The following is a 57,671-nucleotide window of genomic DNA, read 5'->3' as shown; positions in this document are numbered from 1 at the left end:
AGGCCTAGCCCTTGTCGTGGAAGAAATCATAGACTTTCTGCGCCAACCCGGCCGAGATCCCTTCGACCGCTTTCAGATCCGCCAGATTGGCCCGGCTGACCGCCTTGGCACTTCCGAAATGAGTGAGCAGAGCACGTTTGCGAGCGGCCCCTACACCGGGGATCTCATCCAGTGGCGTCGCGCCCACAGCCTTGGCCCGTTTCGCGCGGTGGGTACCGATTGCGAACCGGTGAGCCTCATCCCGCAGGCGCTGAATGAAATACAGCACAGGGTCGTTGCGTTTCAGGGCAAATGCACGCTGACCGATGCGGTGGAATTCCTCTTTGCCGTGATCCCGATCAACACCCTTGGCGACGCCGACCATCGGGATATCTTCAACGCCATGCTCGACCATGATCTGATGCACGGCACTCACCTGCCCGGCCCCGCCATCGATCAGCAGGAGATCGGGCCACATGCCCTTTTCACGATCCGGGTCTTCTTTTTGCAGGCGGGTGAAGCGGCGGGTCAGAACCTCTTTCATCATCCCGAAGTCATCACCGGGCGTGAGGTCATCGCCGCGAATGTTGAACTTGCGATAGGCGTTTTTCATGAAGCCCTCGGGGCCAGCGACGATCATGCCGCCGACCGCATTGGTGCCCTGAATATGCGAGTTGTCATAGACCTCAATTCGACCCGGCGGGTTATCCAGATCAAACGCGTCAGCCACACCGCGCAGCAGTTTGGCCTGTGTGGCGCTTTCCGACATGCGGCGAGCCAGAGATTCACGCGCGTTGCGTAGGGCACCAGCGACCAGTTCCTGTTTCTCACCGCGCTGGGGCACGAGGATTTCCACCTTGCGTCCGGCTTTTTCAGTCAGCGCTTGCTCCATCAGGTCAGCGTTTTCGATCCCGTCCGACAGGATCAACTGACGCGGTGGTTCCTTGTTGTCGTAGAACTGGCCGAGGAACGCCTCCATCACCTCAGCCGGGGACACATCCGTGCCGACGCGAGGGTAGAAATCCTTGTTCCCCCAGTTCTGGTTCGCGCGGATGAAGAACACCTGCACACAGGCCTGCCCGCTGTCCATATAGAGGCCAATCACATCCGCCTCGGTCACGCCGCGCGGGTTAATGCCTTGGCTGGTCTGCACCTGCGTCAGCGCCCGGATACGATCCCGCAGACCGGCAGCACGTTCGAACTCCATAGCCTCGGAGGCGGCCATCATCTGTTCCGCTAGTTCCTCTTGCACCTTGGTGGACCGGCCCGAGAGGAAGCGTTCGGCATCCTTGACGCTTTCACGATAGTCGGCTTCCGAGATCAGCCCGACGCATGGCCCCGAACACCGCTTGATCTGATAGAGAAGACAGGGGCGCGTGCGGCTGTCGAACATGGAATCCGAGCAATTGCGCAGCAGGAACGCCTTTTGCAGCTGGTTCAGCGTCCGGTTCACCGCACCCGCGCTGGCGAAGGGGCCGAAATAGGCGCCTTTCTCTTTCTTCGCCCCGCGATGTTTCTTGATCTGCGGAAAGCCGTGGTCCTTGGCGACCAGAATATTCGGAAAGCTTTTGTCGTCTCGCAGCAGCACGTTGTACTTAGGCTTCAGCTGCTTGATCAGGTTCTGCTCCAGCAGTAGCGCCTCGGTCTCGGTCCTTGTGGTCAGGAACATCATCGAGGCGGTCGAGGCGATCATCTTCTCGATGCGGCCCGAATGCCCCGGGCGCGTGTAGTTCGACACCCGCGCCTTAAGGTTCCGCGCCTTGCCCACATACAAAACCCGACTGTCCGCATCCAACATCCGGTACACACCGGGCGAGCTGTCCAGCGTTTTCACATAGCGCTGAATGCAGGCATAGCCGGTGGGCTGAAGCTCGGGTGTCGATTCGTCCTGGGTCGTCATGGGCCTGAGATATGATTCTCTGTCTATGGCTGCAATCTTGGGCGCTTCAGTTCAAGAGAAAACAAATCCACGGTTTCTGTGGATAAGTATGAAGATAAGTTTCCGTGAGCGTAGAATCTTCCTTGTTTCCTTGCTTGTTCGTCAATTTGCACAAAAAACAGGCATATACTTAAGCGATTGTTTTTTATTGATATTTTTTTACACGCTTAGCAAGTGTATGAAAAATAAGACGTTTTTGTAACGGCTAAGTAACGCAAAAGAGAGCGGTGCAAAACTTGCAGCGGATTTACTTATTCTACGCCCAGCACATCCGGCGTTTGCCATCCCAAATGCTGCCCACCATCCACGCACAAAAGCTGCCCAGTGACAGCATGCGCGTCCAGAAAATAGCCCAGTGCTGCGGTGATATCTGACGGGTTCGAGCCCCGCTCCAGCACTGTGTTGGCGCGCTGGGTTTTGAAGTGCTGTTCGCTCTGACGATGTCCCTGCATGGTCGGTCCGGGACCGATTGCGTTGACGCGGATTGCGGGTGTCAGCGCTTGGGCAGCCGTGCGCGTCAGCGCCCATAGGCCCATCTTGGCGATGGTGTAGCTCATGAATTCAGGGGTCAGTTTCCGCACCCGCATATCGACCATGTTGACGATCAAGCCGGAAGCCTGCGGCTCTCCCTGCGCATCTGTATCGGGCTGCAAGCCCTGTTCGGCCATGGCCTGAGTCAGAACGAAAGGCGCGCGCAGATTGCTGTCGAGATGCCGGTCCCAGCTTTTGCGCGTGGCCGTATGGATATTGTCATACTCAAAAACCGACGCGTTGTTGACCAGACAGGTGATCGGCCCGCCCAAAGCCTCAGCCGCGCGGGGCAACAGGGCGGTCACCTGCGCCTCATCCAGCAGGTCGGCCTGCAGCGCCAGTGCTTTGCGGCCCAGCGCCTGAACTTCGGCAACCGTCTCAGCCGCGGGCTGTTCCGAGGTCGCATAGTGGACAGCAACATCATACCCGCGCCCAGCCAGATACAGGGCCATGGCTCGGCCCAAGCGAATGCCGGCTCCGGTTACTAGCGCTCGGGACATGGATACCTCTTTCCGTCAGATCACATCAGCAATGTGGTGACATAAAGCGCATAAAGGAAAGTCAACACCAGACCCCAGATCCGCGAAATATCCTGTTTGAAGAACACAAACGGGATCAGCAGCAACGATGCGGCCAGCATGACCCACAGGTCGTACTCAAGGAATTCCGGATCAACCGGGATGTTGCCGAACCACGTGGCAATGCCTACGATGGCCAGCAGGTTAAACATGTTCGAGCCAATCACGTTGCCCAGCGCCACATCGGCCTGACGCCGTAGCGCGGCCATAACGGTCGTTGCCAGTTCAGGCAGAGAGGTTCCGACAGCAACAAGTGTCAAACCGATCACCGTCTCGGTGATCCCGTACATCAGGGCGATTTCGGTGGCGTTTTCGACCAACAGATGCGCGCCCATGGGCAGGCCAATCAAGCCAAGGATCACGTAGATCGAGATCTTCCAATAGGGCATGTTCGGATCGGCCTCTTCCAGACCATCCAGCTCTTCGTCCTCGGCACATGCGTCGGCTGCATCTGCACAGGCTTTGCGATGCGCCTTGGCTTCGCGAAAGGCGTTCCACAGCACCAACCCAAGCGCGGCCAGCAGAATGGCTCCGCTGATCAAATTGAACACCCCGCAGAAGGCCAGGCCGATGAACAGGACACTCGCCAACAGCATGAAGACATAGTTCTTGCGGCTATCGCACTCGCTGGTGTGTAGCGTCGCCAACAAGGCAGGCAGTCCCAGAACCAGAAGGATGTTCGCCGTGTTGGAGCCGACGACGTTACCCAAGGCGATGCCCGGTGCGTTCTCCTTCACCGCGCTGATCGCAATCAGCAACTCAGGTGCCGACGTGCCAAAGGCAACGATCGTCAGACTGACGATCAGGGCGGGCACACCCAGCCGCAGGCTCAGGTTCACAGCACCGCGCACCAGCGCATCACCTGCCAGCAGCAAGATCACCAATCCAAGGCCGGAGAGCAGCCATGCCGTCATGTCCGGCCTCCTTTTTCACAGGCGCAGGGGCCTTTGCCGATCCTGAACCGACCGCAACGCGGACATTTGGCAGAACTCAAGCGGTTTTGCCCCGGAAAGCGCAGCTTGCCGAACATCGCCAAAACACCCATGGCGACCAAAAACAGAGTGACGATCTTGATGATCACGTTACAGACCGAAACGCGCGAAGGCCGCCCGCTCCTCTAGCCCCGCTACGGCGTCCTGCGCCAGCGCGGCCCCGAAACGTGACCAAAGTGGTTTGCGCACGCCGTAGCGGCGAAACTTCACCTTGTCGCCGAAACGCTCCTGCATCTTGGGTTTCAGATGGGCGATGCCTTCGATCAGACCCAGTTCCTGCGCGCGCCGCGCCAGCCAAATCTCACCAGTGAACAGATCAGCATCCGCGTCCAGCTTGTCGCCACGACGGGTTTTGACATGGGTGATGAAATTCTCGTGGATGTCTTCCAGCAGGCGTTCCAGCCGCGCGACATCCTCTTCCTTTTCCGGGCGGAACGGGTCGAGCATGGATTTCGACTTCCCGGCCGTGTGAACACGCCGCTCAAAACCCTGCTTCACCAGAAATTCATGTGCGCCAAATCCGGCCGAGATCACCCCGATCGACCCAAGGACCGAGCTATCATCGGCCCAAATCTCATCCGCTGCCGCCGCCAGCCAATACCCGCCCGAGGCCGCAACGTCTTCGACAAAGGCCACGACCGGTATCTCAAGCTCTTCCGACAGCCGCCGGATACGCGCGCCGATCAGAGAGCTTTGCACAGGCGACCCGCCGGGCGAGTTGACCTCGAGCGCGACGGCCACGGGCTTACCTTTGCGAAAGGCCTTCTCCAGCACAGGTGCCAGCGAGGTATCATTCAACGCGCCGCGTCCGGCCATGCCTATGGCACCGGACAGGCGAACGATGGCCACGACGGGCGGTTTTTTGACAAAAGGCAGGCTGAGTTTCATGGGTGCCGATGTAGAGTGCCCCCATCGGCTAAACAAGGGACTCGCCGAACGCAAAACGCGGCGTTAGACAATTTCCTCACATCGATGGGCAAAAATGCAACGCACTAGCTGCGGATGCGCCAGCCCGTTTTGAAAATCCACCAGATGATCGCAAGGCACAATACGGTGAAGGCCACAATGGCCAACAGGCTGAACACGATCGGAACATCTGCGAGGCCATAGAACGACCAGCGGAAGCCGGAAATCAGGTAGACCACAGGGTTGAACAGAGTGATCGTCTGCCACAGCGGCGGAAGCATAGAGATCGAATAGAACGTACCCCCCAGAAAGATCAGCGGCGTGACAACCAACTGCGGCACCAGCGACATCTGCTCAAAATTGCTGGCCCATATCCCGATTATGAACCCCAAAAGCGAAAAACTGAGGCATGAGAGCACCAGAAACGTGGCCATCGCCAGCGGATGCTCGATCCGGATGTCGACAAAGAATGTCGCGGTCGCAAGGATCACCAGACCCACGAACAGCGCCTTGGTTGCCGCCGCGCCTACGTAACCTATGACGATCTCGATGAAATTGACCGGAGCCGACAGCAATTCATAGATCGTGCCCAGAAACTTGGGAAAATAAATCCCAAACGACGCGTTCGAGATCGCCAGCATGACCACCGACAACATGATCAGCCCCGGCACGATGAATGCCCCGTATGAGACGCCCTCAACCTCTTGAATCCGGCTGCCGATGGCCGTGCCGAAGACCACAAAGTACAGCGAGGTCGACAGGACCGGCGACAGAAAGCTCTGAGCCAGAGTGCGGAAAAAGCGGGCCATCTCAAACCGGTAGATGGCGGCAATGGCGGTCCAGTTCATGCGGCCTCTCCCGATACCAGATTGACGAAGATCTCTTCCAGACTGGATTGCCTTGTCTGCACATCCCGCAGGACCAGTCCCGATTGGGCCACATCATTTAGAAGTGTTGTGATACCCGTCCGATCCGCATTGGTGTCATAGGTATAGATCAGCGCATCGCCATTGCCGTTCAGAACCAGATTATGCGCAGCCAACCCGTCCGGTATGGCCGAGATCGGCTCGGTCAGCATGACCTCGATCTGCTTCTTGCCCATCTGCGCCATCAAAGTTTTCTTTTCCTGCACCAACAGCAGCTCACCTTTGTCGATGACGCCCACGCGGTCGGCGATGGCTTCAGCCTCTTCAATGTAATGCGTGGTCAAAATGATGGTGACGCCCGCCTGCTTCAGCTCGGCGACGATCTCCCACATATCCTTGCGCAGCTCGACATCGACACCGGCTGTAGGCTCATCCAGAAACAGAATGCGCGGTTCATGGGCCAAAGCCTTGGCGATCAGAACCCGGCGCTTCATGCCCCCGGACAGTTCTTTGATCGCGTTCTTGCGTTTATCCCAAAGCGACAGTTTGCGCAGGATCTCTTCGATCCGCACGCTGTCATTGCCATAGCCAAACAAACCACGGGAAAACCGGACCGTGTTATAGACCTTCTCGAACGGCTCCAGCGCGATCTCCTGCGGCACCAGCCCGATCATCTTGCGGGCGGCGCGGAACTCGGCCTGGATATCGTGCCCACCGACCGAGACACTGCCCGAGGTCGGCGTGGTGATCCCGCAAATGGTCGAGATAAGCGTTGTCTTCCCCGCACCGTTCGGCCCGAGCAGAGCAAGGATTTCGCCTTCCTCGATGTCCAGCGACACGCCTTTCAGCGCCTCAAACCCGTCCGCATAGGATTTGCGCAAATCCTTGATCGACAAAATGCTAGTCATGCCTGTTTCCCCGTTCTGGCAGAGACCCTATCGTTTCGCCTCCCGGTGGAACAGGCCAATTTCGCACAGAGCTCTGCGCAGAATTGCTGTAGGGTCCGGGGAACGCTGCATGTACCGGAGACATCCATGCTGAACGGAATACGCATTATCGAGATCGAAGGCTTGGGCCCCGGCCCCTTCGCCGCCATGCTTCTGGCTGATCTCGGTGCAGATGTGATCACCATCCATCGCAAGGGCGGTAGTGTGACACCCGGCATGCCGGAACGCTCGGTGCTGGACCGGGGCAAACGGTCCATTGCGCTTGATCTCAAGGATGCAACCGACCTGAACACCGCCAAGGAACTCATCACCACCGCCGACGCACTGATCGAAGGCTTCCGCCCCGGCGTGATGGAGAAACTGGGACTGGGGCCCGACATATGCCATGCGCTGAACCCCAAACTGGTCTACGGCCGCATGACCGGCTGGGGACAGGACAGCCCTTTGTCCAAAACCGCCGGGCATGACCTGAACTACATCGCCCTTTCAGGCGCTCTCTGGTACGCGGCGCAACCTGAAACACCGCCGCAAACCCCAGCAACCCTCGTCGGCGACATTGGCGGCGGGGCGATGTATCTGGTCACAGGCCTCCTCGCCGGTTTGCTCAACGCCCATCGCACCGGTCAGGGCACCGTCGTCGATGCGGCCATCTACGATGGCTCGGCGCATATGATGAACCTTCTGATGAGCATGCGCCAAACCGGAAACCTGTCAGAAACGCGCGGCCAAAGCCTGCTCGACGGTCCACATTGGAGCCGCACCTACCGCTGCGCCGATGATGGCTTTGTCACGGTCCAATGCCTTGAGCCAAAATTCTACGCCGAATTCCTGAACATTCTGGGCCTGTCACAAAACGCCGAGTTGCAGGAGCAATTCAACCCCAAGCTCTGGCCGGACCAAACGAAGAAACTGACAGACCTATTCCTGACCAAGCCCCGCGACCACTGGGCCGCGCTGTTTCACGAAACCAATGCCTGCGTCGCCCCGGTCCTTGACCCGATTGAGGCGCAAAACCACCCCATGAACACCGCCCGCCAAACCTGGCAAACCGTGGATGGCACCTTGCAAGCCGCCGCCGCGCCCCGTTTCTCGACCATGCACTGGAGTGCCAAACCCAGCCCGGGGCGCGGCGAACACACGCAAGACATTCTGGACGAACTCTCCGGCCAAGACCGATCCGCCCCTTTATCTGGCTAAAAATATCCCGGGGGATGAATTGGCCGAAGGCCAAGAAGGGGGCTGGCCCCCTTCCTTTTACCGCCCGCGCACCGTGTCGATCATCAACCGCACGTTCTCAGGATCCGCATCCGGCGTAATCCCGTGGCCGAGGTTGAAGATATGCGGTCCTTTGGCGAACGCCTCAACAATCCGCCGCGTCTCATCCACCAGCGCCTGACCGCCCGTGACCATATGGGACGAGGCCAAGTTCCCCTGCACACAACCGTCCACCTGCACATGCGCCGCCGCCCAGTCAGGCGAGACCGAGTTGTCCAACGCCACACAATCCACACCAGTTGCCTTGGCAAACCCGACATAGCCCTCGCCCGCTTCACGCGGGAAGCCAATAACTGGAATACCGGGATGGCGTGCCTTAATGGCCTGCGTGATCACGCGGCATGGTTCAACCGCGTATTTCTGAAACGCGTCGCCTTTCAGCGACCCGGCCCAGCTGTCAAAGATCTTGACAACCTCGGCCCCGGCTTCGATCTGAGCCGACAGATACTCGATCGTCGCCAGTGTAATCCGCTCCAACAGAGCCTCGAACAGGGCGTTATTCTCCTCGCGCAGCGCATGCGCAGGACCCTGATCAGGCGTACCGCGCCCTGCGATCATATAGGTCGCGACAGTCCACGGCGCGCCTGCGAATCCGATCAGCGTCGTCTCGTATGGCAGTTCCTTCGACAGGATACGCACAGTTTCATAGACCGGGGACAGGGTCTCATGAATGTCCTCAACCGGCTTCAACACGTCAAAGTCGGATTGCTGTGTGATCGTCGAAAGGCGCGGGCCTTCGCCTGTTACAAACCACAAGTCCGCACCCAGCGCTTGAGGAACCAGAAGGATGTCAGCAAACAGGATCGCGGCGTCAAACCCATAGCGACGAATGGGCTGCAACGTGACCTCGGCCGCCAGTTCAGGATTGTAGCACAGCGACAGGAAATCCCCGGCCTGCGCGCGGGTTGCGCGATATTCCGGCAGATACCGCCCGGCCTGACGCATCATCCAGATCGGCGGAATGTCCTGAACCTCTCCGGCCAGTGCCCGCAGCAATTTCTTCGTCTCAGCCATCATCGCCCTCAATCTTGCGTTTCGTCCACGGGTCTGCGTTCAGTGGCAATTTGTCAAGCACTGCCCCCATTGTCAGGGCAATGTGACGCGACTAAAGCTGGTGTCCATGACACTGACTCTGCCCACCCCCGCATCGCCGCTGAAAATTGGCACCCGAGGCTCTCCGCTGGCTTTGGCACAAGCTTATGAGACCCGCCAGAGGCTGCGCAATGCATTTGGGTCGAGCGATGAGGCGTTTGAGATCGTGGTGATCAAAACCACCGGCGACAACCGCGCCATGATCGACGCGGATCGCCCGTTGAAGGAGATCGGCAACAAAGGCCTCTTCACCAAGGAAATCGAAGAGGCGATGCTGCGCGGCGATATCGACATTGCCGTCCATTCGACCAAGGATATGCCCGTCGAACAGCCCGCTGGGCTGGTGTTGGATACGTTCCTACCGCGCGAGGATGTGCGTGATGCGTTCATTTCCCCGCAATTCACCTCGATCCACGACCTGCCCGAGGGCGCTGTTGTCGGCACCTCATCCCTGCGCCGTCGGGCGCAATTGCTGAACCGCCGCCCGGACCTGAATGTGGTCGAATTTCGCGGCAACGTGCAGACCCGCCTGAAGAAACTGGCGGACGGCGTGGCCGAATGCACCTTTCTGGCCATGGCCGGCATCCGCAGACTGGGGATGGAGGACGTCCCTGCCACCGCAATTTCGACCGACGATATGCTGCCTGCCATCGCACAAGGCGCGATTGGCATTGAACGCCGCGAAACAGACAGCCGGGCCGCCGAACTGCTTGAAGCGATTCATCACGCTGAAACCGGTCAACGTCTGACAGCGGAGCGTGCGTTACTGGCCGGGTTGGACGGGTCTTGCGAGACCCCGATCGCCGGGCTTTGCGAAATCGAGAACGGCCAAATGCGACTGCGGGGCGAGGTTCTGCGCCCCGACGGATCCGAGGCTATTGCGGAAAACACAACAGGCGCGATCGAAGACGCCACCGAGATGGGCCGGGAAATGGCCGACACTCTGCTTCGTCAGGCAGGCCCCAGTTTCTTCGATTGGAAAAAATCCTAAATAATTTTAGCCAAAGTGAACTTGTTCACTGTGGCATTCCGAAAAGACAGGCATTAATAGGCCATACCGGTTGCAAGACTGGATAGCCTCGAAAGTATCGAAAGTTTTCAGATTGTTGGTGTTTTAACAAGTATTCGAGGGGGCGAGGCTACGCCCAGACTGCAATAGGTGAACGGGTCGCTGTCAATTTCGACAGCGGCCCGTTTTCTATTGTGCAGCACTCTTTTGATCAGCCCAGCGCCGCAACGGCCCGTTTCACCGCTTCGCGCGTTTGCTCCAGATCGTCCTCGGTCACCGCCAAAGACGGGTAGAGTTTGCCCGGAGATTTGAAAATCCCATTCTCCCGAAGGACATCGTTGTAGAGCGTGTTCCGTTTGGGGTCGTCATGCCGCGCGCTGCGGTAGTCGCGGCAGGGTGTTTCGGTGAAATAGACGTCAAACAGCGTTTCATCGCCGCAGATCTGATGGGGAATGCCCGCTTTGGTCAGCTCATCCACCTGCATCTGCTGCAAGGCCGCGCCTGTTGCGCGCAGCTGCTCATATGTCCCCTCGCGCCGCAGAATCTCCATCGTTTTCAACCCGGCGACCGAGGCCACAGGGTTACCTGACAGAGTGCCCAACTGCATCAGCCATCCGGCCTCACCCACCTGCGATTTGTCGAAATGCTTCATGATCTCAGCGCTTGCGCCCAGCGCGGCCAGAGGGAAGCCACCGCCGGTGATTTTACCCAGCGTGCAGATATCGGGTGTCACACCGTACTGTTCCTGCGCCCCGCCATAGGCCAGACGGAATCCGGTGACGATCTCATCAAAGATCAGCAGCACATTGTATTTGTCGCACAGCGCGCGCAGACCCTGCAGATATCCCGGCATCGGAGGAATGATCCGCTGCAAAGGCTCTGCCATAATCGCGGCGATATCGTCGTGTTCGTTCAGCAGAGTCTCAACGGCCTCAAGGTCATTGAAAGGCGCGATCAGCATCTGTTCGGCAACGCCTGGCGGGATGCCCGCACTGTCCGGCACGGCTTGCGGGAAGTTCACCTCGCGGCTGGGGGCGAGGCTCATCTGCGCTTCGGCGCTCATGCCGTGATAGCCTCCTTCGAATTTCAGGATCTTGTCCCGCCCGGTATAGGCGCGGGCCAGACGAAGCGCGTACATATCCGCCTCGCCGCCCGAGGCGACAAAACGCACCTGTTCACAGCAAGGCACGGCGTCAATGATCGCCTCGGCCAGTTCGACACCTTTGCTGTTATTTGCAAAGAAGGTCATGCCCTTGGGCAGTTGCTCCATAACGGCTTCAAGCACTTCGGGGTGGCCATGACCCAAAAGCATCGGACCCGAGCCAATCAGGTAGTCGATGTATTCGTTCCCATCCTCATCCCAGACGCGGCTGCCTTCGCCGCGTGAGATCATGATGCCAGGGTCGAAATTGCCGAACCCACCCGCCGGCAGAGCCGCCTTGGCGCGGTCGATCCATTCGGATTGAGTGTTGATCTTGAGCATATCACGCGATCTCCATCGTCAAGAAAATCAGAGTCTATAAACGGCCGCCGGGGCGCCCAGAGCGTCTTCGTCGGGATGCACACCAAGGCCGGGCGTGTCGGGCAGATGCAGATGGCCGTCCACGTTGCGCGGGCCGCGCCCACCTGCGATGTCGACGGTGATCATGTCCTGACAGGCCCAGACGGCGTGGCAATTGTCATCGGGGATGGTGGCGGCCAGATGCAGCGCTTCGGTATCGGCCAGCACGGTCCCTCCGGTCGCCATGACGAACATGTCGATCCCATGGGCTAGCGCGATGTCCCGCATCCGCGCGGCCTTGGTCAGCCCACCGACCCGGTTCAGCTTGATCCCGAATATCTCGGCCAATCCATCCCGCGCAATCCGGGCGGCATCCTGCAAGGTGACAAGAGACTCGTCCACCGAAACAGGTGACGCATGTTTCGCCGAAATCGCTGCGATGTCGTCCAGCGTCTCTCCCGGCTGCTCGAACATCACGTTCAGGTCCTCACAGGCGCTCATCACCCTCAGGGCCTGTTGCCGGGTCCAGCCTCGATTGACGTCATAGAGGACAATCTCACCCGGTCGGCGGAGGCTTTCCACATCCCGAACACGGGCGATGTCGCGCTCTACATCGCCGCCGATCTTGACCGAATGCGCGATGTAGCCCCGGCTGCGATAGCGTTCGATGACTTCGCGGGTTTCTTCAACGGTCTTTGCCCCCACGGACGAGGCAATCGGGCGCGGCGTGCGGGAACCTCCGCCCATCAGATCGGCGATGGGCAAGCCCGCCGCCTGCCCGGCGATATCCCAACACGCCATATCAATCGGGCTTTTGGCATAGAGGTGACCGGGCAGCGCGAGGTCCATCGCGCGCTCAACCTCCAGCACCTTGCGGGGATCAAGACCCAGAATGAACGGAGCCATGGTTTCGATCCCGGCCCGGATACCCGGCCCGTGCGCAGGAACATAGGTGTGGCCCCAAGGGGTGCCTTCACCCCATCCCGTCAGGCCCACATCCGTTTCCACCTTCACAATCGTTGCGTCGAGATTTTCAAACTTCAGCCGTCCACCAGACAGCCAATATGAATGCTCCAGCGGCAGATCGACCTGAAAAACCGTTAGTCGAGTGATCTTCATTTCAGTTCCACTTCGACAAAGGACATGGAGTGGTCCCCCGCGTTGATCACATTGTGCTCGACCCCTTGGTCCCGGCGGTAGGATGTTCCGGCAGGCACTGTCACCTCATTGATCGTTCCATCAGGCAATTCCAAACGCATGTGGCAATCGGTAATGGCGGTGATCACATAGTCCATCGCATGGCGGTGCCAGCCGGTTTCAGCGCCGGGGGCAAAGTCAAACCGAGTCACTCGTACGCGCGCGTCGTCGATCATCTGGGTTGCTTTGGCTTGGTCTCTCAAAGGCAGAACTCCTCTACCGGTGCGCCGAGGCTTTCGAAATCCGGCACGACCCCCAACCCAGGCGTATCCGAGGCATAAAGCTTGCCATTCCGCGACTCCGGGCCGCCAATTCCGGTCGACCGGGTGTTGTAGTTCATCAGGTCAGTGGTGTTCTGAAGATACTCGGGCGGAGTCGAAGCCGCAAAATGCGCCACAACCGCGCTTGTGATCTCACCTCCCCAGGTGTCTTCACTGACCACAGGAATGCGGTTTTCGACCAGATAGTCCCGCACCCGCCGCGCCTTGCTGAGCCCACCGAGGTTCGAGATTTTCAGACAGCAGATCTCGGCCCCTCGATCGGCGACAATGCGTTGTGCCATTTGGATACCAGTCACGCATTCGTCCAGCTTCATCGGCTGTTCTGCGACACGGCGGACCTGCTGGCATTCCTCATAGGTGCGGCAGGGCTGTTCGAGGATGAAATCCAGATCTCGCGTGGCCCTCGCCACCCGGATCGCATTGTCGACCCGCCAACCCTGATTGGCATCCGCCATCGCCTTTTCGCCCGGCTGCAGCAAGGGAACCGTGCTGCGGATACGGTCAATATCGGTGGCCCAGTCACCACCAACCTTGATCTGAAACTGCCGGTAGCCTTGATCGCGATAGGCATTCATCTCGGCCACGGTCTCATCTACCGCCTTTTGCGGCGCGACCCGGTACATGGGTGCGCCATCCGTCAGCTTTCCACCCAGTAGCATCCAGACTGGCTGATCGCAGGCCTGCCCGAGGATATCCCAGCACGCCGCATCGAACGGAGCCTTCGCGTAGCCATGCCCCTGCACCAGATGGTCCATCAACTGCTCGATCCGGCCAACCTGACGCGGATCTTCTCCCAGCAAGTGCGGCGCGACCAGCCGCGCCAGCGCCACAACGCCTTCGGAATGCGCGACCATGTAGTTCTCGCCGCAGGGCGTGAACTCACCACAGCCCTGAACGCCCGCATCCGTGTCGATAACCACGACCGAGGCCGTGGCCGTTTCGATGGCGTTCCCCGCGCCCCAGACATAGGCGCCACCGACATAGGGCAGCCCGGTCTGAAACACGCGGATCCGGTTGATCTTCATGCTGCGTCCATTCTGGGCAGATCCCCCATCCCTTCGCCACGCCAAAGCACAAAGGTCAGTATCGGCTGATCCGTCGTGGTCATCGCGTGGCTTTGCCAGCTTTCATGACTGCGGGTCTGACCCTCGGCGACAAACGCCTCCTCCCCATCGACTTTGAACAGAGCACCCCCAGCCAGCGTCAGGTAAAGCTCCTCCGCCTCATGGCTGTGCCAGTCATAAGCCAAACCCGGCCCCCAATAGCCGACATAACCGCGCAGCTGGGTTGAATGAAAATGACCGGTCGGGCCGAACAATTCGTAGTAGCCATAGCGGCTAAGGAATTCGGCACCGACCTCCTCCACCGTGTAGGTGTGTTTCCACTGGGCCAAATGCGCGGTCGCCTTGATCGCCTCGACCAAGGCCTCCGTCCCGGTACTGCCCGAGAGGGTCAACTCGCGCACCTGATCTGCGGCAGGGATGTGGTTCGATTCAAGTTCTACTGCCGATAGGTCCGACGGCCACGCGCCAAAGGCGGAGAGATCGGGGTGCGTTTGATGCACCAAATGCGCGGCCCGCAGCACATCATCCAAGGTCATGGGATCACCACGATATTGCCGGTATGTTGCTTGGCGATGAACGCAGCTTGGGCATCGCGCAGCTCCTCAAGCGGATAGGTGGCTGCCAAGGCCGGTTTGATCTCACCTGCTTCAATGTATTTCACAAGGTTCTGCATGACCTGCGGGTCAATCACAGTAGAACCTGTGAAGGTCAGATCGCGCAGGTAGAACGTGCGCAGGTCAAACTCGACCATCGGGCCAGCGATGGCACCCGAACAGGTATAGCGCCCGCCCCTTTCCAGAATGTCGATCAGCTTCGCCCAATAGGGACCGCCGACCACATCGGCCACCACGGTGATCTTCTCATCTCCCAGCGCTGCGCGCAGGTTTTCCGGCGCGCGCGGAAGAATCATGTCTGGACCCAAAGCTGCGACATCGGCGTGTTTGGCCTCGGACGCCAAAGCGATCACCCGCGCGCCACGCCGCTTGGCCAGTTGCACAAGCGCCCCTCCGACGCCGCCTGAGGCCCCCGGAACCAAAACCGTGTCTTTGTCCGTGACATTTGCCCGGGTCAGCATGCCCTCGGCCGTGGAATAGGAACAGGAAAAGGTCGCAAGCTCGGCATCCGACAAGTTGGATGTGATCGGCACCGCGTTAACAGCAAGCGTCGTTGCGTATTCGGCAAAGCCGCCATCCCGCTCGGACCCGTAGTAGCCCGTTTTGTCCATGTTTTCGGGATCGTCCGGGTCGCGCAGCCATCCATCGGTGATCACCCTTTGGCCAATCCGCGTTGCATCCACGCCTGCACCGACGGCAACGATTTCACCGCAGATGTCGGCACCCTGAATACGCGGGAAAGTAATCGGCGCGCCGCCCCAGGTCGGGTCATCCTCGCCCACCTCTTCAAAAGCACCGCCCGTGGTCGCATCTGTGACGGTCTTGGAGTACCAGCCCGAGCGTGTGTTCACATCCGTGTTGTTAAGCCCGCAAGCGGCAACCTTGATCAACACCTCACCCGCAGCGGGCTCCGGGCGGGGCCAGTTTTCATGCAGCACCATCTGCTCCAACCCGCCGTGACCCATGGTCACCATCGCCTTCATTGTGTCAGGCAAACTCATCCAGTAGTCTCCTCAAATGCGCCGCAGGTCGGCAGAGGTGTTTCGGGGGCCACATACCGGCGTTTTAGATCATCTTGGTGCGCCCGGTGTGCGAATCTGCTCGACAGGCTAATTTCACAAGTGTACCACGGTCAACAATGAATGACACAAATGTATCATCAATCGTTCTCGACCGTCTGACCGAGGAGTGGGAGGCCCTGACGCCTGAGGCCCAAAAGGCCGCGCGCTATGTGTTGGAGAACCCCACCGATGTCGGCGTTTCGACGGTGCGTGAAATTGCCGAAGCCGCCAATGTCAAACCCAACACCTTTGTCCGCATGGCCCGGCAAGTCGGCTTTGAAGGCTACGAGGATTTTCGCGCCCCGTTCCGACAGGCGATCCGGCAGGGATCGGTCTCATTTCCTGACCGCGCCCGGTGGCTTCAGGACATCGGCAAATCCGGTGAGCTGGGCGGGCTTTACGCTGACATGATCGGCGCAGCGATCCGCAATATCGAAGAGACCTTTGCCAGGATCGACGCCAAACAACTGCAGGCCGCCGCCGAAGATATCTGGAACTGCCGCCAGATCTTTACGCTGGGCGTCGGGGTCAACAACTCGAACGCCCGAAACTTCACCTATCTCGCCTCGACCGGCATGAAGCAGTTTCACGCCATTCCCCGTTCCGGCTCGACCCCCGTGGACGATCTGGCTTGGGCGGATGCACAGGACGTACTCATTGCGATTACCTGCCACCCCTATCGGACCGAAGTGATCGAGGCGATCAAGCTGGCGCGCCAACAGGGTATGACCGTCGTTGGCATCTCGGACAGCCCGGCCAGCCCGGTGATCCTGAACGCGCAGCACGGGTTTGTTCTGTCTGCGGACACGCCGCAATTCTTCCCTTCGTCAGTATCGACCATCGCTTTGCTCGAGACGCTTTTGTCTTTCGTGATCGCCGTTTCCAGTGATGAGATCGTTGATCGGGTCGCGCGGTTCCACCAGCGCAGGCATGAGCTTGGCCTCTATGCGGAAGAGCCCGAATAGTCACATCCGACCACGCTCTGCAAACCTGTCATGAAATCGCCACATGGGCGCGACAAACGCCGGTCGCGTACCCGCCGTGGTCAATCTATGCGCGAGGCGCATTCTACCGATTGCGTGCCTGACGAGAGTGAACTAACGATAGCTCAATGCGTTTTTTGACGGCCTTATTTATATCGTTTCTTTTTTGCGCTCCCACACTGGTGACAGCGCAAGAGAAAGCGCTTTCCCCAACCGAGCTTAGCCCCTCGGGGCAGGACTATCTAAAGGCCGTTCGCTATCGCGGGATCGACACGGATGTGGTGTATTTTGACCCCACCCAACCGGCACCTCCGCTGGACACCAAATTCTCACCCACACCCGAGGAGGAACCTCAGACCGTCTCGCTTGATACCAACTGGACGGTGGGGATCATCGCGGCACTGGTTCTGGCCGTGTTGGCATGGATCCTGTACCTCAGCGTGGGTCGAACGTCGGTTTCTTTCCGGTCAGGGGCAGGCAACGCAAAGCGCGCCGGAAAGCCGTCAGTGGACACACCCGAGACGGATGAGGAATTGCCCGATCTGGACGCCATCCTGAGGCAGGAGGATCGCAACCAGGCGGTCGTCGGGCTGGCGCAACTGGTCCTGACCCGTTGCCTCAGCGCCAATGAGGTTTTGTTCAAGCGCAGCTGGACCCATCGCGAGGCGCTGCACAGCCTGCCGCAGAGCCTCTGGTACATTCCCGACTTGCGCGCGCTGGTGCTGGAAAGTGAACGGGTGCATTTCGGCCATCGCTCCATCAGCGATCCCGACTTCAACGCGCTGCTGGCACGCATCCGCCCCATCCTGCGCGAGGTTCGCGCATGAGCGATACGGCAAATATTGCAGCACCCGAGCAGGTCCGGGTCGACTGGATCATCTTTGGCATCATCGGCGCGCTTTGCATCGGCATTTTCCTCTATGTGATGGCCGGCAGGCAGTATGCGCTGCGCGACTCCTCGACCGGGTTCGACGGGCTAGAGCTGTGGCTGCGCGATCAAGGCCACACCGCGCAAACCTTTACCGGAGGCTGGCCGCTGGACCGCAGCACCATCGGCCTGCTGATCCAGCCCATCTATGACACCCAGCTGGGCAAAGACCGCACACGCGCGCAGACCAAAGACGAATTGTTGCTTCAACCGGATGAGTTCGATCAGACTCTGGACGTGATACGCGACAAGGCGCAGTCCACCCCCAGTCTTGTGATCTTGCCCAAATGGCGCTCAGGCCTGAGGCTGACCGGTTTGGGGCACCCTATTCTGTTGTCCCCCGAACAAGGGATCGAGGGCGTTCTACGTGGGATCGTTGGCTCGGATGTCGGCGAAATCCGCTCGGCCCGTGTTCCGTTCACCGATTTTGACGTGGCCTCTGACGATGCGCTGACCGCCCGCCTCTACGCGGCGCAAGTTTTTGACGGGCAAGGCTGCGAGCCACTGGTGGGACGTCGGGGCGCTATGGTTCTGGGCCTTTGCCCACTGCCCGGCGACGGTGAGCAGCATAAGGTCCATGTTCTGTCCGACCCCGATTTGTTGAACAACCATGGGCTGGCTCTGGGTGACAATGCCCGGATCGCGGCGCAAGTGCTGCCCGAGATCGCGGGCGAGAAGCGGATCATCATCGACTATAGCGACCGCAACTGGCTGACCGACCCGCAACAGCATGTCGCGCGCGAACGCACCTGGGACGATCTGAAACGCCTGTTCGAACCGCCCTTCCTGACGCTCTGGATCGGCGCGGGGCTTCTGCTGGCCCTCGCGATCTGGCGCGGCGGGGTGCGCAGCGGGCCGGTTTCGGATCTGTCGTTGGGTCTCGGGTCCGGCAAGCGGACTGCCAATCGGGTTCGCGCGCGACTGATGCGGATGACCGATCAGGACGGTGCGCTGCTGTCGGACTTCATCGACACCCGCCTGCGCGCCCGCGCGGCATCGGTGTTTGGTACCTCGCACGCCCTGCGCGGCACGCCCGAGGACGCGTATCTCAACTATATTCGCGCACGAAAACCGGACCTGACTGCAAAACTGGAAGATCTGATCGCATCCATCCGCGCCCTCCCCCCGCATCTGGGGCCGGAAAATGCCATTCCCTATGTGGACCAATTTGAGTTGATACTGGAGCAACTTGCCGATGACGCTTGATGAATTGTTTTCCCATGCCGAAAGCCTCAGGGCCGAGATCGGCAAAGTTGTGCAAGGCCAGGAAGAGGCGGTCGATCTGCTGCTGACAGCGCTGTTTGCACGAGGTCACGTGCTGCTTGAGGGGCCTCCGGGCACCGCCAAGACGCTGCTGGCGCGCAGCTTTGCTGGGGCACTGAACCTTGAGTTCGGGCGCATTCAGTTCACGCCTGACCTGATGCCCGGCGACGTTCTGGGCACCTCAATCTACAATTTTCAAACCAGCGAGTTTGTTCTGACCAAGGGTCCCGTCTTCAGCCAGATCCTGCTGGCCGATGAGATCAACCGCGCGCCGCCCAAAACCCAAGCCGCCTTGCTGCAGGCGATGAACGAACGCATGGTGACAATTGATGGCACCGACCATTCGCTGGGGTCCGAGTTCATCGTGGTCGCCACTCAGAACCCAATTGAACAACAAGGCACTTACCCGCTGCCAGAGGCGCAGTTGGACCGTTTCCTGTTCAAGGTAAACCTGACTTTCCCGCCCGAGGATGTTGAACTTTCGATCCTGCGCCAACACGCCAATGCGCCTCTGGACCCCTTGAGTGCGACGCAAACTGTGCGCCCTTTGCTGGATGCCCAAACGATGGCAGCGGCCCGGCAGTTGATAGATGAGATCGTGCTGGATGACGATATTCTGGCCTATATCCTGCGTCTGGTGCGTGCGACACGGGAAAGCGCGGATATCGCCTTTGGCGCCTCGACCCGCGCCGCGGATGCCATCGCCGGGGCGACCCGCGCAACGGCTGCGCTGAACGGGCGCGATTTTGCCATTCCTGATGACGTCAAAACTCTGATCATCCACGCGCTGCAACACCGCATCGTGCTGTCCCCTGCCGCCGAAATCGAAGGGCGCGGGCCGCAGCAGGTATTAGAGAACATCGTCAACCAGATCGAGGCCCCCCGCTGATCCGTCCCTCGCGCATAATGCTGGTGGCGGCCTGTGTGGCGCTTGGCCTGTCGCTGGTCGCCGTTGTCATGGGCGATGCAACCCGCACCGTGGCCGGGATGCCGTGGGTGGTTCTATGCGTGCTGGCCATAGGCGATCTGCTGCTGTCCTGGCCGCGCCGCCGGTCGGTCTCGGTTGCGCCGCTGGGTGATATCTTCGTGGGCGAACGGGATGCGGTCGACCTAACCGTCGCCCCTGCGACCTCGGGCATGACCGGGCAGCTACACTGGCCGGAAGGGATCGAAGGACCGGCCCAGTTCGACCTATCCAGCGGTCAGGTGCGCATACCATTTCGCGCCATTCGCCGGGGAAAATGGCGCCTCTCGCATCTATGGCTCAGCTGGTCTTCTCGATTCAAACTGTTCGAATTCGTCCCGAAAATCGCCTTTGGTCTTGAACTGGCGATCGTGCCCAACATCCGCCGGGTGCAATCGGGTGAAATTTCGACAACGGTTCAATCCCGCCTGTTCGGCGTAAAGGAAAACCGCGCCATCGGTGAGGGCACCGAGTTTCACCAGTTGAGGGATTTCGTCCCCGGCATGGATGCGAACTCAATCGACTGGAAGCGGTCGGCGCGACATCGGTCTTTGGTCGCCAAAGAGGTCCGGGCCGAGCGCAATCATCATGTCATCATCGCCTTGGACAACGGCTATCAGATGCGTGAGGAGATCGCGGGCCTGCCCAAGATCGACCATGCCATCACCGCAGCCCTTGCCACCGCCTGGGCCGCAGCCATCGGGGGGGATCTGGTCGGGCTCTATGCCTATGACGCCAAGCCGCGCATGTTCCTGCCCCCCGAACCGGGCCGCGCCGCGTTCACCCGACTGCGCAGCCGCACGGCTGAGCTGCAATATGAAAGCGTCGAGACCAACCACACCCTTGCCATGACCGAGCTGAACGGGCGCACCCCGAAACGCAGCCTGATCATCGTGTTTTCGGATTTCGTCGACACCACCTCGGCCGAGTTGATGGTCGAGAACATCAACGCGCTGGCCAAGCGGCACCTGATCGTTTTCGTCACCCTGCGTGATCCGATCCTCGAGGCGCAGGTCAACACGGCTCCGCAGGACATGAACGACGTGGCCGAGACCGTCTCGACCGGGCAGCTTCTGCGCGAACGCCGCCTTGTACTGGAACGGCTGCAACAGATCGGCGTGACCGTGATTGACGCCGAACCGGGCGAGATTTCGGCGCGGCTGATCTCGACCTATCTGGAAATCAAAGCGCGAGAGATGATCTGATGTCTGATGCTGATCTGATCCGCTCGGCCCGGTTCCGGCAGGAACGCGAAGGCGACTGGCGCCGCTTGTCAGATCTCGTTGACAAGGCCGAAGGTCAGGGCCTGCACCGCATGAGCTTTCAAGAGGCGCGTGATCTGGCCGACCTCTACCGGCAGGCCACAACGTCACTGTCCATCGCACGCGAAATCTCATTGGACCGCGGGTTGCTGGAATATCTCGAGGCGCTGACAAGCCGCGCCTATCTGAGTGTCTATGCTCCGCAACAGCGGCTGGGCGGGATCATCCGTAAGTTCCTGACCAGCGGCGGGCCGCAAGCGATGCGGTCCTCGTGGCGCGTCACCCTTTTGGGGTTTCTGTGCATGGCGGCTGGCGCTATCGCCGGGTATTTCTTCTATTTCGACAATCCCGAATGGTTCTTTGTCTTCATGCCCACCGAACTGGCCGGAGGGCGCGGGCCGGATGCCAGTACGGACTATCTGCGCTCGGCCATCTACGGAGAGGAAGACGGGTCCGGGCTGGGGGCTTTTGCCACCTATCTGTTCTCGCACAACACACGCATCGCAATCTTTGTGTTTGGGCTAGGGGCATTCCTCTGCGCGCCGACGGTTCTTTTGCTGTTCTATAACGGATTGATTTTGGGCGTTTTTTACGCACTACACATTGATCGGGGCTTGGGCTGGGACCTGTTTGGCTGGCTGTCGATCCACGGCGTGACCGAGCTGTCAGCGATCTGCATCGCAGGCGCGGGCGGGTTGAAACTGGGCCTCGCCGTACTGTTCCCCGGCCGACACACACGCCGCGCGGCATTGCGGGCCGCCGGGCATGATGCAGTGAAACTGGCGCTGATCGCCGCCATGATGCTGGTCGCCGCCGCCCTGTTGGAAGGCTTTGGCCGGCAATTGGTGCAGGACCGCACCACGCGCATCGCCATCGGCTGGGGGATCGGCGCGCTGTGGTTGCTGTGGTTCTGCATGGGCGGAAGGAAACGGTCATGACGCAACCCAAGCTCGACCGTCTGCTGCCACCCGAGGGTGTGCCACTCTATTTCCGGGTTGCGGGTGTGGGTGTGCGCATGGCCGCCCAATTCGCCGACATCCTGATTACTGGGGTCGGTGCCATCGCCCTCTTCCTGCTTTTGCTGGCCATCGAAGTTGTCCCACCCGAGGCGCTTGTGGCAGTGGCCGCGATGCTGTTCTTCGTCATCCGAATCCCCTACTACGCCGCGTCCGAGTTAGTGTGGAACGGTCAGACCATCGGCAAGCGCATGATGAAGATCAAGGTGGTCTCGGCCGATGGTAAAGCGCTGACAACGCAATCCCTCGTCGTTCGTAACCTGATGAAAGAGGCCGAGATTTTTCTGCCCGGTACGCTGGTTCTGACCCTGAATGCCGAGGCTCTGATCCCGTCTCTGATCTCGCTCGCCTGGGTGCTGGGCGTAGTAGCGGTGCCGGTGTTCAACAAGCGCAGCCAACGGCTGGGGGACATTATCGCAGGTACCTATGTGATCCACCTGCCCAAACCGATCCTGCTGCCCGATATGTCCAAAGCGATCAAACCCGCCACCGCGACCCAACCCCGGTTCCAGTTCCTGACCCATCAGCTTGAACATTACGGCGCGTTCGAGTTGCAGACCCTCGAAGGGTTTCTGCGCGGCGCAGCACGCTCGACCGGGCCCGAGGCACACAAACGGAAAAAGGTAACCATGGCCGCAATTGTCGAGCAGGTCCGTCGCAAGATCGACTATGCCGATGCGGTCCGCCCCGAAGACCAGCTTGCCTTTCTCGAGGCCTTCTACAAAGCACAACGCGCTTTTCTAGAACAGCGCCAGTTGTTCGGCGACAAACGCGCCGATAAATTCCACGCCGAGGCAGACAAGCAAGGCTAGCCACGCCTGTTGCAGATTTACCCAAGCGAGAAGCAGAAAAACGAAACTCGTCTTGAGGATGAACCCGTTCTCAAGGCTCTATCAGACACAGAACACAAAAGTAGTTTGGAACAAAAAATGACAGATACAGCCAATCCCGAAGACCCTGAGGCTCACATGCCCCTGGGCGTCGGATCCATTGTCGGTGAGACGTTTTCGATCTTTTTCAAAAAGATCCACCTTGTGCTTCTGCTGGGATTCATTCCGGCCCTGATCGAAGTCATTGCGAACAATTACACGGTGGCGCAGTCTTTCGACGACATTGGCACCGCGAGTTTCGACAATACCGCCTTCTACTCTGGCGTGATCGTGTCGGCTCTGATCACATTGCTCGCATATGCCGTCACCACGGCCATGATCATACAGTTCGCTTATGACGCAAAATTGGGGCGTGCGGCGCGTATTGGCAGCTATTTCTCGGCGGCTGTCGTCAACCTGCCCGCCATTGCAGTTCTGTCGGTCGCAACGACGATTTTGTATTTTATCGGCCTTGTTTTTCTGGTCGTGCCGGGTATCTGGATCTACGCCGTGTTTTCCGTCATCGTACCGGCCATTGTGATCGACAGGGCCGGGTTCGGCGCGATGGGACGCAGCGCGACTCTGACCAAGAACTACCGTTGGCCCATCATCGGCGCGCTGATCCTGATGGGTCTATGTATTGTGCTGGTCGTCATGGTAGTAACATTTGTTTTCGCAGCTGCGTTCGGGTTCTCCGGAATTGCTGATCCAACAGCATCTTTGGGTCCATGGGCCTTCTTCGAGGCCGCACTCAACGCGATTGCCTATGGTTGGCTCAGCATCACCATCGCGCTGATCTTTGCCCGCCTGAAGGAGATCAAGGAAGGCGTCAGCGTCTCGGATCTGGTGGACGTGTTCAAGTAAACCAAAGACCCGCAGCCCGGTCACAGGGCTGCGGGCATCTGCGCGTCTCTGCGTGACATTTTCGCGTACATTTCACAGACCAATCACACCAACATGTCCGCAACGGCTGGCGGCGCGTGCTTTGCTGCTGTATCACTCCGGTGGTAATGCAGGACGGCGGGGTCATATCTTCACAACAACAGGGCGATCTGGGGCAGCGGCGCCAGGTCTCGGTCCTGTTTGCGGATATGGTTGGCTATACGTCGATCGTCTCGAAACTGGACGAAGAACAAGCTTTGGAGTTTGTGCGTCTGGTCTACGACACACTCTCGGGCGCGGTAACAAAACATGGTGGTACGGTCCGCGACTTTGCCGGGGACAGTATCATGGCGCTGTTCGGCATCCCTGATGCGCTAGAGGACCCGGCCGAACGGGCCTGCCGCGCCGCCGACGCCATTCATCACGCTTTCCGCGCATCCGCCCAAAAGATTGAGGCCCGCTTCGGCGTGCGCCCTCAGATGCGGGTCGGTATAAGTTCCGGCACCGTTCTGATGGCTGCCGTACAGGGCGCAGACGGCCCGGCAACAGCGGTGGGCAGCACGGTCAACATGGCCTCACGGATCGAAAATCTGGCCCCCTCGGGGGGGACGCTGATCTGCGACAAGACCCGCAGCCTTGTCGAATGGGTGACTGAGCTGCGCTTTGATGGGGAACATCAGCTCAAAGGTCTCGCTGCCCCTCAGAAACTGTGGCAACTACAATCCGTACGAGCCGATGCCTCGCGATTTGATGCCTCGGTCGCGCGTGGTCTCAGCACCTATGTGGGGCGTGACAGCGAGCTGACCCAATTGGCCGATGCGCTGGCTCAGGCGCGCAACGGCGTTTCGGTGGTAGATCTGGTGGCGGAACCAGGCTTGGGCAAAACCCGGCTTGTGTTCGAATTCCTCAACCGCCTGCCCCGCGATCAGATTGATGTCCTGACAGGCTATTGTTTTGCAGATCGGCAGCAGGTTCCCTTCCTACCGATCATTGAGATTGTCCGAACCGGTTTCCGCATCAAGGATCAGGACAACCCGACCCGCATCGCCTACAAGATTGAGACCGGCCTGAAGGCTTGGGAGTGCTTTTCTCAACAGAACCTAGGTCTGCTGATGAACCTGCTGGGTCTAACGCCCCCTCCAGACGCATTGGACGGGCTTGACGGCGTTCTCATTGGCCTGCGCACCCGAGAATTACTGCCTGAACTGCTGAAGGCGCGATGCGCCAAGCAGCCCGTGATCCTGTTCATCGAAGACAGCCACTGGATCGATAGCGCCTCGGAAGAGTTGCTGCAGGGCATCGTCAACCGGTCGGACCTGACCAACCTGCTGCTGATCCAGACGCACCGCCCGGAATACACGCCTGCGTGGCGCGATGACGACAAGGTTCGGACCATCGCGCTGAAACCGCTGGTGACCGAGGATTTCGCCAACCTGGCGCGCAACCGGCTGGGCGTGACCACTTTGCCCGCTGGACTGGACCGGCAACTGGCCGAACGTGCCGGTGGTAACCCGCTGTTTGGCGAAGAAATCCTGACCTACTTGTTGGAGCAAGGCAGCCTTCGGGTCGACGCGGCCGAGGCGCATCTGGATATCGACATGGCGCAAGCCGACCTGCCGGCCAGCATGTTGAACCTGCTGACCGCCCGCGTTGATCGTCTGTCAGCCGAGGATCGGGACCTGCTGCAAGCCGCCGCCGTCATTGGGCGACGGTTTGATCCGGGTCTGCTCTCACAACTGGCCAAAAACCCCGCTGAAACCGGTGACGCTCTGCAGCGACTTCAGGCTCAGGACGTGTTGTATCGCGACGAAAACTCCTCGGACTACGTGTTCAAGCATGTCCTACTGCGCGATGCCGTGTATCAGAGCCTTGTCGCCACCCGCCGCGCGGGCCTGCATCTGGAAGTGGCCGAGTGTCTGGTCCTGCGCAACGCAAACCGCCTGCAGGAAGTGGCCGAAATGTTGGCCTACCACTACGGCCAGACGGACCAGACCGACAAAGCGTTTCGATATACGGCGATGGCCGGGGACAAGTCTCTGGGTGTCTATTCGCTGGACGAGGCCAACAATTACTACACGGCAGCCTATGCCCTTTATGAAAGCGATCCAGACTGCGCCTCAAAGTCCGAGTTCGCTGAGTTTCTGGCCAGCTTTGCGCTGTGTTCGAACATCTCGCTCAGGGTCAAAACGATCATTGACCTTGCCGGGTCCGTACGCCCCATCCTTGAGCAGGTGGGCGACAGCTCTCATCACGCGCTGTTCCTGCACCACTACGTGTCCTGTCTTGTCTGTAACGGCAAATACCGTGAGGCGCACTGGGTGCAACAGGATCTTACCGCCATGGCCGAACGTCTGGGCGATCCGGCCTCACGGGCCTATGCCATGGTGAATGAGCTTTCGGTGTCGATCTATTTCTCGCCGATTTCAAACGCCGAGTTCGAAGCCAAAGCGCGCGTGATCGAGGCCGAGCTGGAAAAGATCGACGACGCCTATATCCAGAATTTCTACCTCGCCACCATCGGTTGGAACGAACTGACTCGCGGCCGCGTCGCCCGCGCACATGCCACCGCAGATAAGATGATTGCGCTGGGTAAGAAGACCAACGACCCAAGGGCTTTGGGCTATGGCACGGCGATGAAAGCCCTGATCGCCATGGTCGCCGATGACCACGAAAAGGCGCTGGCCATCGCGGAAGAGGCGCACAAGGCTTCAAAAGTCGAGTTCGAGCGCGCCATCGCCGAGGCCGCCCGCGTATCTGCCATGGTGCCTACGGAAACACCAGGTGCTATCGAGATCATCGAGGCCCATATCGCCAATTGCAATGAACACGGCTGGACGCTGTTCACCATGGGCCCGGCAACGATGCTGGGGGTTGCCTATGCCCTGAAAGGACGCATCGCAGACGGGCTACGGCAGATCGAACGAGCCGTTCAAAAACGCACGGACGAAGGCACCAAAGTTTCAGCCGATTGGGCGCGTCTGTTCCTATGCGAAATGTATCTTGCCATCCTAACCGGTGAGGGCGGCGCGTCGGTTGGGGTCTTTCTCAGGAACTTCCGCTCGATCCTTTGGGTGATGATCTTTGGTGAAAAGAAACTGGTCGCGATGCTGGACGAGGTCCGCAGCAATCCTCAGTTCGACGACAAAGGGCACTATATCGCCCGATGCGACATGATCCTCGGGTTGCTCTACAAAGCGCGCAAGAAGAAACAATTGGCCGTGCAACACCTAAGCAAAGCCCGCGTCATCGTTGAAACCGCGGGCCAATCCCCGATGCTGTCCCGGATCGACACAGCCCTGGCAGAGCTGGCCTAACCGTCTATTTCTAAATCTAAATACTAGAGACAATGGTGGAGATGGAGTCTGCCACTCGGAAAAGGACAAGGAGACTTGCCAGATGGCGCCAGGAAACAACATTTTCGCGATTGATTTTGATGCAGTCCTTTCAGCGGTAAAGGAGTCCAATGGTGATTTAATTGGCAGGCATAAAGCGTTGATTGAAGCCAAAGATCGGATGCCTGAAATCCTTTCGTCAAAATATGATTTTCAAAAGGCCAAACGATTTGCTGAACAACTGAAAAGCCACGCGGCTCAATGCCGATCAACGCGCCTAAGCGATACGAAGCCATTGAGAGATCTTCTGAAACTGGTTGAAAGTTTCTTCAAGGATATGGAGACCGACGCAAACTCGACGCAACAGTCGGTCAGCAAAGCACTCGGTGAAGCTGCCCACAATTTTGGGCAATCGGCAGAGCCTGCACAAACTCAAGAGCGGCAAACGAAATCGTTTCTCATCGACTCCAACACAGGCGAGGTACTTGGAAGCGCCAGTCCGACTTCTCAACATGACTCATTTTCTCTCGAAGACATTGATTTAAAATGGGAAATCGACAGAGTTGACCCGAACACTTTGGACTTAGAGGCGCTCCGAGAGCATTTTTCAACGGCGGCTCTTTTGACCGCCGCGCGCAAACACTTGAAGGCAAACGGCCCGAATTCTCTGACTGGCGTAACCTACAAAAAGGTCGTGGTGATTTAGACGAAAGACCTCCCGTGGAACGCTGTCGCTGATTCTGGCAATACCCATCGATCGTGAACTTAGACAGTGTATTTGCTTCGAAATTACTTGCACCTCCGTGTTCCTTCGACTTGCGTTGGCCATTCACCTTGCGTTCCATGGTATCCAAGAGTTGCCTCCAGAATACCGCGGTCTTCTGCTCTACCATAGGTGTTGAGTCGGTTTTTGGGCTAACATATACAGTTGGCTTTACTCGATTTCGGAAAATAGGCAGAGGATTCTCCTGCAAGTTACACTAGTGCTACTCAGCACTGCGCTTTAGAGAAGCAATAGAGTGTCGCAAAATATCCGGAAGTTACCGACCTTAATGAGGCTGCGGAAAGTTCACCTATTCTTTAAGGATTGAGATTCTTCTTTTTTTGCGTGGTGACGGAGACGAGGTCATTGTAACGAAGCCCAAGAAGCTCTACTCATTTACATAGTGATTTGAGCAATAATGAAAAAAATATCATTCGCACCATATTAAAATTGGTATTGAGCTAGGCATAGCGCAAGGTGTCATGTGACAGAACGTTGGCTAAACGCTAGAGCGGACACCCACGCTGATTTCAAAGAAAAGCGGACTAAGAAAAAATCTGAGTAATCGGACCTTATGTTTTGCAGACTACTCAAAGGAAGTGTCGCAACCAGAACCCTGTCGCCCGGTACAACAAAATTGATTGCTCCTTGCAGAGTCGATACCCGGTTCCCCGGGCGCAGGGTCAGGCCTGTAACCATGCCATCTGCAGGTGCGCGTACAACTGTTTGCTCCAATGTGCAAAATTTCATTGAATTGAGCGCGGCATTTTCGTCGGATTGAGCGCGCAGTGTTAATAACACCGCGCGGTTCATGGTCATCGCAACGATTTTCCCTTCAACTGGAGAAGATGAGCCCGACTTCGGATGCGATCCATAAATGCATCTGCTAGTAGTGGGTCGCCAATAAATTCATACCACTCTTCTGGCGCACGCTGCGCGATCAAGATGGTCGAACTACGCGCCGCACGATCTTCGACAACTTCAAAAAGGTCGATCAGTTCCTGCTTTTTCATGGCACTTAAAGCAAAGTCGTCGACGATCATGAGGTCCAAACGAGCCAACTTGGACCTGAGCTTTGCAATTGTGCCATCGAGCCGCGCATACATCATCTCTTCCACGAGCCGCCCGGCGCGAGCATAGCGCACAGATCGCTCATGCTGGACGGCGGAGACACCCAACGCACAGGCTAACCACGTTTTTCCCGTACCCGATGCGCCAGAGATCAGCAAATTCTGCCCTTGAGCAATCCAGTTGCACTTCAACAAAGACAGGATTTCAGCCTTGTCTAGGTTCCTACCGCTTCGATAGTTTATGTCGTCGGGAGCGGCTTAGTATTTGAAGTTCGCCGCCTTCATTAGGCGATCGATTTTGTTACGATATCGGCGCTCTGTCTCAGCCTGCAACATGCGTAGTATTCGATCTTCGATTGGCATATCGGAGTATTGCGGGTGCTGGAGTTGATGCTCAAACTCCTCGCGAAACCCGGCCAGACGTAGCTCGTGCATTAGTTCGAAAATTTGAGCATTAGACATCGCAGTCATCATGCTCCTCATTGAGCAGCGATGCGAAGTAGCTGGCACCACGGACGTTCGATGTAGCCTTCGGTGTCCCAGGTTGTTCAGTCGGCTCATTGGCCAGCCGATCTAGTCCTGACGTCAGGATGCTCTCCACCTTTGCAACGGTTTTTTTGCCGACAGTGATTGCCCGAGCGCACGCCAGATCAATGCGGTCAGCTGAATAGCGATCGGTCAAAGCCCGCAACTTCATCGCAGCTTTGGCGGTCGCGTCTGGCCTCTTGTTGATGCGGAAGTGTTCATCGATGATCCTTTCCGCGTTGGGGCCGATCTCTCGGATATCCCTTGGCTTGCGTACTCGTGCGGCTTTCAAACCGACCTGGTAGTGGTCGGCGATTTCCTGGAATTCCGGAGTGGTTATCGCCTCATCCCTGCCTTTCCTTGGTTTTGAGACCGCAGCGGCAAAGTTATCGATAGTAAGTAGAACCGGGACGCCACCGAAGAACCTGAACATTGACACAAACGCAGCCAGAACAGGAAGTTTAGCCTGACTTTCGATGGCAACAGCATAGGTTTTCCGGCTCTTGGTGCTGACGGCGGCAAAAATTTCGTAATCGATTTCGCGACCCTGATCGTCTAATAAGGTCGGCTGTTTGGATTTCTTGCAGCCGACGAAGTCAATCTGGATCATCTCACCTGCTTCGTACTCGAAGGAGATGGTGAAGCGACTGAGACCCCTTCGCATTTAATTGGTCACGCACGAGCAGGTCGAGACATCACTTTTGTTCAACGCATTGGCATCGGCACTCTTGGCGTCGCACTAATTGTCGGTGTCGCACTATTCGCGATTCACGCTTTTTAGGCTTCACCGGTCATCAATCAGGAGTTGGTAATCACAATCGCAGAAAAACACAGTCATCTTTCGTTTGAAGCCGTTGAGGGGCTGTGCGAGCAGGTTGGGTCAAGATTTCGACATCGTTGACGCTACACCAGCAACCGATTTTTCGCGGCTTTGGAAAGCAAACATGGAAGCGGTCATTCGATGAAAGTGTTTGAAACAACTTCGCGAAACCGTCCGCCCTGAATGGCAAAGCAGCGCAACAGGCAAAAATGTGATATACTGATAGCATTCCAACTCAAAATTCTGGACAAGCCATTATGCCTGTTGCTTATTTCATCCGAGCTTTCACGTTTTCGTTTAATACGCTGGCTTTTTTTCTGGCCTTTTCCGATCCATCTTTCGCCCAGATGCAGCGGATGGGGGTGGTTCAACAAACCGTCATCGTGGGAGGGGGAGGCAGTGGAAGCGAACCACTGCAGGCCTATTGCCTCGACGAAACTCGGTCTGCTCCCTCAGGTGCTATGTCGATACTGCCCGGAGCTGGTCTTGGTAAAGTGACGCGATTGTCAGACGGACAGACTCTTGACCTCAGCTCAGCAATGGAGGCGGGTTGGGTTGCTATAGAGGGCACCCTATCTGCCAGTAACCTCAATTTTAGGAGCGTGGACGGTCAGGCCTACCGATTTGAAGTTGACGAGACTTTTGCCATGACGCCCCGGGAGCAAATGGCCACAGAATCGACCGAAGGTTTAGAGTCGACGCTGTTATGGCTTCAAAGCAAAGGACCAAAACCCACCCTCTCAATTGATGATGTATGGGACTATAGGACATTTACGGAGCACGGGCTCGATCCCGAACTGGCATCAGCATTCGGGCATCGACACACTGTCGTATATAAAAAAGATACTATTGCGGAGCAAGCGGCTCAGGGCAAGACCGGCATCTTTGCTTTTGCGCAAGGGGACGATGACGCCAGCAGGGAAGTTCTTTTGATGTCTGGCGATGGAAAAATCTCTGTTTTCGAGGGGCCAAACGCGGAACACGATGCGATGAGTTTTGCCGGAAGACAAGGTAACGGTACCATTGATCTTATTGTTTCAGACCCTTTCAAATTAGAGCAGGCCAAGCACGTCAAGAGCACCCTCGACCGCCTCTTAGTTGCCCGGCAAACTGAGTTTGATCAGCACGCAGAAGCTCTTAGGATCCGCTACGACGCCGCCACCAGCGACGAGATCAGAGAGGAAATCTCAGCGGAATACCGGGAACGCTTAAATGCACTAGACGAACAGAGCCGTAATCTCGTCAGCAGAGCCAGCGAACACATCTGGGGAACCGTGGAAAGTGGCCTCACACTTGCCGCGCAAGCCGCCGACTCTGGCGTAGACGCAGTAAGGTTGTTGGACACAGCTCTGGAACCGCTTGCTGGCGCAGGCGGCGGCGGTGCCCGCGTGATCGTTGGTCCAAACGCAGCGGCTGGCGACTATAATGGCGGTGGTGGGTTTGAAATACCTCCAACAAATGGCGAGCCATTCCCCGTTTGGCAAGGTTTTCCGATCAAAGACCCAAACAAAAGTGAGTCACGCGTTGACGTGCAAGCTAATGACGGATGGTGGTCCGCAATCATGCGTTCTGCGTCTCTCAATCGACTACGGAGTATCACGAACGCCGTCTATGGCACTCTGCGCTCATCCGTTAGTTCAGGTCTCAGTCGGGAAGCAACCACTCAGGCCGTAGCAGAAGCAGTCGCCTTTGACCGTGCTGTCTTTGAGGACCTTCAAGGCGCGGCACGGAGCCTGCCAGCAAACATGCAAGCAGAGTTACTTTTGAGGTTCAACAATGACCAGCAACTCAATATTCGGGTCACTGAACTAGGTGTCTGGGTCACGCGCTTCGCGCTTCTTGAGGGCTCTTGGGTGAAACAGGGCACGCCACTCTTTCGAAGGTTTTAACCTGTGCCGAACGTAAATACGCAGGTGTTGCCTCTGAACCTACGCAAGCGCGAGTTTACTGTAAACGACCTCTATGTCGTCGTAGGACTTCCGGACAGGGAAGCACACTGGGAGACCAGCTTGGCCCAAAAACAAACAATTGATGGGCAAGAAAATCGGATTGGGTTCGCCAGCCAAATCGGGGCTTGGCGGACTTATTTTGAGCCCGTGCGCTTCTCCGCCGCTCCCTTGGAAGACGACCACCAACTCGCGAATGCAGAGATCATCTCGCCATCTCTTGCGGGGAAACGGATTGGCTATCAAACCCACCAAAAACGTTTGCAATTGCTCAAGGATGCAGGCGTGGACGTGAGAATCGGTGCGACGTCACGGGATTTCATAGACGCAGCTAACCTCGCATTTCAAAAAGGAGGGCTATTGTCGGTCATCGCCAACGCACGCGGTGATAGGCAGGCAATCGAATTCACCGACGGTTTCTTCCCAATCGACTCGATACCTGTGCTGCGTCCTCCGGGCGGTACGGGAGTTTGCGATCTAGTTGGTTGCCGGTTTACCGAGGTCGCGCAAAGTTGGAAGGCGGCTCTAGGGCCCTCAATATGGATGCTGACTTGGCCGACACTCCTGAGCGTGCATTATTGGTTGAGACACCGCCTTTCCCTCTACACAAGGATTGCGCGAGGTCCACCATTGCCGTTGCCTGATCAAATGCTAGCGACGAACCGTCATTTCAACTTACTTGTGCAAGAAGTTTATTCATGAGGATGTGGTATGAATTCATCGAAGAAATTCTCTCCAGGCGAGATTCTAAACCGAGAAATCGAGGCTCTACAAAATAAGCTCGATCGCAGCGAGGACGTTCATCTTGAGGGCGGCGGTTCGGCAGATGCCCACCTCTTAGACGTCGCAGACGAGCTTGCGGCGAGCCGCCCCCAGTTTCAAATGAAGCAAGGGAATCGGATCGGTCACAGCAATTACGCTCTGATGGTCGCAGGCCTCGGTATTGCGACCTTTCTCGTGACTCTTTTTGTATTAAGAAACCACCCAAACCTCGCCGTTGTCCTAACAGCCGAGGGAGCAATTTGGATGGTCTTGATCGGCCTAGCTTCAAAGTTCCTAGATGCTGAACGCGAGTTATCAGCAGCGCAACAAGCCCGCATCACCGCAATTGCAAAAGTTGATGCAATGATCGACGGGATCCGAAGCGTGTCGGTCATGCCAGGACTAAGCGACGAAGCTAAACTGGCAGCATTGAAGGTTCTGCAAGCGATGGCTCCGCCTAAGGGCGATTGACCTAAACAACACGTTGAATACGACTACACGCCTTTGCTCTGACCCCGGTCATTGCCCTCGGAGCGGGGAATGGCGGCTATGTTGCGCGACCTGTGAATTGGCCGGCCCATCTTGGCCGCATCGAACATCAATGACCGTTTTGCCCATCGCGCGGCAGCGTTGGCGACTTGGCAATTACAGCGATTTTTTGCTGCGTGCGCGCGCAACACGTTTTGGAGACTTCCGCAGTGGGCTCATTGCCGCCATCGGAGCAATTGCAGCATCCCATTTGTTGGCTTGTGCAGCTGAGGCAAGGACGGCCCAGAGCCGCCGTCTAAACAGATGAGATTTGCTGCGACGCTGCATCCTCTTAGCAGACGTTGAGGCCAGAATTGTCGAAAAGGAATTAACCCTTCCAGCCTTATGATCTAAGGTGAGACAAGTGGAGGCACCATGAGAGCAGAGCAAAGTCGGGTCACCGGGTTCAATCAGCGTGAAGACGCTTTTGTTGAGGGCACCGATCAAACCGAAATCATCGCTGGGCAACAGAGTGCGCGCGGTATGCTTCGGGCGATCGCGCAAGGCATGTCCTCAGAAGATCGCTTTGCTTTTGCTCATTCAGTTGGTCATCAGTTGGTAAAAAGCTGGTGGTCTGCGGCGTGCGATCGCGAAGCGGTCGCCTTAGGTTTGCGTCGCGCACAAAAGGTTCCTGTCAACGGAGACCTGGATGCGCCGATAGCGAATGTTGCAGAGTCGATGGGCGCATTGGCCGCGCATTTAGAGCCTGAGATAGCGGCTTATCAAATTGGCCTCACCTATACCTATCTGCTGCCTCAATCCTATCGTTCTTCACATGGGATTTTCTATACACCCCCCGTTCTCACAGAAAGGCTCATTCAGCTATCAGAGGAGTCGGGTGTCGATTGGGCGACTTGCCGTGTGCTTGATCCAGCATGTGGCGGCGGTGCATTTCTCGCGCCAATAGCCAAACATATCATCGCACGGCTCCCCGAATGTAGTCCGCGCATTTTGCTTGAGAGCATTGCCAATCGACTACGTGGATATGAGTTGGACCCATTTGGCGCATGGCTTGCCCAGGTCGCTCTTGATGTTGTTTTGCTCCCTTTCTCCGCGCTCGCCGGGAAGAAGACACCAAACCTCGTGACGGTTTGCGATAGCCTTCAGAAGAACCCTCCTAGAGATCGTTTCGACCTGGTCATTGGTAATCCGCCTTACGGTCGTATCCGTCTGTCTCCAGACTTGCGCGACAAATTCAAAAGGGGACTGTTCGGACACGCCAACCTCTATGGCATCTTCACTGACATAGCGCTCCGGCATACTCGCATCGGCGGCATAATCGCTTTTGTGACGCCAACCAGTTTCCTTGCGGGAGAGTATTTCAAGAACCTTCGTGCTCTTCTAGGAAGTGAAGCGCCCCCGCAGCACTTCGATTTCGTGGCTGCGCGTAAAGGGGTCTTCGACGATGTTCTGCAGGAGACACTCATGGCCACCTATCGTCGTGGTGGTGATCCAGCAGCAGCTCAGGTGAAAGAGCTGCATGTTGCGAGCAGCTCAAGTTTGAGCATTGCGCCCCTGGCACCGCTACCTTTGCCAACTGATCCCTCGACACCCTGGATTTTACCGCGAACGATCGAGCAAATCGATACCGTGAAGCGCCTTCAGGCCTGCAAACATCACCTAGTTGATTGGGGCTACACGGTAAGCACGGGGCCGCTCGTATGGAACCGGTTTAAGGACCAGCTGCATAGCCGCAAGGCGAAGAACCGGCTCCCGCTTATATGGGCAGAGTCTGTTCAGACGGATGGGCGGTTCGAGTGGCGGGCGACTAAGCGTAACCATCAGCCGTGGTTTGAAATTCGCGATCGAGATAAGTGGCTGATATCGAGGCAACAGTGCGTTTTGCTGCAGCGCACAACCGCGAAAGAACAACACCGACGCTTGATCGCAGCGGCGCTGCCGTCGACTTTTATTGAACGGCATGGAGCGGTTGTCGTCGAAAATCACCTGAACATGCTGAAGCCGCTGGAGACGAGACCATCTGTGAGCGCAGAAGTTCTTTCGGCCTTTCTGAATAGCTCTGCTGCCGACCAGGCTTTCCGCTGTGTCAGCGGGAGTGTTGCCGTCTCCGCATATGAGTTGGAAGCACTTCCCCTGCCCGCGCCTGACGCTCTCGATGCCCTACAGAAGTTGATCGATGCTAAGGCTGAACGGGTCGAGATCGAAAATGAGTGCTTGCGCCTCTATCAGGAGACCTAGTGTGACGAGCGCGCTTCCCCCATACGTGACCCGTGAACTAGTCGAGGAGCGGCTTCCGCTCATTTTCCCTGAAGGCACGCCCAATCGCATCTACTGCACACGCCAGCTCTCCGCGAGTACCGTGTTCACTATGATCTACATCGGAGCTGTTCAGGGGTTAGATCGCTATCTTGGTCCAATCCATGTGTATCGGATGACCGACGAGCAGGCAGCCAAAGTCAGCGATGCCGAGCGCGTTGCTTACGGGGATGATATTCGCAAGAAGAGCTATTTGGTACCTGGTGACCCCTGGTACGCAGACAATACGCGCGAGCCGATACGTGATGAGACTTTGCGCGAAGGGCTTGTCAATATCGGTGCCGTGATTGCTAGGGATGACCTGCCGACGACATCGAGTAAGCCACGATACGCGCTTCTCTCAGATTTTGCTGCATTGTTCGATCCAAACCTGGCAGACGACGCATTGTTGGCTGCAGTTTCCGCATACCAGGCCAAACATCTTTCTAAGAGCGCGCTGGCACGCGTGTCGCTCATGCAGGCAGGTGCTGCAGCAGGAAAAACCGGTGTGATGGTGTCGTTCCCAAATGGTGAGACACGAAAGCTAGCGCCTGGTCCAAGCTCAATCATCTCCAAGTCTGTCGTCGAGGACTTTGCCCGGATGTTCTTGCAAACACCTACGGTGTTGTGGCTGAGCGAAAGTGGTAACAAGGTGGTTCAACGTGATGACGGTCTTGCTGCGTCGATTGGCCTGCAGATCGAAGCAGACAAAGACTTACCCGACCTAATTCTTGTTGACCTGGCGCCGGCTGATCCTCTGATCGTGTTCATTGAAGTCGTTGCGACAGACGGACCAATCTCTGATCGGCGTCAAACCGCCCTCTACGCTCTCACGGACGCAGCAGGTTTTGACCGATCTCAGGTGGCTTTCGTGACCGCATTTCAGGATCGAGAGGCATCTGGTTTCAGGAAGACTATGTCGGCCTTGGCGTGGGATTCCTTTGCATGGTTCGCATCTGAGCCGAACAATATCGTTCAACTCAAAGGCGGTAGTACCAAGAAGCAATTCTTAACCGAGTTCTTGTGACGGAGCTAAGTCCAGAAACCAATGAGTGATGTGACACGGCAGAAGCCAGATACCGTTCTCCAAAGAGTGTTAGAGTGGTCAAAGACACGCCCTGAGTGGCAGCGCGACGCGCTTCGCCGGATTGTCCTGTCCGGCTTTCCTGATGAAGCAGCCATCGATGAAATTTTACAGCTTTGCAAAAAAGAGCACGGCGATCAAAACGTCACCATAGAAGCGAAACCATTCTCGAAGGGTGATCTGCCGGTAGACCCAGGAGCTGGGGAGGCCATAACACTCGAAGCCATTGAAAATTTTGTCGGGGTGAACCAGCTCGCCGCCGGTCAGGCTCTGGCCTTCGAAACGAACGGACTGACCATAACACCCGGAGCAGTTCGCAAGATCGAAGATTTCGGCCTAACAGAAGGCAAAACGGGCGCGGGCGACTCGACTGAACTATTGGTAGATGGAGGTTCGCGTCGACTATCAGCTGGCGATTTAAGCGCGTTCATTTTTTGTGAATTTTTGGCAGGTCGACGTTTGTGTCGTCGATTTTTCCACGTAAAAACAATCAATTAGATGCGTAAATGGCGGAGACGAAGGGATTCGAACCCTCGAGACGGTTTCCCGCCTACTCCCTTAGCAGGGGAGCGCCTTCGACCACTCGGCCACGTCTCCGCCGACGGGTATATCCGTGCAAGCAGCGGAAGTACAAGGCCATTTCTTCATGGACTGGAATTTTTTACAGGTCCGCGCGAAGCTATTGAAATAGCGCGAGATAGCGCTGTTTGACTCCGGACACCAACCCGTTCAACCTGCTCAGTACAGTTAACGATCATGCTCAAACCACAACAGAATCGAAGCTTTCGGGCGTAGCCGGTGCATGTAGCTTCGGTTCAGAGACTTTAGATCACGCGGCGGTCGCAATATGCGGCCCGAATAGCCAAAATTGTCCTCGGCCTTGCTTGACCAAACGCCCGTATGAGCCTTACGCGGTACTATTGCTACACGAAAAGTCCTCTTGACTGTTTGTAGTGTGAACGAGCTGGTTTTTGTTGTGGTTACGGGAGGGCGCAACCGGCTTTGTCGAATTGTGTTAAAGTGTTAGATATAAGATCGATTCTTGTAATTAAGTCAGCTCCAAAAAAGCTGACCAAACAGCATTCAGCATTGTGGTCCTCATCAAAGGACACACGGAGCATCATAGCTGTCCTGCCAAATGGATAGGTTACACTAGACTGATGAGCCGATCTTAAACAAAATACAGGTCGATTTTCAGAAGCTGAAATTGTCATTTTTTCAAAGTAGGCTCTTTCCGCATAAGCAGAGGACAATAAACGATTGCACAGAAGCCAACATTCACCAGAAAGTTAGCAGCCGTCGCTTTTGCCGATGTTGCAGGTTATTCAAAACTAATGGGTTTGAATGATCAGGAAACCATAACTCGATGGCAAGATCTGCGCCGAAACGTCATGGAGCCGCTGATTAAAGAAGCCGGTGGGCGTCTGGTAGAAATGGCCGGTGATGCTTTGCTAGTCGAGTTTTCGAGCGCTGTTCAAGCACTGAGTTGGTCTTGCGATGTGCAGGCTGCAAATGAGTCAAACTCCAAAGAAGATGACCCATTTTCGCTGAAACTTCGAATTGGCGTAAATCTGGACGACGTGATTGAAGATGAAGGAACGTTGCACGGCGATGGAGTTAACATCGCTGCTCGCATCCACCAAATGGCCGATCCAGGGCAAATTGTTGTTAGTGGTACTGTACGTGACCTAGTAGGAAATAAATTACCGGTCGGATTCAAAGACCTTGGCACACCGAAGCTTAAAAACATTCAGAAACCTGTTCGTCTCTATTCCGTCACGATAGAAAGCGCAGATGATACAGATGACTTGCATCATCCATATTTAGAATGGCTATCCCGACCAAGTATTGCGATCATGCCTTTTCGAAGCGCAAACCCTGAAAGTGAAATACTAGCGGCAGGGATTATTTCGGACATAATTACAGGGTTATCTCAACGAAGATCACTGCATGTGATTTCAAGCGCATCAATGTGGCGGTATGCAGACCGTAAAACCGACGTGAAAAAAGTCGCGCGCCAACTTGGCGTTAGTTATGTACTTGATGGCACCATGTTACGCGCTGGTGATCGGTTGAGGATTAATACTGAATTGGTGCACGCCACGCATGGGCGAGTAATTTGGGCGCAGCAATTCGACGGCAGCGGCAACGAAATCTTCGATCTCCAAGATCGCATCACGTCTACTGTTCTCGCTTCAATTGAACCACGGCTGCAAGAAGTTGAATCTGACCGAGTCCGCAGCCGTTCTACGTCGAGTCTGGATGCGTACGAATGCGTGTTAAAGGCATCTTCACTACTTTACGAGTTCACTCAAGAGAGTTTTCATCAATCCGGTTTGGCAATTGCTCGAGCCATAGAATTGGATCCCAACTATGCACATGCATATACTCATGGCGCTTGGCGTTTGAATTTCATCGTAGCGGAACAATATACGGATGATGTTAAACGGGATACTGAACTCGCAATTCAGTACGCACATAAGGCATTGCAAATCGACCCAGAAGACGCATTCACACTTTCTGTGGTGGGGCATTTAACGAGCTTCATGGAAAGGCGCCCAACTGATGCAATGGAGTTGTTCGATTCTGCTTTGCAGTTGGACCCAAACTCAGCATTTTCATGGGCACTCAGTGGAGACACACTGTCCTACCTTGGGAGACCGGATGAAGCGGTCAAGAGATTTCGCAACGTTTGGAGGCTTAATCCTTATGACCGTCATAATTTCTTTTGGTGGTCAGGCGCTGGTATTGCTGAGTTTGTGGCGGGCAGATATTCAGAAGCCATTGCGTGGCTGAGTAAGGCGCAACGGGCAAATCCACGATTCGTTGCAACATTGCGAATGCTTGCAGCGGCTCAGGCTTTGGACGGTCAGAATGAAGCAGCCCAACTGACCGCCAAAAAACTATTGACGATCATGCCGGATTTCAGGGTCAAAAAGTTTGTTGACGTCTACCCGTTGGAGCGGTCCGACGACCTCGGTCGCCTGGAAAACGGTTTGCTGATGGCAGGAATCCCCAAATAGTGTATAGTTGTCAGTAGTTTTAGTCAGGCGCAGCCGCATGGGGCGGACAATTTGATCACCTGCAGAATTTCTTTTGGAGGAAAAAATGGCAACGGGACACGGGCATGGCCACGGACATGGCCACGGACACGGGCATGGCCACGGACATGGACACGGGCATGGCCACGGACATGGACATGGCCACGGACACGGGCATGGCCACGGACATGCGCACAGGACGTCGATGCCCTCTCCTCAAGCGGATTACGATCAAAGCCCGATTATGAACCCCAAAGCCGGATCCCCAACACCGGATGGGAAGCCGCGCAGCTACTGGGCAACGCCATGGGAATTGAGATGGCGGCCGTGGACGCTCGATTTCGCAGCAGACAATGAAGGGCATACTAGTTTCCCGCTGGAATTCATTATCAACCCATACTTTCAGTTTAGTGCACCAGTTGATGTGACCGACATTACCGCCGAGGCTAACCCCATTGTCACCACTGCGTCACCTCACAATTTGGGGGCCGACGGCTTTTCTCTTATGAAACTCGAGAATATTACCGGCGATATGGAACCCGTCCTGAATAATACGCTTTGGCCGGTTGAATCCATTACTGACATAACATTTCGGATCCAGGGTCCGGATGCCGATACAACTGGAAAAACTTTCGGCAGCGGACAAGCGCTTTCCCTCCAAAAGCGGATCGTTGAATGGCGCTTGGAGGATTGGGATCCAGCGCTTAGGTTTTGGATTTCCGACTTCGATCAACATCTGAATGAGTGGCTCAGAACCGCTGATAAATCTCGCTCTTCGATCATGGCGGCGCGGGAATTCGGCAGCCAGTACAAAAAATGGCATCCTGCACATGTAGATTTTCGTTCAACTGGTGCAAACGATTTGATTTGGATCGAGGAAGACGACCTTAAGTGGTGGCCGTATAACGGCTCCAGTTCACCTGTGTTCGATACTGCAAAAGCTAATGACGCTTGGCTACATGTGCGTAGTGAGTTGGAACAGCTCAAATTTTACATGGAAGACGACCGCGAACTCTACGTGCATGAGGCTGAGGCACAGGCGGACGGGATTCATGAATATTTTGCGCATTTCATCAGCGCTGATGCTTATGACCGACCGTGGACGCTGGAGTTGATCGACACTGCATTGGCAATGGGTAGTATCGCCTACCTAGCCTACAAAGCACATTTCAATCGCGTGAGGCCGACGTTTTTGCGTCCCGGCCTTGTTGCGCCGTTTGGACCGCCCGAACATCCGGCGTTTCCCAGTGGGCACTCATTTCTGGCCCATTTCATCGCCTTGTTGCTGCTGGAAATACCAGGCTTGCACCAACGCATGGGAGTTTTCGACGACACTCCATTCGATGGTGAAATGGGGCGTAAACCCACCCGATCTGATCTCAATGGAGGAAACCTCATAGGATCTCCAATGTTACGCATCGCGCACCGCATAGCGGTAAACCGAGAGCGTATCGGTGTTCACTACCCCTCGGATACATTTTGCGGACGACATTTGGCAGCAGGTATTTGGCAAGCCCTGATGCCGCAAGTTGATGGAGAGCCTGCCAAGCCGGTGGATATTCCGTGCCCAACACTTTTGCGGACACTAGAACTGGCAAAAGCGGAATGGGCGGATCTTGCGAAAGGCTAGAGCGGCAAGCGGTACAGTCCGAGATTGTTGTCATTGGCGACCAAATCTGTCAGGTCGCGTGGACGAGAGGCAGCAAGTGCAAAACCAGCGCCTGGTGGTCGCGGGAAGGGATTACCAAGAACAAGTTGTGAGACCGGGAACTTGCCAGCAGCCACTGCGCAGGGCAGGGACGCGTCTGGATCAGTATTGGCTCGGTCTTCCGGGCAACTCAGTTCAAGTACAATTATCAAAGCAGCGTTGTTGCTTAGTCCAGCATGTATATCCCGTGCCGTCTGTATGTCAGCGTCAAGTTTATCCAATTCCGCCGACGTGCCAGCGCCTTGCATAGACCACCAGATATTGTATCGTCGATCCCAGTCGGGGCTTGTTGGCTCGCCGAAGACTAAACCCGACCACCACCGCGCCTTTATGTCGGTTGGATTCTCATCTCCGCGATTCGGAATGTTACCCGCTACTAGGTCCAACAGTCTATCGGGGTCCGCCATCCAACTGTTTTGCGAACTGTCGGGATGCCAATCAAGAGAGACAGGTACGTAACCGCCACGGGCATGCGCGACAATACCAGCGTCCGTCTCTTCGGTCACGGGGCGCAGGTCCGGAACGTAGATGTCTACAAGTGGCGGCTTTCCAGGGGCGTTTACGATTTCATTGGGTCGAGTACTGTGCATACCCTGTGCCTCGAAGGCCCAGCGAATGGCCTTGTGAGTCATACCGCCCACCCAATCATGAGAATCTGGACCTGATGGCAGCTTCACGGGCAATGGCATCGTGAGCCCGACATCCGCGTCAATCATGGCAACTTCGAATTCTTCGGCTGTCTGGTGCATGGCGGTTAGAGCTTCGATGCCGCGAATTATCAGATACATAGTTACTCTCGACGCCACGTGTCGGGTCTTATAGTCCGGCCCGCCCGAGGACACGCTCAAGGTATCTCCGCCTAGTATAAGATAAAGCCGGAACAAGGTGGACGACAGGATTTGCTCAGACAGATATCCCTTATAGATCACTTGTCCCGAACTGGCGGAATCCGTCACCGGACGTTGAAATGCACCGCCCCAGCTCCATCCGTTAAGGACACAGCGGTCATGTCGCCGAGTAGAAAAGATCCACGGGAAGGTATAGCCACGCATTCCCTTAGGAGCGAAGACAGGAGATGTCCCGACGCGCGGATCTGCCAAAGCGGAATGAGGGTCCGCCCAGATCGCCGCGAGGGCATCGCCGGCGCTGTGGGCGAAGGTGAATTCGAGATTGCCAGTAGATCCTGCAATCAAAACGTGGCAAAATTCATGCCAGACCAAACGCTCCGAGTTGGCAATTCCGAGATATTCGCCCCAAGTCAAATTTGGATGGTGTGGGTGGGAAGGGTCTTTTTCTCGAATTGTCCGGTGACGTAACGTACCGAGCGCTAAATGCATCTCTATACGTTTCTTTGGCTCCGTCGGTCGCAACCAGACTTCGCCATTTATAGTTCGACCGTCTCGATTGCGACCACGACTAACTCCAGATCGGTAGAAAACATGTAGCTTTTTGGGTGTGATTTCGGTCTCGGAAAAATAGGCGTTGAGATTAATACCGAAGTCACGCAGCAAATCGAATGCCTGTTTGACATTGTGGTACGCAGCGATGGCCGTGTTGTTGTCACTCCGCACAGTATCGCCGTCCACCCTTAAGTCCACGCGCTTTGGCGTCGCGCCTACGCTGCGAGCTAGCGGCTCGAGACTGTCTGCACCATCTTCGCGGACCTGGTCATGGCAAAGGCGCACGACGAAGTCGCCCGTCTCTAGTGCAAAATTGTTGGGCGGCAGCGGCAACATTTGAGTCGCCACGCGGAATGATTGAAGTGTTTTTTCGTTGCGCGTAGGACGGCGCTCGACGATGCTGCGTGGTGCCCCGGCGGCCTTCGTCCAACTGGACGGGTCTTGCTCGAAAATATCAACATCGGCTGCTTTGGCGAAAAGCCGTCGCTTGGAGGTTAGTTTGGGAGAGGCCTCTGCACCTTTGAGATTCAGAGTGACAGTGTACTCGTAGGGCAACGGCAAACTGCGCGTGGGCATCAAGTTGTCGAGACCTGAGCTTTTAAATTTTACGACACTATCTTTTAGTAACTCGACTTCTACGGCGGGCATTCCCGAATTCGGCAGCGTCAATTGCGCGATGGCACCGAGATTAGTTAGCACGATACGACTGAAATCTTCACCTAAGGTCAGCAAGCTAGGTTCTGAAGTTCGAAAATTGAAATCGTCGCTTGAAACAATCCCCGGCGCGTATGGATATGCCGTCATAGAACCGAAAGACAGAATTCCACCGTTTTCGCCATTTATGTGATGCACAACGACACGCAAGCCAAAATCGACATTGAAAGAGAACGGTCCGTCTACAAGGGCCTCATCGAGGTTTTTCGCGTCCGATTTGACCAAAATGAAGGTGCGGTGCTCACTACCGGAAACACTTCTTATCAACTGCCTCGAAGCAACCGCGGATTTATCGTCTTCGTCTCCTGGCAGAGCTGGCCATACCCGCATCCAAGCCAGCGCAGGCTCATTGACGATCTGGACCAATCGCTGTAGGTATTCCTCAGAAAATCTATTTTCGAAACTACTTCTTTTCTCCCTCAAAACGCGGATCAATGAGGTGAGGTAAGCAGTTGCTGCTGTTTCCAGCGTGGTACGACCAACAATTTCGCCTTCAGATATTTCAATTTGGAATGGCGTTGTTGGGTGCGAAATAAGAATGACCTCTCGCCCTGACGAGCCAGTCGCATAAATGCAGTCAACGCTTATAGCTGCTGGCATAGGAGACCAAACAGTTTCATCATCTTGCGGCATAATAAAATAGATCCTGACAATGCATTGAACTACACAATACACGAAACGAGTGAATTAACGCAGAATTTCTTAACTGCTCCACTTGGCTCAGGAACCATTTACTTCCGTTAGGTGGAATAATTCACGGTTCAATAACGAACGGCGAACTCGTCTGATCTATTCTGGTTGAGCGGCTCGCAGATGGCGCGTCTTGAGCCTTCTTTCCCAAGTCTCACGGTAAGCCACGTGTTGATGATTAGCGTGTGCTCGGCGTCATTAAATTTTTCAATCACAATGACTTACGCTGGTGCGACGCGTTGATGGAATATGTCCCACACACGACGGGGAATAGCCAGCATCCGCGATGGTCCGCAGAACGTGCCTATGCACGCATGCTGCAATGGAAGGTCAATTCGTATCTTCGCAAGCTGAGGCAACATCCATCATTCGAGGCCTGTTGTCGGAGATTCGATCGGTCCCGGTAGATGGGACATATGCAATTTAGTTGGTTTGGGAGTTGGTAGGTTTGCTTGCGTTAGGAGCACCCCAAACGAACGAAGCCGCCCTGAGGGCGGCTTGTTCGGGGCTCTATTCTCCAACGCTGGTTGCGGGAGCACGATTTGGACTATGGCGAACTTCCCGAAAGATAGGGGGTGCAGAGGTCAACAGCGCGATAAAGGCATTGATTGCCACTCGAATCAGTCGGGCCCCATAGGACTCTGTAGTCCATTGTCATTGCCTGTATTTCCAGTGCACCTCAAAAACGGAAACCGAGCTTGGATTTGCCATACCGATGACCACAAATTTCATCGTCAAACAGGTTCAAATTGGACGCTGAAAAACTCGACTTCCATTTCGACAGAATCGGCAGCACAAGTGATGGAGAATCCAATCTGCCGCTCAGAAACCAATGGTTGTGTTTTTTGAACCGCCCGGTAGAGTTTTCGGAAGGAAAAGGCCTGTATTTCAACACAAAGTAAGATTTCATTCCCGTGGATAGATACGTAAGTCCGAACTTCTCCCACCTTGAAGAGATAGATCCGCCCCTGGCAAAGCTGGCGACAAATGCTGAGCGCTATTTTGTCGATGATGCGAACACCGCACTTGTCAAAACCCGTCAGTTCGCCGAACGGTTGGCACGGGTAATCGCCGACCGATCAGGAGTGTTTCTTCCTTCGGATGCGACGTTCAGTGACATTCTGAGGGAAATTGGAAAAGAGAGAGCTGCCCCAAGAGAAATCACCGACGTCCTCCATAGGCTGAGGATCGACGGTAACGATGCAGTTCATGGGCATGAAGGAGAGCGAAAACAGGCCTTCGAGGCAATAAAGCTATGTCACCGCCTGGGCGTGTGGCTTCGCGCGGCGGTCACAAATCAACCGGGCTTGACCAAGGCCTTCACCCCACCCCGTTTGTCGTCGTCGGATTCGCAAGAGCTCAAGGCCCGGGCTACAGAACTTGAGAATCTTCTGGCAGAGCGCTCAACACAAGCGGAGCTTCAAGAGCGTGAACTGGCAAGAGCACGCAAAGCCACATTAGATGCCGAGGAGCGTGCCGCTCTCGCTGAATCAGAACGGAAAATCTTCGAAGAACTGGCTTTGGAGGCTGAGCAACGGGCGGCGGCAGGTCGAGTGCAGACCAAGCCAGACGCAGCGATTTCGTTCATCACGGCTGCATTTTCATCTGCCCGCGATATGGACTTTGACGAAGACGATACCAGGCTATTGATTGATGAGCAGCTTCGTCAGGCTGGCTGGGAAGTTGATAGCACGACCATTAAGCATTCCGCGGGATCGCGTCCTGCCAAGAACCGAAACTTGGCCATCTCCGAATGGCCGACAGCATCAGGCCCTGCAGACTATGCGCTGTTTGTGGGAACGACCCTGGTCGGGATCGTAGAGGCAAAACGGAAGCGCAAGAATGTATCCGCGGCGCTCGATGCACAAGCTTCGCGCTATTCGAAAGATATCCAGCCAGATGAAAGCTTCACATTCGCAGGAGGACCTTGGGGCGCTCATCATGTCCCATTCATTTTTGCCACCAACGGACGAAGCTATTACCCCGCTATTCCAACCCAAAGTGGGATCTGGTTCAGAGATACGCGTTTGGATCGAAATGCAGCGCGTGCACTTGAAGGGTGGCCTACCCCGGAGGGTCTCAAGGAGCGCCTCGAAGTAGACCGCGAGGCATCCGAGAGGGAATTGCGAGCAAAACCATTTGATTTTGGATTCCAACTTCGCCCGTATCAAATCAGGGCAATTGAAAAGGTCGAGGAAGCAATTTCCGAGGACCAGCGCAAGATGTTGGTCGCAATGGCGACTGGCACCGGGAAAACCAAGCTCGCAATCGCGATGATCTACCGCTTGTTGGAAGCAAAGAGGTTCCTGCGCGTCTGTTTTGTTGTCGACCGTAGCGCTCTTGGTGAACAGGCCGAAAGTGCGTTTGAAACGACTCGAATGGTTGGAGCAAAAACCTTCGCGGAAATCTTTGGACTACGCGGGCTTTCGGACAGCTCTCTGGAACGGGATGCCAAGATCCATATCTGCACCGTGCAGAGCCTCGTCAAAAGAGTTCTCGAAAAGGACCCTGGTGAACGCCCTCCAGTCGACCAGTATGACCTAATCCTGATCGACGAGTGCCATCGCGGCTATCTTCTGGACCGCGAGATGAGCGAAGCAGAAGCGACCTTTAGGGATCAAGAAGACTATGTTTCGAAGTATCGTCGCGTCGTCGAATACTTTGACGCCACGATTGTGGGACTGACGGCTACACCTGCGCTCCATACCGCGCAAATATTTGGAGACCCGGTATTCCGATACAGCTATCGGGAAGCCGTCATCGACGATTGGCTGGTTGATCATGACCCCCCGCATCTCATCACAACCGCACTGAGCAAAGCCGGCATAGCGTTTGAGAAGGGGGAAGAAATTGATGCTCTGAACCCGGCTACCGGTGACATTGATGTTGCCACGTTGGAAGACCGTCTCGATTTCACTGTAGAGCACTTCAACAGGAAGGTGCTGTCGCCAAAGTTCAACAAGGTAGTCGCTGAAGAACTTGCCAGGCATATCGACATCCTTTCGCCAGATGCTGGCAAGACACTCGTTTTCGCCGCGTCTGATAGACATGCAGACGAAATCGTCGATCAACTCCGAAAAGCATATCGCCGTGAAGGCATGGAGATCACCGATGATATGGTTGCTAAGATCACTGGATCGGTTGATAAACCGAACGATCTCATTCGCAAATATAAGAACGAGGCCGATCCACGAATTGCAGTAACCGTTGACCTCCTTTCCACTGGGATTGACGTACCAGCCATCATGAACCTGGTCTTTCTGAGGCGCGTGAACTCCAGGATCCTCTATGATCAAATGATTGGACGAGCGACGAGAAAATGCGACCAGATCGGCAAGGAGACGTTCCAAATCTACGACGCGGTAGACCTGTACTCCAGCCTTCAGAATATGACCGAGATGAGGCCCGTTGTAGTGAACCCCTCGACAACCTTCGAAGAGCTGTTTTCGGGGTTCGAGGCGGCGGATGATACGAGTCATCAGGATGAAATCCTGGATCAGATCATCGTGAAGCTTGCCCGCAAAGTACGGAAGATGAACAACGAGCTTCGAGATCAATATACCGCTCAAGCGGGGGAAACGCCTGAGGAAACTCTTCAGAGGTTCCGCCAAGGCCCGCCGAAAGAGGTTCAAGGCTGGACCAAGGAGAGACCAGGTCTGGGCAAGTTTTTTGATTTCAAAGGAGATCGCGCGGGTCCGCCTATCGTTCCTATCTATCACGGTGATGACACGGTCACCGGCGTCACTCGTGGCTACGGGGATGGGGTGAAACCTGACGACTTTATTGATGCCTTCAGTAGCTTCGTGCAGCAAAATGCTAACAAGATCGCTGCGCTCAATCTTGTGGTGACAAGACCCAGAGACCTGACCCGGGAAAGCCTGAAAGAGCTCCGCATGGCGCTCGATGCAGAGCATTTCACTGAAACTGCTCTGAGGACCGCATGGCGAGACAGCAAGAACGAGGACATCGCGGCCTCGATAGTAGGATTCATTCGCCAGGCGGCGATCGGTGACGCTCTGATCCCTTATTCTGAGCGCGTCGATCACGCTGTTCGTAACGTTGCCGCCAGGCACAAGCTCGACGCCGTCCAAATGCGCTGGCTTTCTCGGATCGGAGATGAGATGAAGGCGAAGGTTGTTGTTGATCGCGAAGCATTCGACGAACCACCTTTCTCACAACAGGGCGGTTACAAACGCCTCAACAAGATGTTCGGCGGGGAGCTTGATGCTATTCTCGACGAGATCAAGCACGAAACTTGGGAGCCCGCCGCATGAGCGCCACACAGGATATTGTTGCCAAACTCTGGAACCTCTGCAATGTCCTGCGCGATGATGGTGTCACCTACTCGGAATACGTGACCGAATTGACCTACCTGCTGTTCCTCAAGATGATGGAGGAGACAGGTCAGGAACGTAGGGTGCCCGAAGAATATCGCTGGTCCGAAATCGCGCGCCGCGAAGGACTGGACCAGCTAACCCACTACAAGCGCGCGTTGACCAGCCTCGGCGATCCGGACGAAAAGGATGGCCAGGGTAACCGCAAACCCCCAAAAGATCCTTTGGTCCTCGACATTTTCACCGATGCACAAACTCGCCTGCGCAAGCCTGCAAACCTCAAGAGCCTCACCAAGGCAATCGACGACCTGAACTGGTTCGATGCGCGTGAGGAAGGCCTTGGGGACCTCTACGAAGGGCTTCTTCAGAAAAATGCGGAAGACAAGAAATCGGGCGCCGGGCAGTATTTTACACCCCGCCCCCTGATTGACTGCTTGATCCGCCTGACAAAGCCGCAGCTGGAAGAGGTGATCCAGGATCCCGCAGCGGGCACCGGCGGTTTCATTGTCGCGGCTCATCGCCAGATTTCAGAAGACAACAACGATTTGTTTGGACTCCCAGACGGGGTTGCCGAGAAACAGATCCGCGAATGCTACACGCTGGCCGAATTGGTTCCAGACACCCATCGCCTTAGCATGATGAACCTCATGCTGCACGGGATCGAAGGTGATGCCCATTCGATGGACACGCTCACAGCAGAAGGTGCCGCGCTTCCCAAGGCCAATCTGATCCTGTCGAACCCGCCCTTCGGCACCAAACGTGGCGGTGGGCGTCCTGCCCGGGATGACTTCTCCACCACGGCAGAGACATCGAACAAGCAGCTTGCCTTTGTTGAACACATCATCCGAGCGCTTAAGCCTGGTGGCCGTGCGGCGGTGGTGTTGCCGGACAACGTGCTGTTCGAGGACGGTGTTGGAAGGCGTTTGCGACAGATGTTGATGAACTGGTGCAACCTGCACACCATCCTGCGCCTGCCGACTGGTATCTTCTATGCTCAAGGTGTCAAAACCAACGTCTTGTTCTTCACCCGCAATGCGGATGGCAGCCAGAAGGACGGCACTCAGGAAATTTGGGTCTATGATATGAGGGCGGGTGCACCTTCGTTTGGCAAAACTCGTCCCCTTCGTGCGGAAGATTTTGGGGATTTCGAGGCAGCCTATGGCGACGATCCGTTCGGGCAGGGTGAAAGGTTGGATCAGGGGGAAGAAGGCCGCTTTCGCCGTTTTGCCCGTGATGAAATCTCCGGGCGTGGTGACAATCTTGACATTTCTTGGCTACGCGACGGTGAAGAAGAAGCGGAAGATGGCCTGACTGATCCTGACGACATCACTGCGGCAATCCTTGGTCACCTTAAAGAAGCTACACGAGAAATTGAGGCTCTCGTGCTGGAACTTGAGGGTGGGGATGAAGACAAGAGTCCAACACCGGTGGCTGCGCAATGAGTGAACTACCAGAAGGCTGGGCCGCGACAACGCTTGGCGACCTTGGACGTTGGAGCAGCGGCGGCACACCGAGCAAGCGCAATCCAGAATATTATGGCGGAGACATTCCTTGGGTTCGCACCGGCGACCTCAAGGATAATGAAATTCACGACGTAGAAGGTCGCATCACAGTTGATGGGTTGGCAAACAGCTCTGCGAAGGAATTTCCTGAGGGAACGCTTCTGGTTGCGATGTATGGCGCCACCATCGGTAGGACCGGTGTCCTACGTATCTCCGCTGCAACCAATCAAGCTTGCGCAGCACTGCTACCGGATCCCGTAACCAAAGACATGATTCCGTTTCTCTGGTGGTTCTTCCGCCACAAGATTGAGGAATTTCGTGCTGTCGGCCAAGGAGGGGCGCAGCCAAACATCAGCCAGACGGTTATCAAAGCCAGTCCGGTTCTCCTCCCTCCACTTCCCGAGCAGCGACGGATTGTGACGAAACTGAACCGGCTCTCAAAGCGTTCTTCCACCGCACGTGATCACCTCACCCGTGTTTCCACTCTTGCCACCCGTGCAAAACAGGCAATCCTTGCTTCCGCTTTTCGAGGGCAACTTACACCTGAATGGCGGTCATCAAAGGATGTCCAAAAGATCGGCAATGCGATGGTGGAAGACTTGCGCGAACAACGTCGTGCATGGTGGATTTCTGAAGAGCAAAAAAAGCGAAGGGCGAAGGGCCAATCCACCTCTCCGGGCGCTTGGACAAAGAAGTATCGCGATCTGGAAGTTTTGCGCGCAGAAGACGCTGTTTTCGATGTTCCAAATAGCTGGGCGTGGATCGCCTCAGAGGAAGTCGTCGCACCGGGTGCCGAAATTGTCTACGGTATCGTTCAACCCGGCCCTAAGCTGGATGAAGGCGTTCCATACGTGCGTGGTATGGATATTGTCGATGGTGTCATCCAGATCCATCAACTTCTTCGAACCAGCCCTGAAATTGCTCTGAAATATGCACGTGCTTCTTTGGCAGAAGACGATATCCTTCTCGGTATTATCCGCGCAACAAAAGTTGCTGTCGTACCCAAAGAAATCAGCGGTGCGAACATTACACAGGGCACGGCGCGTTTCCGTCCTTCAAACTCTATCAGGACCAAATTTCTGGCGAGGTGGCTCGAGAGCCCGGACGCTCAGAAGTGGCTTCACTCAAAATATCGGGGAATTGATATGCCTGGGCTTAACTTGCGTGACGTCAGAAGGTGCCCCGTGCCGTTGGCACCTATTGAGGAACAGGACGAAATCATTCGCCGCATCGAAACGGCTTTTGCCCGCGTAGACCGACTGACTGAAGAAGCCCGCCGCGCCAGTCATCTTGTTGATCGTCTGGATGAGCGCCTCCTGGCCAAAGCCTTCCAGGGTGAGCTTGTGCAGCAAGATCGCGATGATGAGCCCGCAGAGGCGCTCCTTGAACGCATCCGTGAGGCCAAAGCTACAGCTCCTAAACCGGAACGCGCCCGTCGAAAGAACACTGCATGAAAGAGTTGCTCGATAACGCCGTGTTGTCCATTGAACTTGGCGTAGAAGACTTCGAGGCGGATGATGAGCGTCGTCTGCTTTCGGCCATCCGAAACCTGTATGCTGGCGTTCTTTTGCTCTGCAAACAGGTTTTGTGGAATACTTCGCCGGATGGTTCGGAAGGATCGTTGATCTACAAAGATCTGGTCCCAGAAAAGCAGGAAGACGGGTCAGTGCTGATGAAGCCGAAGAAGGCCCATCGCAATACGATAGACCGCCGCCAAATCGAAGAACGTTTCAAGTCGCTGGATCTCGAGTTGGATTGGGGGCGACTAACAACGCTTGCTAACATTCGAAATGACGCGGAGCACCTCTTCCTTAAAGCGACGCCAGTCGTCGCTCGTGAGGCGCTTGCTTCGACATTGCCACTGGTCCAAAAGCTGTTGGCTGATCACCTTGAGGAGGACCCGCCAACCTTGCTGGATGAGGGTGTTTGGCAGACTCTTCTGAAGAACAGTGAAGTGTTTGAGGCTCAGGCGGAACAATGCCGCGAAACATTCAAGGGTGTTTCTTGGGGCGCTGACATTCTCCCTGACGCCGTGCAGTTCTTGCGTTGCCCATATTGCAAATCATCTCTCGTTCGATGCGTTGAAGGCGAGAAAATGACGTTCGACAATCTCTCAATGGATTGCGCGGAGTGTAATCAAGAAATCCAGCGCGAAGATGCTTTCATACATGCCCTGAGCGAACTGGTGGAAAGCCAGTCTTACATGGCAGCCAAGAATGGTGAGATGCCGTCAGTGTCAACCTGCCCGCAATGTGATCGAGAGTCTTGGAGCCGCTACGACAGGAAGTGTATCTTTTGCGGAGAGGGGATGCAGAGATGTGGCCTTTGTGGCACCGAATGCGACCCTGAGGACTTCAATCCCTTGGATGGATATTGCTCGTCCTGCTCCTATGGCATGCAAAAGGCGATGAGAGCAGATTGATGACCGCCTGAGCCAAACGAACTCTCATTCGCGGAAGGCATCACCTGCGTGTCTGCCTTCAAGCCACCCGACCTTTTGCGCACCGATCGCTGCTCAGGAGGAGTATGGTGCGTCAAGGCCTCCGGAAAGCGGCCTGCAAGTCTGATCGCCATTTGTTAAGGAAAGACCGCGCCCCTTCCGAGTAGTAAACGCCTCAGGTTGTGCCGCACACATCCATTGCGGTCGCAAGAGTCAGTACCGCAGTAAATCTGGGTCTATTACCTTCGCATAAGCTTGTGAGATGTCATTTCTTCATTTCATGATTTCCACAATTCAAGATTTCCGCAGAGTATTATTTATATATTGCAGTTGCTTAATGGAAAATTTCATCAAAGCGTGCAGTTTATAAACAGGTTTGTGCAGGCAGAAAATCGTTCTTGCAGTTTTTTGTGCCATGGCCGCAGGAAGCGCGTACAGGCTTGCAGGTTTTTATACATCTACGTTTTCAGTTGCGCGCAGACGTAACCAGTTCCTTTCCACGAAGAAAGGAGCCGCAAATTGCCATCAATTCACCAAAAATTCCGTATCTCCGCCAATGTTGCAGAGATCATCAAAATGTATCGGTTCTCTGCCCCAACAGCGAAGCTACTTTATGCACTCATATTTCTCCAAGACCAAACGAACGAGTCATGGCCGACCATCTTGCTTGAAAATGAAAAACCGACAGAGCACTTTGTGTACGTTCAAGATCTTAGGGAGATCTGTTTTCCTGCCAATACCCGGTCAAGCCGTTTCCTAAGGAAGCCAGTCAATGAACTGGTTGCCATCCCAGGCGTCTTCGATGAACTCGAGATCGCAAAAAACGGTCGATCTCTCGCTTGGAAATTTACAGAAGGCTTTTTTCGCATAATGTCTGACATGGATGTTTACGCGCTTATCGACGCAAGAGAGATCGTTCACTGTCAGCGAAAGTTCGATGGCGCATTGTTAGCGCAGATTGCGTTGCACCGAAAGAAACGCATACCGGAGTTCAGCCTGATCGCTCCGAACACAGGTTTCGAAATAGGTCCTAAAGCCGTGATACCCGCGCTCGTTCCTGGGCAAATCAAACGACAATTGCAATCGTCACTTCAAAATTGGTCAAACGTCACAGGCATCTCGTTCGTCGTGCTGCTTGTTCAAGGCGGGAGCCGCCCTGGCTACACTGACGTTGTCATCAGAATGCGTCACAAGGACACTAAGTGGCCGGAAGGGCGGTTCATGAAGCGACCGCCTGGTGCTCTTCTTTGGACCATTGAACCAGCGACCTTGTAAACACGCTGACATCAAATTGATTTCATAGAGCAGGATCGGACAAAACAGCGTTCAAGGCATATTGATCCTGCTTGCTCCCGCAGGGGCCGCCATTTTTCAAAAAAAATGGGTTAGCGGGTTAACCAATTTTTTCAAAACCACACAGTAGACCTATTTGCCTTGCATGACTGATTCAAAGAAAGGAAATGTGGGTGCGATCCGGCAGGTCGCTTTGAAATGGCCGGATTTTTCGGCAATGGAGCGACACGGCAAGAGAAAAGACCGGAGCGGCGAGCAACGTAGCATCCGAGATGAAGCGCCACTTGTCTGGAATTCCCTGAATCTGAAATCTGCGCGTGAAGTTCATATGTCGAACGTAACCCAGCAAGGGCAGACCGCCGCTCTTCATGTGCTGTGCCAGTTTCCAACTGCATTGATGAAAGCCGACGAGAATGGCCAATACAAAATGCTTATTCACGCTGTTCAGTTTGTGAACAAGTTTCATGGCGGGCGGGCTGTCTTCGCTGCCAGAATGGACAGAGATGAAGCAGGCAGGCATGTAGTCGATGTTTTTGCGATGCCCACATATGAGCGAACGTACAAAGACGGTCGCACCGCAATGCGCGCAAGTGTCTCGAAATTTACTAAGGCTGAAGCCAAACGGCGCTACGGTAGAGATGACAGACGTTCCCAGGGAAGTGCGCTTCAAGACGCTTGGTTCGAGTATTTGCGGGATGAGCTGGGGCTCAATGTCCAGCGCCCTGAACGTAAGAAGACAACGGCGAAAGATCGCGTGGAACCTGAAGTCTACGGGCTCATCCAGGATCGCAAGAAGGTTGCGGCTGACGCTAAGAAAGCAGCGCGCTTGGTGAATGGGGCAGAACGCTTGGCCGCCAGGACAGGTCAGGTTCTGTCACGTTCAGCAGATCAGCTGCTTCGAGATATTCAAAACTTCATTGATGAGGAGCAAAGGTGAAATGGCACTTGTATTCGGACGTTTTGACAAAGCTCCGGTTAACGTTAGAGAAGCGTTGCTTGATTTTGTCGCCGCAACGACAAAAGAGCAACGAAGGGCCGCGGCTATGTGCGTTTTTGAAGCCGCTACCGGTAGAGAACCGGACATCACATCCATGGACCTAACACGTGTGGTCCGTGACCTCTTCCGAGAGGCATGTATTCTCGGGTTCATCGGGCGAAACGTAAATGTCATGCAGCTGTCGTTGCAATTTCAGCACCTCATTACGCCGTGTCCGGGTTGGAACGGGCTGCCTCAGGGTACAGATCGAATTTTGACCCTGGCTGAGATAAGCGCCCTGCATGTCGCTGAGTCGCACAACCACCATTGTCTCCAGGGAGACGATTTCAATCGTTGAAGGTCTACATCGAGCAACTTGGCCGCTGACCTGCCACAGTGTTTCTTCAGCGCGTCAAATAGATTGTTCCAGAGCAAGTTGCCCGCACCGTGATTACGGCGCGGGCTTTCGCATGTCTATACTTCAGGTTTCAAGGCTCTTTCGCGCTGCGGTTTTCAGTGTCCCAGCCGAAGGAGAACCGAATGAACCTCTCGAAGATGATAGACCTGATCGCTGAAGTCGCCGCAAAACAAGGGTCCCAAGAGGGAAACTCGAGAGAGGAAGCTCCAGATGCAGTATTCCCTATCATATTGGAATCGCTTGGCGTTCCAAGAGCGCTTTTCACCTTTGGCGGGGTTTTTTGCTCTTGAAGGCACCTCACAAAGTTGAGCATGTTTGGCGAAAATTGATCGGAGACATTTCATGCAGCAGCCGCGCGTCGCGCTCTATGCCCGCTATTCCACGGACATGCAAAACCCGAAGTCTGTAGATGATCAGTTTCGGGATTGTAAGCAATACGCGGAGCACCAGGGTTGGACGGTTGTAGAAAAATTCTCGGATCGAGGGATCTCTGGCGCAACGGGGGACCGGCCAGGATATCAAAGACTGCTTGCAGCGGTCCGAGATGGAAGTTTCGATATTGTCTTGATCGAACAGATTGATCGACTGGGACGAGATTTGGAACTGGTCGCAGCCTTTTACAAGGCTGCCACGCATGCCGATACCGAACTCCATCAAATCGGTCGTAAGTTCGGCGTTTTCGATATCGGCGTATTCTCAAGCATTGCCGCTCTGTTTCTTGAGGATCTCGGAAGAAAGACACGCAGGGGGATAGCCGGACGAGTCGCCAGTGGGAGCAGCGGAGGTGGCATATCCTATGGCTACCGAGTACCAAGAAGTTCAACCGGCGAGACCACCACTGGAAAGCTTGAAATCGTGGATGAGCATGCCGCAATCATCCGGCGGATATTCCGCGGATACGCAGATGGAAAATCTCCACAAAAGATTGCAGAAGGGCTCAACCATGATGGTATCCCAGCCCCAAGGGGTCGCGGTGCCGGATCAGGCCACTGGAAGCAGAACACAATCAATGGAAACCGTGCGCGGGCCACCGGAATCCTAAACAACGAATTGTATATTGGGCGCTACCTCTGGGGGCGGCTTCGCTACTCCAAACATCCGGAAACTGGCAAGCGAGTATCTCGGCCCGTACCGCGAGAGGATTGGCTACTCGCAGAAATGCCTGACCTTCGCATCCTGGACCAAAGCCTCTGGCTTGCCGCCAAAGAACGACAGGACGGCCTGGCACGGAAGCGCTCTAAGCGTAACCCTAATGATACCAAAGGGTTGTCTGCGTCACAGGCTTTGCGTCGGCGAAAGTATCTACTGTCCGGCCTGCTGCATTGCGCACAGTGCGGCGGAAAACTGACGGTCGCAGGCTCAGCAAAGACACGGCGCTACTATTGTGCCAATGCGAAAGAGAAAGGATCATCGGTCTGCGAAGGTATGCCAGGCCTGAAAGAAAACCTTGCCGCAGAGACCATCCTAAGTAGCCTGCGGGAACACTTGATGCAGGATGAAGCGTTCCAGGAATTCAAAACGCGTTATCTCCATCACCTACAACATCAGGAGAAGGATAACGGGGAGGCTCTCCGTCTGCATGACCAAAAGACCAGGGAGCTTGAGAAGAAGGTCTCCAATCTGATGGACGCCATTGAGAATGGCCAGCATTCGAGCGTGATTATTGAGCGCCTAAACTCATATGATGAAGAACTCAAAACGCTGCAAGGGACGCGAGCTCGGCTGATTCCCAAACCAATCAAGCTCCCTGATGACATGCCGTCTCTGTATCGAGGATACATCGACAATCTTGTGGCGACCCTGACCGATGAAGGTGTGGCCGGCCGAGCGAGCGATGAGTTGCATGAGCTGTTGGACCGTGTTGTCGTTTCCTATGATCAAGACGCCAAGAACCACGTCCTGGATATGCAGGGCAATCTGATCACCATGCTCAAAAAAGCAAAACCCGCCAATGAGGCGGGTCTTGATTCCGACGACTGTTCTCCAACGCTGGTTGCGGGAGCAGGATTTGAACCTGCGACCTTGAGGTTATAGGCCTGACGAGGTGAGAACGCTAAGCGATTGATCCAG

General features: G+C 55.8%; 46 protein-coding genes and 1 tRNA gene (1 of these 47 running past the window's edge). 29 read left to right on the top strand and 18 right to left on the bottom strand.

The genetic code is table 11. The features are described 5' to 3' along the window. Positions 1-8: the 3' portion of a DMT family transporter gene (locus ACR0AI_RS21555; protein ID WP_480677129.1), read on the top strand. Its footprint begins 877 nt before the window's first position; the window shows 8 of its 885 coding nt (coding positions 878-885); its start codon lies off the left edge, out of view; the stop codon is at positions 6-8. Here the strand turns inward: ACR0AI_RS21555 and uvrC are convergent. The 6 genes from uvrC to ACR0AI_RS21525 form a co-directional block, all read right to left on the bottom strand. After that, positions 5-1,879, bottom strand: coding sequence for an excinuclease ABC subunit UvrC (gene uvrC, locus ACR0AI_RS21550; protein ID WP_480677127.1), 1,875 nt, complete (start codon positions 1,877-1,879; stop codon positions 5-7). The genes ACR0AI_RS21555 and uvrC overlap by 4 nt on opposite strands. A 290-nt stretch (positions 1,880-2,169) precedes the next feature. Continuing rightward, entirely contained in the window at positions 2,170-2,949 is a 780-nt protein-coding gene (locus ACR0AI_RS21545; RefSeq protein WP_480677125.1) for an SDR family oxidoreductase, read from the bottom strand. Between the two features lie 20 nt (positions 2,950-2,969). Then, on the bottom strand, positions 2,970-3,941 hold the full coding sequence (locus tag ACR0AI_RS21540; protein ID WP_480677123.1) for a calcium/sodium antiporter: 972 nt from the start codon (positions 3,939-3,941) through the stop codon (positions 2,970-2,972). A gap of 168 nt (positions 3,942-4,109) precedes the next feature. Further along, on the bottom strand, positions 4,110-4,907 hold the full coding sequence (locus tag ACR0AI_RS21535) for a S49 family peptidase (protein ID WP_480677120.1): 798 nt from the start codon (positions 4,905-4,907) through the stop codon (positions 4,110-4,112). A 104-nt stretch (positions 4,908-5,011) separates the two neighbouring features. Beyond that, positions 5,012-5,773, bottom strand: a complete 762-nt coding sequence (locus ACR0AI_RS21530; protein WP_480677118.1) for an ABC transporter permease — start codon at positions 5,771-5,773, stop codon at positions 5,012-5,014. After that, positions 5,770-6,699 carry an ABC transporter ATP-binding protein gene (locus ACR0AI_RS21525; protein ID WP_480677116.1) on the bottom strand — a complete coding sequence of 310 codons (930 nt, stop codon included), beginning with the start codon at positions 6,697-6,699 and terminating at the stop codon, positions 5,770-5,772. Before ACR0AI_RS21525 ends, ACR0AI_RS21530 begins: the two co-directional genes overlap by 4 nt. A 126-nt stretch (positions 6,700-6,825) precedes the next feature. Between ACR0AI_RS21525 and ACR0AI_RS21520 the strand changes: the two genes are divergently transcribed. Further along, the gene (locus ACR0AI_RS21520) at positions 6,826-7,935 is read left to right on the top strand and encodes a CaiB/BaiF CoA transferase family protein (protein ID WP_480677114.1); all 1,110 of its coding nucleotides are present in this window, start codon (positions 6,826-6,828) and stop codon (positions 7,933-7,935) included. Positions 7,936-7,992: 57 nt separating this feature from the next. Here the strand turns inward: ACR0AI_RS21520 and hemE are convergent, their stop codons facing one another. Continuing rightward, positions 7,993-9,027, bottom strand: a complete 1,035-nt coding sequence (gene hemE, locus ACR0AI_RS21515) for a uroporphyrinogen decarboxylase (RefSeq protein ID WP_480677112.1) — start codon at positions 9,025-9,027, stop codon at positions 7,993-7,995. A gap of 106 nt (positions 9,028-9,133) precedes the next feature. Here hemE and hemC point away from each other — a divergent pair, with 106 nt between their 5' ends. Continuing rightward, positions 9,134-10,096, top strand: coding sequence for a hydroxymethylbilane synthase (gene hemC / locus ACR0AI_RS21510; protein WP_480677110.1), 963 nt, complete (start codon positions 9,134-9,136; stop codon positions 10,094-10,096). A gap of 229 nt (positions 10,097-10,325) precedes the next feature. Here hemC and ACR0AI_RS21505 read toward each other — a convergent pair whose 3' ends face one another. From ACR0AI_RS21505 to ACR0AI_RS21480, 6 genes are read right to left on the bottom strand one after another with little or no spacing between them, the layout of a single operon-like run. Then, complete coding sequence (locus tag ACR0AI_RS21505; RefSeq protein ID WP_480677108.1) at positions 10,326-11,597, bottom strand: aspartate aminotransferase family protein; 1,272 nt, start codon at positions 11,595-11,597, stop codon at positions 10,326-10,328. A 27-nt stretch (positions 11,598-11,624) separates the two neighbouring features. Then, the gene (locus ACR0AI_RS21500; protein WP_480677106.1) at positions 11,625-12,734 is read right to left on the bottom strand and encodes a mandelate racemase/muconate lactonizing enzyme family protein; all 1,110 of its coding nucleotides are present in this window, start codon (positions 12,732-12,734) and stop codon (positions 11,625-11,627) included. Continuing rightward, on the bottom strand, positions 12,731-12,988 hold the full coding sequence (locus ACR0AI_RS21495; RefSeq protein ID WP_480677147.1) for a cupin domain-containing protein: 258 nt from the start codon (positions 12,986-12,988) through the stop codon (positions 12,731-12,733). Before ACR0AI_RS21495 ends, ACR0AI_RS21500 begins: the two co-directional genes overlap by 4 nt. Positions 12,989-13,011: 23 nt before the next feature. Then, the gene (locus tag ACR0AI_RS21490; protein WP_480677104.1) at positions 13,012-14,118 is read right to left on the bottom strand and encodes a mandelate racemase/muconate lactonizing enzyme family protein; all 1,107 of its coding nucleotides are present in this window, start codon (positions 14,116-14,118) and stop codon (positions 13,012-13,014) included. After that, positions 14,115-14,693 (bottom strand): dimethylsulfonioproprionate lyase family protein, encoded by a 579-nt coding sequence (locus ACR0AI_RS21485; protein ID WP_480677102.1) that lies wholly within the window; start codon positions 14,691-14,693, stop codon positions 14,115-14,117. Before ACR0AI_RS21485 ends, ACR0AI_RS21490 begins: the two co-directional genes overlap by 4 nt. Further along, positions 14,690-15,772 carry an alcohol dehydrogenase family protein gene (locus ACR0AI_RS21480; protein ID WP_480677100.1) on the bottom strand — a complete coding sequence of 361 codons (1,083 nt, stop codon included), beginning with the start codon at positions 15,770-15,772 and terminating at the stop codon, positions 14,690-14,692. The genes ACR0AI_RS21485 and ACR0AI_RS21480 overlap by 4 nt, the downstream gene beginning before the upstream one ends. A gap of 137 nt (positions 15,773-15,909) precedes the next feature. On the opposite strand from ACR0AI_RS21480, the gene ACR0AI_RS21475 reads away from it, so the two are divergent. The 10 genes from ACR0AI_RS21475 to ACR0AI_RS21430 all read left to right on the top strand — a co-directional run bounded on the left by ACR0AI_RS21475 (position 15,910) and on the right by ACR0AI_RS21430 (position 28,037). Then, entirely contained in the window at positions 15,910-16,797 is an 888-nt protein-coding gene (locus tag ACR0AI_RS21475) for a MurR/RpiR family transcriptional regulator (protein ID WP_480677098.1), read from the top strand. A gap of 200 nt (positions 16,798-16,997) precedes the next feature. Then, complete coding sequence (locus tag ACR0AI_RS21470; protein WP_480677096.1) at positions 16,998-17,642, top strand: DUF4129 domain-containing protein; 645 nt, start codon at positions 16,998-17,000, stop codon at positions 17,640-17,642. Next, positions 17,639-18,949: a hypothetical protein gene (locus tag ACR0AI_RS21465; RefSeq protein ID WP_480677094.1), complete on the top strand. Its 1,311-nt coding sequence runs from the start codon at positions 17,639-17,641 to the stop codon at positions 18,947-18,949. The genes ACR0AI_RS21470 and ACR0AI_RS21465 overlap by 4 nt, the downstream gene beginning before the upstream one ends. After that, complete coding sequence (locus ACR0AI_RS21460; RefSeq protein WP_480677092.1) at positions 18,939-19,895, top strand: AAA family ATPase; 957 nt, start codon at positions 18,939-18,941, stop codon at positions 19,893-19,895. The genes ACR0AI_RS21465 and ACR0AI_RS21460 overlap by 11 nt, the downstream gene beginning before the upstream one ends. A 35-nt stretch (positions 19,896-19,930) precedes the next feature. Further along, a complete protein-coding gene (locus ACR0AI_RS21455) occupies positions 19,931-21,175 on the top strand; it encodes a DUF58 domain-containing protein (protein WP_480701481.1) in 1,245 nt (414 codons plus the stop codon). Continuing rightward, a complete protein-coding gene (locus ACR0AI_RS21450; protein ID WP_480677088.1) occupies positions 21,175-22,170 on the top strand; it encodes a stage II sporulation protein M in 996 nt (331 codons plus the stop codon). Before ACR0AI_RS21455 ends, ACR0AI_RS21450 begins: the two co-directional genes overlap by 1 nt. Beyond that, positions 22,167-23,060, top strand: coding sequence for an RDD family protein (locus ACR0AI_RS21445; protein ID WP_480677086.1), 894 nt, complete (start codon positions 22,167-22,169; stop codon positions 23,058-23,060). The genes ACR0AI_RS21450 and ACR0AI_RS21445 overlap by 4 nt, the downstream gene beginning before the upstream one ends. Before the next feature lie 117 nt (positions 23,061-23,177). Then, positions 23,178-23,981, top strand: coding sequence for a hypothetical protein (locus ACR0AI_RS21440; RefSeq protein WP_480677084.1), 804 nt, complete (start codon positions 23,178-23,180; stop codon positions 23,979-23,981). Positions 23,982-24,127: 146 nt separating this feature from the next. Continuing rightward, on the top strand, positions 24,128-27,313 hold the full coding sequence (locus ACR0AI_RS21435; protein ID WP_480677082.1) for an ATP-binding protein: 3,186 nt from the start codon (positions 24,128-24,130) through the stop codon (positions 27,311-27,313). Between the two features lie 82 nt (positions 27,314-27,395). Further along, positions 27,396-28,037, top strand: coding sequence for a hypothetical protein (locus ACR0AI_RS21430; RefSeq protein WP_480677079.1), 642 nt, complete (start codon positions 27,396-27,398; stop codon positions 28,035-28,037). A gap of 537 nt (positions 28,038-28,574) precedes the next feature. Here the strand turns inward: ACR0AI_RS21430 and ACR0AI_RS21425 are convergent. The 3 genes from ACR0AI_RS21425 to ACR0AI_RS21415 all read right to left on the bottom strand — a co-directional run bounded on the left by ACR0AI_RS21425 (position 28,575) and on the right by ACR0AI_RS21415 (position 30,299). Further along, entirely contained in the window at positions 28,575-28,913 is a 339-nt protein-coding gene (locus ACR0AI_RS21425) for a hypothetical protein (protein ID WP_480677077.1), read from the bottom strand. Beyond that, the gene (locus tag ACR0AI_RS21420) at positions 28,910-29,356 is read right to left on the bottom strand and encodes an ATP-binding protein (protein ID WP_480701479.1); all 447 of its coding nucleotides are present in this window, start codon (positions 29,354-29,356) and stop codon (positions 28,910-28,912) included. Before ACR0AI_RS21420 ends, ACR0AI_RS21425 begins: the two co-directional genes overlap by 4 nt. Positions 29,357-29,618: 262 nt before the next feature. After that, positions 29,619-30,299, bottom strand: coding sequence for a hypothetical protein (locus tag ACR0AI_RS21415; RefSeq protein ID WP_480677073.1), 681 nt, complete (start codon positions 30,297-30,299; stop codon positions 29,619-29,621). 467 nt (positions 30,300-30,766) lie between these two features. Here ACR0AI_RS21415 and ACR0AI_RS21410 point away from each other — a divergent pair, with 467 nt between their 5' ends. From ACR0AI_RS21410 to ACR0AI_RS21385, 6 genes are all read left to right on the top strand, one after another. Further along, positions 30,767-32,398 (top strand): hypothetical protein, encoded by a 1,632-nt coding sequence (locus ACR0AI_RS21410; RefSeq protein WP_480677071.1) that lies wholly within the window; start codon positions 30,767-30,769, stop codon positions 32,396-32,398. 120 nt (positions 32,399-32,518) lie between these two features. Further along, positions 32,519-33,157, top strand: coding sequence for a hypothetical protein (locus ACR0AI_RS21405; RefSeq protein ID WP_480677069.1), 639 nt, complete (start codon positions 32,519-32,521; stop codon positions 33,155-33,157). A 9-nt stretch (positions 33,158-33,166) separates the two neighbouring features. Continuing rightward, on the top strand, positions 33,167-33,688 hold the full coding sequence (locus ACR0AI_RS21400) for a hypothetical protein (RefSeq protein ID WP_480677067.1): 522 nt from the start codon (positions 33,167-33,169) through the stop codon (positions 33,686-33,688). A 432-nt stretch (positions 33,689-34,120) separates the two neighbouring features. Then, entirely contained in the window at positions 34,121-35,944 is a 1,824-nt protein-coding gene (locus ACR0AI_RS21395) for an HsdM family class I SAM-dependent methyltransferase (RefSeq protein ID WP_480677065.1), read from the top strand. Position 35,945: 1 nt separating this feature from the next. Further along, a complete protein-coding gene (locus ACR0AI_RS21390) occupies positions 35,946-37,028 on the top strand; it encodes a BsuBI/PstI family type II restriction endonuclease (RefSeq protein ID WP_480701477.1) in 1,083 nt (360 codons plus the stop codon). A 21-nt stretch (positions 37,029-37,049) separates the two neighbouring features. Then, positions 37,050-37,583, top strand: a complete 534-nt coding sequence (locus ACR0AI_RS21385; protein WP_480677061.1) for a hypothetical protein — start codon at positions 37,050-37,052, stop codon at positions 37,581-37,583. 9 nt (positions 37,584-37,592) lie between these two features. Here ACR0AI_RS21385 and ACR0AI_RS21380 read toward each other — a convergent pair. After that, positions 37,593-37,682 (bottom strand) — tRNA-Ser (locus ACR0AI_RS21380). A 662-nt stretch (positions 37,683-38,344) separates the two neighbouring features. Between ACR0AI_RS21380 and ACR0AI_RS21375 the strand changes: the two genes are divergently transcribed. The 3 genes from ACR0AI_RS21375 to ACR0AI_RS21365 all read left to right on the top strand — a co-directional run bounded on the left by ACR0AI_RS21375 (position 38,345) and on the right by ACR0AI_RS21365 (position 41,756). Further along, the gene (locus ACR0AI_RS21375; RefSeq protein ID WP_480677145.1) at positions 38,345-40,108 is read left to right on the top strand and encodes an adenylate/guanylate cyclase domain-containing protein; all 1,764 of its coding nucleotides are present in this window, start codon (positions 38,345-38,347) and stop codon (positions 40,106-40,108) included. A gap of 104 nt (positions 40,109-40,212) precedes the next feature. Then, entirely contained in the window at positions 40,213-40,374 is a 162-nt protein-coding gene (locus tag ACR0AI_RS21370; protein ID WP_480677059.1) for a hypothetical protein, read from the top strand. After that, positions 40,371-41,756: a phosphatase PAP2 family protein gene (locus ACR0AI_RS21365; RefSeq protein ID WP_480677057.1), complete on the top strand. Its 1,386-nt coding sequence runs from the start codon at positions 40,371-40,373 to the stop codon at positions 41,754-41,756. Before ACR0AI_RS21370 ends, ACR0AI_RS21365 begins: the two co-directional genes overlap by 4 nt. On the opposite strand, the gene ACR0AI_RS21360 is transcribed toward ACR0AI_RS21365, so the two are convergent. After that, positions 41,753-44,581 carry a hypothetical protein gene (locus ACR0AI_RS21360; protein ID WP_480677055.1) on the bottom strand — a complete coding sequence of 943 codons (2,829 nt, stop codon included), beginning with the start codon at positions 44,579-44,581 and terminating at the stop codon, positions 41,753-41,755. The genes ACR0AI_RS21365 and ACR0AI_RS21360 overlap by 4 nt on opposite strands. Positions 44,582-45,552: 971 nt before the next feature. On the opposite strand from ACR0AI_RS21360, the gene hsdR reads away from it, so the two are divergent. From hsdR to ACR0AI_RS21325, 7 genes are all read left to right on the top strand, one after another. Further along, positions 45,553-48,912 (top strand): type I restriction-modification system endonuclease, encoded by a 3,360-nt coding sequence (gene hsdR / locus ACR0AI_RS21355; protein WP_480677053.1) that lies wholly within the window; start codon positions 45,553-45,555, stop codon positions 48,910-48,912. Further along, complete coding sequence (locus tag ACR0AI_RS21350) at positions 48,909-50,414, top strand: class I SAM-dependent DNA methyltransferase (protein ID WP_480677051.1); 1,506 nt, start codon at positions 48,909-48,911, stop codon at positions 50,412-50,414. The genes hsdR and ACR0AI_RS21350 overlap by 4 nt, the downstream gene beginning before the upstream one ends. Then, positions 50,411-51,928 carry a restriction endonuclease subunit S gene (locus ACR0AI_RS21345; RefSeq protein ID WP_480677049.1) on the top strand — a complete coding sequence of 506 codons (1,518 nt, stop codon included), beginning with the start codon at positions 50,411-50,413 and terminating at the stop codon, positions 51,926-51,928. The genes ACR0AI_RS21350 and ACR0AI_RS21345 overlap by 4 nt, the downstream gene beginning before the upstream one ends. Next, positions 51,925-52,896: a hypothetical protein gene (locus tag ACR0AI_RS21340; protein WP_480677047.1), complete on the top strand. Its 972-nt coding sequence runs from the start codon at positions 51,925-51,927 to the stop codon at positions 52,894-52,896. Before ACR0AI_RS21345 ends, ACR0AI_RS21340 begins: the two co-directional genes overlap by 4 nt. Before the next feature lie 537 nt (positions 52,897-53,433). Beyond that, positions 53,434-54,189, top strand: a complete 756-nt coding sequence (locus ACR0AI_RS21335; protein WP_480677045.1) for a hypothetical protein — start codon at positions 53,434-53,436, stop codon at positions 54,187-54,189. Between the two features lie 163 nt (positions 54,190-54,352). Then, positions 54,353-55,144, top strand: coding sequence for a hypothetical protein (locus ACR0AI_RS21330; protein ID WP_480677043.1), 792 nt, complete (start codon positions 54,353-54,355; stop codon positions 55,142-55,144). Positions 55,145-55,943: 799 nt separating this feature from the next. Beyond that, positions 55,944-57,635, top strand: a complete 1,692-nt coding sequence (locus tag ACR0AI_RS21325) for a recombinase family protein (RefSeq protein ID WP_480677041.1) — start codon at positions 55,944-55,946, stop codon at positions 57,633-57,635. Positions 57,636-57,671: the final 36 nt, after the last annotated feature.

The organism is Ruegeria sp. BG3, assembly GCF_056538485.1.
Note: the sequence above shows the minus strand (reverse complement) of the source record. Positions and strands in the feature narration are given on the sequence as shown.

Bases quoted from the DNA above. Each gene is read 5' to 3' on its own strand.
- ACR0AI_RS21490 (WP_480677104.1), bottom strand. From the start codon at position 14,118: ATGAAGATCAACCGGATCCGCGTGTTTCAGACCGGGCTGCCCTATGTC.
- ACR0AI_RS21475 (WP_480677098.1), top strand. From the start codon at position 15,910: ATGAATGACACAAATGTATCATCAATCGTTCTCGACCGTCTGACCGAG.
- ACR0AI_RS21485 (WP_480677102.1), bottom strand. From the start codon at position 14,693: ATGACCTTGGATGATGTGCTGCGGGCCGCGCATTTGGTGCATCAAACG.
- ACR0AI_RS21500 (WP_480677106.1), bottom strand. From the start codon at position 12,734: ATGAAGATCACTCGACTAACGGTTTTTCAGGTCGATCTGCCGCTGGAG.
- ACR0AI_RS21545 (WP_480677125.1), bottom strand. From the start codon at position 2,949: ATGTCCCGAGCGCTAGTAACCGGAGCCGGCATTCGCTTGGGCCGAGCC.
- ACR0AI_RS21535 (WP_480677120.1), bottom strand. From the start codon at position 4,907: ATGAAACTCAGCCTGCCTTTTGTCAAAAAACCGCCCGTCGTGGCCATC.
- ACR0AI_RS21530 (WP_480677118.1), bottom strand. From the start codon at position 5,773: ATGAACTGGACCGCCATTGCCGCCATCTACCGGTTTGAGATGGCCCGC.
- ACR0AI_RS21440 (WP_480677084.1), top strand. From the start codon at position 23,178: ATGACAGATACAGCCAATCCCGAAGACCCTGAGGCTCACATGCCCCTG.
- ACR0AI_RS21410 (WP_480677071.1), top strand. From the start codon at position 30,767: ATGCCTGTTGCTTATTTCATCCGAGCTTTCACGTTTTCGTTTAATACG.
- ACR0AI_RS21345 (WP_480677049.1), top strand. From the start codon at position 50,411: ATGAGTGAACTACCAGAAGGCTGGGCCGCGACAACGCTTGGCGACCTT.
- ACR0AI_RS21400 (WP_480677067.1), top strand. From the start codon at position 33,167: ATGAATTCATCGAAGAAATTCTCTCCAGGCGAGATTCTAAACCGAGAA.
- ACR0AI_RS21340 (WP_480677047.1), top strand. From the start codon at position 51,925: ATGAAAGAGTTGCTCGATAACGCCGTGTTGTCCATTGAACTTGGCGTA.
- uvrC (WP_480677127.1), bottom strand. From the start codon at position 1,879: ATGACGACCCAGGACGAATCGACACCCGAGCTTCAGCCCACCGGCTAT.
- ACR0AI_RS21430 (WP_480677079.1), top strand. From the start codon at position 27,396: ATGGCGCCAGGAAACAACATTTTCGCGATTGATTTTGATGCAGTCCTT.
- ACR0AI_RS21370 (WP_480677059.1), top strand. From the start codon at position 40,213: ATGGCCACGGACATGGCCACGGACACGGGCATGGCCACGGACATGGAC.
- ACR0AI_RS21460 (WP_480677092.1), top strand. From the start codon at position 18,939: ATGACGCTTGATGAATTGTTTTCCCATGCCGAAAGCCTCAGGGCCGAG.
- ACR0AI_RS21395 (WP_480677065.1), top strand. From the start codon at position 34,121: ATGAGAGCAGAGCAAAGTCGGGTCACCGGGTTCAATCAGCGTGAAGAC.
- ACR0AI_RS21495 (WP_480677147.1), bottom strand. From the start codon at position 12,988: ATGATCGACGACGCGCGCGTACGAGTGACTCGGTTTGACTTTGCCCCC.
- ACR0AI_RS21465 (WP_480677094.1), top strand. From the start codon at position 17,639: ATGAGCGATACGGCAAATATTGCAGCACCCGAGCAGGTCCGGGTCGAC.
- hemE (WP_480677112.1), bottom strand. From the start codon at position 9,027: ATGGCTGAGACGAAGAAATTGCTGCGGGCACTGGCCGGAGAGGTTCAG.
- ACR0AI_RS21445 (WP_480677086.1), top strand. From the start codon at position 22,167: ATGACGCAACCCAAGCTCGACCGTCTGCTGCCACCCGAGGGTGTGCCA.
- ACR0AI_RS21350 (WP_480677051.1), top strand. From the start codon at position 48,909: ATGAGCGCCACACAGGATATTGTTGCCAAACTCTGGAACCTCTGCAAT.
- hemC (WP_480677110.1), top strand. From the start codon at position 9,134: ATGACACTGACTCTGCCCACCCCCGCATCGCCGCTGAAAATTGGCACC.
- ACR0AI_RS21540 (WP_480677123.1), bottom strand. From the start codon at position 3,941: ATGACGGCATGGCTGCTCTCCGGCCTTGGATTGGTGATCTTGCTGCTG.
- ACR0AI_RS21520 (WP_480677114.1), top strand. From the start codon at position 6,826: ATGCTGAACGGAATACGCATTATCGAGATCGAAGGCTTGGGCCCCGGC.
- ACR0AI_RS21450 (WP_480677088.1), top strand. From the start codon at position 21,175: ATGTCTGATGCTGATCTGATCCGCTCGGCCCGGTTCCGGCAGGAACGC.
- ACR0AI_RS21365 (WP_480677057.1), top strand. From the start codon at position 40,371: ATGAACCCCAAAGCCGGATCCCCAACACCGGATGGGAAGCCGCGCAGC.
- ACR0AI_RS21425 (WP_480677077.1), bottom strand. From the start codon at position 28,913: ATGACCATGAACCGCGCGGTGTTATTAACACTGCGCGCTCAATCCGAC.
- ACR0AI_RS21415 (WP_480677073.1), bottom strand. From the start codon at position 30,299: ATGATCCAGATTGACTTCGTCGGCTGCAAGAAATCCAAACAGCCGACC.
- ACR0AI_RS21385 (WP_480677061.1), top strand. From the start codon at position 37,050: ATGAGTGATGTGACACGGCAGAAGCCAGATACCGTTCTCCAAAGAGTG.
- ACR0AI_RS21525 (WP_480677116.1), bottom strand. From the start codon at position 6,699: ATGACTAGCATTTTGTCGATCAAGGATTTGCGCAAATCCTATGCGGAC.
- ACR0AI_RS21360 (WP_480677055.1), bottom strand. From the start codon at position 44,581: ATGCCGCAAGATGATGAAACTGTTTGGTCTCCTATGCCAGCAGCTATA.
- ACR0AI_RS21435 (WP_480677082.1), top strand. From the start codon at position 24,128: ATGCAGGACGGCGGGGTCATATCTTCACAACAACAGGGCGATCTGGGG.
- ACR0AI_RS21325 (WP_480677041.1), top strand. From the start codon at position 55,944: ATGCAGCAGCCGCGCGTCGCGCTCTATGCCCGCTATTCCACGGACATG.
- ACR0AI_RS21480 (WP_480677100.1), bottom strand. From the start codon at position 15,772: ATGAGTTTGCCTGACACAATGAAGGCGATGGTGACCATGGGTCACGGC.
- ACR0AI_RS21505 (WP_480677108.1), bottom strand. From the start codon at position 11,597: ATGCTCAAGATCAACACTCAATCCGAATGGATCGACCGCGCCAAGGCG.
- ACR0AI_RS21330 (WP_480677043.1), top strand. From the start codon at position 54,353: ATGACTGATTCAAAGAAAGGAAATGTGGGTGCGATCCGGCAGGTCGCT.